Below are 57671 nucleotides of genomic sequence, written 5' to 3'. Positions count from 1 at the left end.
CCGTGGCTGGGGCGAAATTTTGGGGCTTAAATTTTAAAATTGCTGAAATTTTGCCCCTTGATTTGCCTGGGCGCGCCGAAGCAATCGCTCCAAATATCATTATCGATGTGGGGCATAACGAACTAGCCGCCGCAGCACTTGCCAAGGAATTTGCAGGCAAAAAATTTACGCTGATTTACAACGCGTTTGCCGATAAGGATATCAAAAAGGTTCTCTCAACCCTTGCGCCGATTATCAAAAATGTCCAAATTTTGCCTTATGAGGCCCCAGGTCGCAAGCTTGGTGGGGAGATGATTACGCAGGCTTTGGACGAGCTTGGTATCGCGCACGCCAAATTTGGGGGCGAGACCTATGAAAATGAGCTTTATTTGGTGTTTGGTTCGTTTCATTTAGTCGAGGAATTTTTGAAATTTTATAATAACGGGGCGAAATTTGGCAAAAACTAAAATCACAATTAGTGATAATTTCGGCTCGAAAACTATGCAATTTGGCGAGAATTTTCGCTTTCAACTTAAAATTTTAGTCGCATTTATCATTGTGTTTTTGCTCGTTTTGTTTTTCGCGCTTTTTCGCCTAAATAACGACAAAAAAAACCTAAAAACCACCAATGCTACGCTAATGGCGCAGATCGAAAAGCTAGAAAAACAAAATCAAAATTTGATAATTCAGGCAAATCAAATGCGCGAACAAACTACACTCGATATCGCAAACGAAGGCCCTGACGGCGATGAGAGCGACGCGCAAATCGCGCAGTATTTCAGCGAAAGACTAGCCCAGCGCAACAAATCAAACGCTAAAACAATCAGCGCAAACGACAACACCTATAAATTGATGTTTCAATACATACCAAACCGCTACCCGATAAAAAACCGCGGAATCACCGATAATTACGGCATGCGCACGCACCCGATAGCCGGTGTCAAACGCATGCACCACGGCATAGATTTGCGCGCCAGTGTCGGCACACCGGTAATAGCCACAGCAGATGGATTTGTCGATTTTGCCGGGGAGAGTGGAAACGGATATGGCATACTCGTGCGAATCACGCATAATTACGGATTTTCGACAAGGTATGGCCATTTAAGCTCGGTTAGTGTGGCTCCTGGCATGTGGGTTAGCAAAGGCACGATTATCGGCTACACGGGCAATACAGGGTATAGCACGGGGCCACATTTGCACTATGAGGTGCGGTTTTTGGGTATGACGCTAGATCCACTAAATTTCATGCTGTGGGACAGCTCGAATTTAAATATCTGGTCGGTCGAGCCAAATGTATCGTGGTATGAGATAAACCGCGTCTTGCAAAGCCAGCTTCAAAGTGGGGCGCAAAAATAATGCAAGCTAGAATTTATGAGTATTTTTCGCAAATTTTAGCGCAAAATTCTGCGCAAATTTGTCCTCAAATTTTAATCACAGATGATGAAAAAGATAGCGCGCTTTGCGCTGAGGTGCTGAAATTTTTGGGTTTTAAAACCTTTGTTTTGCCTGATTTTAGGGCGCATTTTGGCGAGGATTTGCGAAGCTACTACGACGAGCTAATCGGCATTTCACGCTCGCTTGGCGCGTATTACAAATGCGAAGGGCGCAAAATTTTAATCTCGCCAGTTCGCACGATTTTAAACAAACTCCCCACAAAATCGCAATTAAAAGGGATAAAAATCGAATTCGCCCAAAAGCTAAATTTGGCTGAATTCAAAGATGAAATTTTGCGCCTTGGATACAGCGTGACGCAGGTCGTCGAAAGCGCAGGCGAGATTAGCTTTCGTGGCGAGATTATCGATATTTTCCCGCTTGGGGGCGAGTGCGGGGTGAGGGTTTTGCTCGATGATGATGAAATCGAGAGCATTAGGCATTTTGACATTGATACGCAAAAATCCGAAAAAATCGAGCTAGAAAGCGTCGAGATTGAGCCGTTTTTGGCGAATTTAAACAAGGGCGAGTTTGAGAGCGCAAACGAAAAAATTAGCGCCTTTGATAGCGACGCTTTGATTAACGATTTAACTTCGCTTGGGTTTTGGTTTATTGATGGGTTTGCGGATTATTTGCAAGAATTTAGCGCGGTTTTAGCGTGTCCTATCAAAAAAGATGAAATCTTTGCCGAAAGGGATCTAAGCGTCCTTGATACACTGCCGCTAATACCTGCCGCGCGTAAATTTAAGGATTTGCAAATCACGCCAAATAGCGAATTTTTCGAATTTCACAAAAATGATAAAATTACCATTATCGCGCGAAATGACGCACTTTTGGCGCATTTGGATCTCTCAAATTTAAGCAATGCGAAAATTTTAAAAGAGGATTTTATCTTAAATTTAATCAGCTCTGATGAGATTATCGTTTCATTAAACAAGCTAATCCCTAAAAAGCGCGTTCGCAAATCTAGCCTTGCGCTCGATGAGCTAAATCCTGGCGATTTTGTCGTGCATGAAGACTACGGAATCGCCAAATTCGCTGGTCTTGAACTAGCCACCGTTTTGGGGCATTCGCGTGAGTTTGTCGCCCTGATATACGAAGGCGGCGACAAACTACTTTTGCCTGTGGAATACCTAAACAAAATCGACAAATATATCGCTGGCGGTGGCGTAGTAAGCCCTGATCGCCTAGGCAAGGCAAGCTTTGCGAAAATCAAAGAAAAGGTGCGCGAAAAGCTCTTTGTCATCGCTAGCAAAATAATCCAAACCGCCGCTAAACGCGAGCTAATTCGTGGCGTGATGATAGAAAATACTGGCCCAAATTACGCCAAATTTATCGCTTCTAGCGGGTTTTCATACACGCCAGATCAAGAAAGCGCGATTAGCGCGATTTTGCAAGATTTGCGTAGTGGCAAGGTCATGGATAGGCTATTAAGCGGCGATGTGGGCTTTGGCAAGACAGAAGTGGCGATGAACGCGATATTTGCCACGATAAAAAGTGGCTTTTCAGCACTTTTTTTCGTGCCGACGACTTTGCTGTGCGCTCAGCACTACGCCACGCTAAAAGCGAGATTTGAAGAGTTTGAAATCCCTGTTTTTAGGCTAGATAGATTTAGCAAGGCAAAGGAAAAAAGCGAAATTTTAAAACGGCTTAAAAATAACGAAGCGATTGTGTGCGTAGGCACGCATAGCCTGCTAAATGTCGAAGCGCCAAATTTAGGGCTTGTAATCGTCGATGAAGAGCATAAATTCGGCGTAAAACAAAAAGAGAAATTAAAGGAAAAATCGCAAAATTCGCACCTTTTAAGCATGTCTGCTACGCCGATTCCACGCTCGCTAAATATGGCGTTAAGCCAGATTAAGAGTTATAGCACGCTTCTAACTCCGCCACTTGATCGCCTCGATGTGCGCACAATGGTCAAAGAATGGGACGAAAAAATCGTAAAAGAGGCGATTACGCGCGAGCTTCGCCGTGGCGGGCAGATTTTTTATATGCATAATCATATCGCAAGTATGCCTAGCGTGAAAAAACGGCTGCTTGAAATTTTGCCAAATTTAAAAATCGTAATCTTACACTCTAAAATCGATGCGCAAACCACCGAGGACGAGATAGCTAAATTTATCGCTGGCGAGTATGATCTCATGCTATGCACGAGCATAGTCGAGAGTGGAATCCACATGCCACGCGTCAATACGATTTTAATCGACAATGCCGATAAATTCGGCATAGCAGACCTGCACCAGCTTCGTGGCAGGGTAGGGCGCAGCAACAAACAGGCATTTTGCTACTATTTGATTGGCGATAAAACTACCCTTACTAGCGACGCGCTAAAACGGCTCGTGGCATTAGAGAGCAACTCATTTCTAGGCTCGGGCTCAGTGCTAGCGTATCACGACCTAGAAATCAGAGGTGGTGGAAACCTTGTCGGTGAAGCGCAAAGCGGGCATATCGAGGCTATCGGATACAGCCTGTATCTGCGTATGCTAGAAGATGAGATAAACAAGCTTTTAAACCAAAAAACAATCATTTCAAGCGTCGAGCTTAAAATTTCAGTCAATGCCTTTTTAAACAGCGAATATATCGCAGAGGATAGGTTGCGACTTGATATTTACCGCAGGCTTAGCAAATGCGAAAACGCTATGCAAATAAATGAAATTTACGCTGAAATCGAGGATAGATTCGGCAAGGCTGATGTTTATACCAAACAATTCATTGATATGATGATGATAAAGGTGCTAGCCCAAAATATCGGTGTGCGCGCGATTTCGAGCATGGAAGTAAATATCGTAATCACAGATAAAAATGGCGAGAAAATCCGCCTAAAATCGCCTTCGAAAGACGATGATGATGTGCTAGCGGAAATTTTAGTGTATTTGCGAAAGGAAAATAAAAATGTCTGAGTTAAATTTGAAAATAGATTGGCAAAGCGTGCAAGTAGCGCAGTTTCGCAGACACGGATTAAAACTGCGGGCGATAGAGGATATTGATTTTGTGGATATTAACGCGCTTTGTGGCTTGGAGGCGCAAAAAACCGCGCTTGTAGAAAATACGCGAAATTTTATCCACGGGCGCGGGGCAAATCACGCCTTGCTCTGGGGCGAGCCAGGGTGTGGCAAATCAAGCCTAGCAAAGGCAGTTTTTACGAAATTTTTGCAAGACGGGCTTAAAATCGTCGAAATCGGCAAAGATGATTTGGAGTATCTCATCGACATAATCGATGAAATTCGCGCTCAGGATTATTATTTCATTATTTTTTGCGATGATTTAAGCTTCGAGCTTGGCGAAAACGCCTACAAGCACCTAAAACCGTTACTTGACGGCTCTATGGAGCGCGCGCCAAAAAATGTGCTAATGTATGCGACCTCGAATCGCAGACACATTTTAAGCGAGCTAGCTAGCGACAACATGGGCGCGCAGGTGGGCACCGACGAGCTTCATTTAAGCGACGCCAAAAACGAGCGCATTAGCCTTAGCGAGCGATTTGGCTTGCAACTTAGCTTTTATAGTGGCAATATGAGCGAGTATTTGGGCGTGGTGGAGAGCTATTTCGCGGCATTTAGATTTATGAGCGTGGAGGATTTTAGGGCAAAATTTTCTAGCGCACTTGATGAATTGCGCGCCAAAGCTAGCGAGTTTGCGAGGGTTAGGGCGAGCCGAAGTGGGCGGATTGCAAAGCAGTTTGCGCTAAGCTATGCAAGCGAATTTTTTTCGAAATTTAGCCCCGAAAATGAGCGCGACTGAGCTATTTCGCGCACTTTTTGGCGCGATTAAATTTGATGATTTTCGCTGGTGGCCGAATTTTGGCGAATTTGAAGTGATTGTCGGCGCGATACTGATCCAAAACACAAACTGGAAAAACGCCGAACTCGCACTTGAAAATTTAAGGAAATTTGGGCTTTTGGATTTGCAAAATTTAGCAAATTTAAGCGTGGAAAATTTGGCAGAAATTATCAAACCAAGCGGATTTTATAATCAAAAAGCAAAACGGCTAAATTCGCTTTGCAGGGTGATTGAGGCAGAATTTGGCGACTTTGAAAATTTCGCGTGCGCCGTAAGCCGTGAGTGGCTGATAAGCCAAAAAGGCATAGGCGCGGAAACCTGCGACGCGATTTTGTGCTATGCGTGCGGAAGGGCTGTAATGGTCGCAGATAGCTACTCTGCGCGTTTGCTAGGCGCGCTTGGATATGAGTTTGAGAGCTATGACGAGCTTAGCGAGTGGCTTGGCGGGCTAGAATTTAGCGAAGTTTTTAAACTAGCAAATTCTCGCTACAAAAATTTTTCAAACGACGAAAACGGCGCATTTGCGCTATTTCACGGACTAATCGTAGAATTTTGCAAAGCACACTTAAAAGGTAAAAAATTCGACGAATTTGCGATAAATTTGTTTGATGAGTTAAAATGCAGTTAAAAATCCAAATTTTTCTAACAATCTTTCTCGTGATTTACACCCTTTTATCGCTACCTAGCCAGATAAAAAATAAAAACTATTTTCAAATTTTTCTTTTTTTGTCTTTTGTCTGTATTGGCATAGAAATGCTTAGGCAAAACAGCCTTATAAATGGGCTTTTATCTAGTGTTGGTATGGATTATTTCGACATCATTTTTATTTGTGTTATGCTCTTTTTTATCTATGCTTTTCGCTCTGATAAGCTTGGCACTTTTATGATATCTGCAATCTCTTTTTTTGATGGCTTTGCTTCGCTAAACGGATATAAAGTGTGGAACAAATACCAAGGCTGGGTAAGACTTGGCACAAGGGGCAAAATTTTTGCTTTTATTGTGGCTTTTGCCTCGCTTTTTGCTTTTTTATTTGGTAAAAAAAGCAATCAAAATAAACTATTTTTTTGCAAAAATTGTCAAAAGACTTTTTATTTTTATGAGGTAAAAAATTTAAGGTGCAAACAATGTTTTGGGGATTTGGTGGATTACGAGCGCTATTTAAAACAAAAATATGCACATAAAAATGAAATTTTTACTGGTGATAAAGCTGGCAAGTCAAAACCGCGCAAGAATAAACGAAAAAAGCATAAATAAACCCAAAATGGCAAAATTTTAAATGGTTTTGCCCCTTGGAAATTTTAAAATTTCGGCGCAGTGTTTAGAATTTGCGAAGCAAGATTAAATCACGCACAAATGCTTGATTTTCTCGCTCTCAAATTTCAGCTCCACTATATCGTGCCAAAGTGTGACAAACTGGCTATTTACGCAAAAAAGCTCCTCGTGAAAGTGTCCGAAAAACCACTTTTTAAATTTGATTTTGCGATAAATTTCTTCTAACAAATCGCCGTTTAGATCGCGGAAATCTAGCGCAAACTCGTTTATGGCTAGCACCTTTGGCGCAATAGAATTCGGCGCAGTGTGCGAAAGCACCAAATCCACGCTAAAATCGTGCTTGGCGAGGTTTTTGTAAGCCTCGTTTAGCTCAGCCTCGCTGATATTTTCGCCCTCCCACCACGATATGTTTTGCGTGCGATACTCTCTGTCGATACTCGCCGCACCGCCCATACTAAGGACTTTGTGCCCTGCAAGCTCATAAACCTGCCCCCGCATTAAATGATATATGCTCTCAGAAATTTTATGCACTTTTCCGCCGTGAAATTCGCTAATTTCATACGAATTTAAGCGATTGAAATTTTCGTGGTTGCCGTCGATAAAAAGTGTCGTGTAATTTCGCTCATTAAGGTATTTTAGCCAACGAATTTCATCTTTATCTGGTTTGCTCTCCCAAATAAAGCCAAAATCTCCTGCGATAATGAGAAAATCATCTTTGCAAAGCTCTTTTTCGGTTTTGTATCTAAACTTTTCAAACCTTTTCATTTCACCGCTAAACCCACGCCAACCGCCGTGTGTATCGCCTGTGATGAAAATTCTAGCCATTGTTTTGCCTTTAAATTTGTGAAATTTTGTAAATTTTATGAAAATAACTTAAAAAAAGCTTAAATGGTGGAGGTGTGCGGGATCGAACCGCAGTCCAAAAACAAACGACCAAAGCCTCTACATGCTTAGCAAAAGTGAAATTCTCGCCCCGGCTTGCTCACTTTCCAAAACAACTCGCCAAAGCAAAGACTAAATTTCGCCCCGCGCCTCGTCAGAGCGCGAAACTACGCTATCTAGGATTACCCGCTACCGCGCTTAGATAGTATGGGCGCAGTGCAGGGCTCGACTGCGATTACGCTACTTTTGCGTAAGCAGGAGCAAAATTTTTGTTATTTGCGTTTAATTTTAATTTGGATTTTATACGCTATATCCGAAGCGGCATGCCACCTTGACCAATCCATTTCTGTCGAAGCCAAGTCACCCCCAAAAGGAAGTCGCACATTTTACTTCAAAAATTTTATATTGTCAAATTTGGGTTAAATTTGCCAAATTTAGGCTATAATCGCAAAAAATTTTAAAGGATTAAATATGGCAAAAATCACTATAAATGACCTTTATAAAATGAAAGAAAACAGCGAAAAAATCGTTATGATTACAGCCTATGACGCACTTTTTGCCAAAATTTTTAACGATCAAGTCGATATGGTGCTAGTAGGAGATAGCCTAAATATGAGCTTTGGCGGACACGCTGAGACAATCGGCATAAGTGTCGATGAGATGATTTATCACGCAAGGGCTGTCAGGCGTGGTCTAACTCGCCCGTATTTGGTCGTGGATATGCCGTTTTGTTCGTGCGCCACGCCCCAGCTTGCGCTTAAAAACTGCGCCAAAGTCTATGAAAAAACAGGTTGCGACGCCGTTAAAATCGAAGGCGGAAAGGACTTTGCCGCTACCGTCGAGCTTCTTAGCAAAAACGGCATTGCCGTTATGAGCCACATAGGACTGCGCCCGCAACTTTCTCGCTTTCAAGGTGGCTACAAAGTAAGCGGTCGCGAGAAAAACGCACTAAATTCGCTACTTGATGACGCCAAAGCCGTGCAAGATGCTGGGGCGGTTTTGCTTCTGCTCGAAGGCACCATTTCAAGCGTAGCTAACAAAGTAATGAGCGTAGCAAATATCCCTGTTATCGGTATCGGCGCAGGGTCGTGCGACGGACAGGTGCTAGTGTGGAGCGATATGCTAGGATTTTTTGACGAGTTTAAGCCAAAATTTGTAAAACGCTACCTAAACGGCGCCGAACTCGTGCGAGAAGCTGTGAAAAACTACGCTAACGATGTAAAAACTGGCAAATTCCCAAGCGAAGAATTTGAGTATTTGAAATAGGTAAATTTAATGGACAGAATCGTAGAAATAGAAAAATTAAAACTAGATGAAGCGTCGGAAATTTCGCTAAGACCGGCGAATTTCGAGGATTATATCGGGCAAGAAAAAATCAAATCGAACCTAAACATAGCAATCACGGCCGCTAAAAAGCGCGCCGAGTGCCTAGATCATGTGCTGTTTTATGGGCCACCAGGGCTTGGCAAGACCACGCTTGCGCACATTATCGCCACGCAAATGGGGGCTAATATCAAAGTAACCGCCGCTCCTATGATAGAAAAAAGCGGCGATTTGGCCGCGATTTTGACAAATCTCGAAGAGGGTGATGTGCTTTTTATCGATGAAATTCACCGCCTTAGCCCAGCGATCGAAGAGGTGCTATATTCTGCGATGGAGGATTTCCGCCTTGATATCGTCATCGGCTCAGGACCTGCTGCCCAAACCATTAAAATCGATCTGCCAAAATTTACACTTATCGGTGCTACGACCAGAGCCGGTATGATTTCAGCGCCACTGCGAGATCGCTTTGGTATGCAGTTTCGCCTGCAATTTTACACACCAAAAGAACTAGCCAAAATCGTAAAAATCGCCTCGATCAAACTCGAAAAAGAATGCGAAAAAGACGCTAGTAGCGAGATCGCGCGTCGTAGCCGTGGCACGCCACGCATCGCGCTTCGACTTTTGAAACGCATAAGAGATTTTGCTGAGGTCAAAGACGAGGAAATCATCACCAAAGAGCGCGCAAACGAGGGTTTGGACGCGCTTGGGGTCAATGAGCTTGGATTTGATGAGATGGATTTGCGATACCTTGCGATTTTGGGCGAAGCGGGCAAGAGAGCCATGGGGCTAAGCACCATCGCAGCGGCACTTAGTGAAGATGAAGGCACGATCGAAGATGTCATCGAGCCGTATTTACTGGCAAACGGATATATCGAAAAGACAGCCAAAGGGCGCATTATGAGCGTGCGCGCAAAATCAGCCCTAGGATACGAAACCAGCCCCGATGAACGGGGACTTTTTGATTAAATTTAAAATCCGAATAAATTTAATAAATAGCATTTTGCAAGTTACACACACGGCGAAATATTGTAAATTTAGTAAAAGGAGGGAGATTGAAAGATTTAAATTTTATAAATTTACGAGTAAATTCACTTAATTTTTTCGTGCTTTTTGCGCTTTCGTATATTTTGTTTGTATCGCTTGCGTATGTCCTAGTTAAGGGCATGCCAATAGGATTAGTAGCAGTTAAATTTTTCTTAATCGATATGATTTTTGTGAGCGCTTTTATCGCCATTGGGGGGGGGCTTTGGCAGGAGCGAGCGGCGTTTTTTAAGAAATTTTGCTTTATCTTTTTACTCATAAGCATTCCGCTGTTTTTGACATTTACTACACACACCCTTTTAGCGACTCGTAGAGCTAGTCTAAATTTCGCTTTTTTCGCTGTTTTGGCATTTGTTTTACTTATAGTTTTTAGATTGATTAAATTTAAAATAGCGCGAATTTTGCTCTTTGTTTTGATGATAATTCCTAGCGCATTTTATCTAGTGTATTTTTCGCAAACAGGTGGACTTTTTAACGAATACTCGCTTATAGCGATACTCCAAAGCGAACCAGGCGAAGCCATAGAATACCTAAACACGAAATTTAACCTTTATTTGCCCTTAATCATTGCTTTTTTTATTTTGTCGTATTTTGTCATTTTTTCTAACTTTGAGCGATTAAATTTCGTTAAATTTGATTTCGGCGCAGTATTAAAAGTGGCTATATGCGTGCTTTTGGCATTTGATATTTTTACTAAATTTAATTTTAGAAAAATGCAAATTTATGCCATATCGTTAGATAAGGCAAATGAATTTTTGCAAAGCCTAGACAAATTTAAGCAAAACGAAAACGAGCGAATTAGTGGCGTAAAAAATTTAAAATTTAGCGACGAAAAGGCTCTTTATGTCCTTGTCATCGGCGAAAGCCAAAACAAAAATCACATGAGCGTGTATGGTTACAAGCACGATACTACGCCGTTTTTGCGCGAATTTGCAAAGCAAGGCAACTCGGTATTTTTCACAAATGCCTTTTCAAATCACAGCTTCACAATCCATGTGCTTTATCAGTTTATGACAGCGCGAAATCAATACAATGAAATCCCGCAAGAAAAGGCTATTAGCCTAATAGAACTGGCAAAAATGGCAAATTTTGAAACCATATATATTTCAAATCAAGCAAAACACGGCATTTATGGCTCTCCACTTTCTATGCTTTTTGCTAGCGCAAATCAAAAATTTTGGCTCACTGCGCTAGGCACAGATAGATTTCATCGCCCAGAAGAGCCTTATGATGAGAAAATTTTGCCAAAAATCGATAAGATGAAATTCGGGGATAAAACGCTTCTTATCTTGCACCTTATGGGCGCACACTGGAAATACGAAGCAAGGTATCCAAAAGATTTTGTAAAATTTGAATCAAAATACGACAATGCGGTATTTTATAATGATTTTATTGTGCAAAAAATCTATGAAAAAGTGAGCAAAATGCCAAATTTCAAGGCGCTTGTGTATTGCGCTGATCACGGCGAGGATATGCTTTATCAGCACGATAGCTCAAATTTTACTATGGATATGGCGCAAATCCCGTTTTTTGCGTATTTTAGCGATGATTGGATAGCTTTAAATTCGCAAAAATTTGCACAAATCAAAGCCAATGAAAATGAGTATTTTACAAATGATTTGATATTTAATTTCATAAGTGGCATTATGGGGATAAAATCATCAGTCGATGAGCCGTATAATGATATTTCCGGCGAATTTTACGACGCAAATAAAAGCCGTTTTAAAACGCTTCATGGAAAAAGAAAAATTTTAGAATAGTTTTAAATTTTGCATAAAAATATTATAATGTTTTTTTAAATTAATTTAAAAGGCAAATTATGAAATTTATAAATTTTTGTGTTTTGGCGATACTAGGCGCCGTTTTTTAGGCTGCGAAAGCGAAAAAAAGCGTGGATTATTACAGGGCAAATTTAAGCGCAGCCAAAGGGCGCATTATGAGTGTGCGCGCAAAATCGGCTCTGGGATACGAAACCAGCCCCGATGAGCGGGGACTTTTTGATTGAATTGCGTTAAATTTGCAAAATTTAACGCAAAATTTTGCAAATTTTAAAAAATTTCAAATATCAAAATTCAGGCGAAATTCGTTTTTATCATAGCTTATTAGTCCGTCTTTTGCCATTTTGCTAAGTTCGTTTGACATAGCGCTTCGATCCACACCTAGATAATCAGCCAGCCCCTGCCTAGAAAACGGCACACAAAAGCTGGTGCTTGCGTTTTTGAGTGCTTGCTCACCAAAATAAGAAAGCAATCTCTCTCGTATAGTCTTGGGCGCAGTGTGCATCATACGGGCTGAGAGATTTAGGTTTTTGTTGCTTGAAATTTTAAACAGATTATAGATGATTTTGTGATGATAGGGGCAATTTTTGGCACAAGAAGTTAGAATTTTGCGCAAATTTAAAAATAAAATTTCACTTGCCTCTGCGCTTACGACATCGCATTCTAGGGGTTTTGCGCTTATGGCGTAGTTTGCAGCAAATATATCGCCTCTGGTAATACGCCCAAAAATATTGCTATTTCCACGCAAGAAATTTACGACAATATCCACGCTCCCGCTTAACACGAGCCCGATTTTCGCAGTGGTGTCCCCACAGCGAAAGATTATCTCATCTTTGGCGAATTTCGCCCTTTGTGCTTCCAAGCAAGGGAGCAAATCTGCAATCTCATCTTCGCTTATGCCGTTAAAAAGTATGGTTTTGGATAAATTCATAAATTTTGCCTTTTTGTTGTTATAACAACAGAAATTAATTTTGCATTATATTATAATGCGCCTTGAATTTCAAATTTTAAAGGAGAAATTATGGAAAATATGTTTTGTTTCCAATGCCAAGAGACGGCTAAAAACACAGGCTGCACGATTAGTGGCGTATGTGGTAAAAAGCCAGAAGTTGCAGCTATGCAAGATCTGCTAGTGTGGGTTACAAAAGCTCTTTCTAGCGTCGCCTGTGCGCTAAGGGCGCAGGGTAAAAGCGTAGCAAAAGAGGTAAATCACAGAGTAACGATGAATTTATTCGTAACTATCACAAACGCAAATTTCGATAATCCTGCGATTATCGCAATTATCAAAAAAACCCTAGAAATGAAAAAATCGCTTATCGCAAATTTAGGCGATTGTTCAAATTTGCCAAACTTTGCCCTTTGGGAGGGAGATGAGAGCGAATTTGCACAAAAAGCAAGAGAAGTCGGAGTTTTAAGCACGGCTGATGAGGACAAACGAAGTCTAAGAGAGCTTACCACTTATGGATTAAAGGGACTTGCTGCGTATATGAAACACGCAAACGCCCTAAATAAGGAAGATGAGAGCATTGATATTTTTATCCAAGAGGCTTTGGCAAAAACCCTTGATGATAGCCTAAGCATTGATGATTTAATCGCTCTTGCCATGGAGACTGGCAAATTTGGCGTATCTGGCATGGCTTTGCTAGATAGCGCAAATACAGGCGCTTACGGCAATCCTGAGATTAGCGAAGTAAATATCGGCGTAGGGAAAAACCCCGGAATTTTAATTTCAGGGCATGATTTGCGCGATTTAGAAATGCTATTGGAGCAGACACAAGGCAGTGGCGTAGATGTCTATACACACTCTGAAATGCTTCCAGCTCACTACTATCCGTTTTTCAAAAAATATCCGAATTTCATCGGAAATTACGGTAATGCGTGGTGGAAACAAAAAGATGAATTTGAGAAATTTAACGGACCGATTTTGATGACGACAAACTGCGTCATAATCCCGCCTGAGAGCTACAAACACAGACTTTGGACGACAGGGGCTGTGGGCGTGGAGGGTTGCTTGCACATTAAGGGCGAACACGGCGAAAATAAGGATTTTGGCGCCATAATCGAGCAGGCCAAAACCTGTGCCCCACCGACACAAATCGAAAGTGGTAAAATCGTAGGCGGTTTTGCTCACGCACAAGTTTTTGCACTTGCAGATAAAGTCGTAGAAGCGGTAAAATCAGGCGCAATCCGTAAATTTGTCGTCATGGCTGGGTGCGACGGACGGGCGAAATCTAGGGAGTATTACACTGAGTTTGCAAAAGCTTTGCCAAAAGACACCGTGATTTTAACCGCAGGTTGTGCGAAATACAAATATAATAAGCTTAGCCTTGGCGATATCGGCGGAATCCCGCGTGTCCTAGACGCTGGTCAGTGCAACGATTCATACTCACTTGCGCTAATTGCTTTGAAATTAAAAGAAATTTTCGGTCTAAATGATATAAATGAACTTCCACTAGCGTTTAATATCGCTTGGTATGAGCAAAAGGCGGTTATCGTGCTTTTAGCGCTTTTATATCTTGGCGTGAAAAATATCCACCTTGGCCCTACACTTCCAGCGTTTTTATCGCCAAATGTGGCAAAGGTATTGGTCGAAAACTTCGGTATTGCGGGCATTAGCTCGGTTGAGGCCGATATGAGATTGCTTGTTGGATAAATAATAATAGTTCTCCTTTTATGCTCGCCGTTTTGGCGAGCAAATTTTAACCCCAAATTCGCTATAATCTTTCTTCAAATTTCACAAAAAGGCTAAAAATGAAATTTATAAAATTTTGCGCTATTGTGGCGTTTTGCGCCGTTTTTTTGGGTTGCGAAAGTGAAAAAAGCGTGGATTATTACAGGGCGAATTTAAGCGCAGCCAAAGAGCGAGTAGCGCAGTGCAAAGGCATAAAAAACAAATCCAAAAAAACAGCCAAAGAGTGCGCAAACGCGAGCACGGCGCTTTCGCAAGTGGCGGCGAAAATGGATTTAGAAGCAAATCGTGCCAAGCTTAGCATAGGAGCGATTGTGCAGGATTTCACCACGCATTATATCGCGCAGGGCGAGTTTGGCGCGCCTGCTTCTATGAGTGGCGTCTCGCTTCCTTTGCGTGTGGGAAGCGTGGTTTGTGCGGAGTTTGAGCGCAAAAGTGGAGATGAAATGTGGCTTGTGATAAACCGAGATGATGAGTTTTGCGCCGTGATTTATAATGAGTTTAGACAGGGCGAAATTTCAGTGGCAAATTCGGCTAAAATCATTGTAAAATAGGCAAAATTTTAAAATTTTGCTTCGCAAATCCCAAATACTGGCGCGGAATTTTCTTTTAAATTTCAATAATCTTATTTGCATAATTTTGCGATTTCTTTTCGCAAAAATTCTGGGTAAATGGTGCAAATTTCGGGGTGTAAATTTATATACTTTTTAACTTTATTTAACCCAATACCGTGTTTTTTATCATCATAAATCAAAAATCCAGCGTAAAATTGAGCCGTATAAAGTCCCGTTAAATATTGATAAAAAAAGTAGTTGTGAAAGCCACTTACTATCTCTTCGTTTTTGTTGCTAAATGTAGCCAAAGCCTCAAAATGCGCTTCCAAGCTCTTTTTATGCAAAAGTTCTAATAATTGGGATTTTTGCTCTGTAAATGAGCGTTCGTATAGATAAGACTTGTAGTCTTTGCCTGCTTGGGCGCTGATTTTTTTGACGATTTGCAAATCTACATTTTGCATTTCTTTCAGAGCTTGCAATATGCCAGCTAGATTTAGCACTTCGGTTGGGTGTCCGCATGGATCGCCTACGCAGGTTTCTAGCTCGTTAAATTTGGCTAAATTTTCCGTGCCGTTTGAGAGCAGAAAATCGACCTTTTCTTGCAAATACTCTTTGTAAAACTCCAAGGTCTTATCGAATTTGTTTTGATTTTGTGTTTGAGTTGCAATAAGTAAGAAATTTAGCCTTTGATCTAGTAGAAAATATTCTACAAATTCTTGATTTTTCAAGGTTTTGAGCTTTGTTAAATTTGCTATATTTTCATCTTGCCACTCCCGGCTCAAATCTAGCAATTTTTGTGTTTGGGTAGAGTTGTTTGCGTCTAAATTGCTAAGTTCTTTTACAAATTCCACTTTATCAAAAGCCAAAATTTGCCCTACAAGAGATAAAAACAGCAATATTTTTTTCATAAAAATTCCTTTAATAAAATGCGAGATTTTATCTTTTTATATTTAAAATTTTATAATTTTAAAAGAGCCAAAATTTCGGCGCAGTATTTATAGCTTGTGGTAGCGAATTTGAAAGAATTTGGCGTAAAATTTGAAATTTAAAAATTAAATTTATAAAATACCCCTTTTGAAATTTAAAGGATAAAATTTGGCAAATAACGAAAATTTAGACGCGCTTTCACACTCACGCCCTAATATCGTCGATTCCAAGGGCGAACCGCTGGGCAAAGCTAATGCGAAAAACGCAAAAACGAGCAAGATTTTTTTCATCGGCATAATTTTATTTCTGTTTTGTTGCGTGATTTATCTGTTTTCGCCGTTTTTGCTGGCGATTGCGATTGGGGTTTTGATTTCGATTTCGACATCTGGTTTGCATGTCAAAATCCTCTCATTTGTGCGTGGCAAAAAGGTCCTAGGCTCGCTTCTAACGACGCTGGTGCTGTGCGTGGTGCTATTTGTGCCATTTATCTATGCTGGCACGCAGATTACGAAAAATATCGCGCATTTTGACATTTCTAGCCTAAATTTAATGGTCGAAAACGCCAAAAATATGGATATTCAGCTCCCAAAGGCACTAAATGGATTTGAGGCGCAAATCAAGGAATTTTTGGGCAATCTAGACATCGCAGCCACCGCGAAACAGGCGTTTTCATACTTTTCTGTGGCGGGCAAATCGAGCCTAAAATTTATCGCTGATATGGTGCTAATCATCATTTTTTGCTTTTTTTCATACCTTTATGGCGCCGATATTGCGGGATTTATCAAAAAAATCGTCCCTGTTAAGGCTGAGCAGCTTGATTATATCTTCGCAGAGACCGCAAACACCATGAGCGTGGTGCTATACTCGACGATTTTTAACGCCGTTTTGCAAGGGCTTTTGTTTTCGGTGATTGCTGGAAGCTACGGATTTGACCCTGTGCTAATGGGCGTGATTTTTGGATTTTGCTCGCTAATCCCTGCAATCGGTGGCGCGCTCGTGTATGTGCCTACCGCGCTAATCGTCTTTATCGGGGGTTCGACGAGCGGTGCGCTTATCATTTTGATTTATTGTGTAGTGATGATTTCGACGATCGCTGATAGCTTTATCAAACCGCTTGTGATTAAATTTATCAACTCGCGCCTTGTCAAAAATCCCGCCAAAATCAACGAAATTTTAATCTTTTTCTCAATGCTAGCTGGGATTTCGACCTTTGGGTTTTGGGGCGTGATACTAGGCCCTGCGATACTGACGCTGTTTTTAAGCGTGCTAAGCCTGTATGATTATCTCAAAAGCGCAGATTTTCAGTGAGTTTTCAAATTTATCGCTACAATCGCAATCGCGACGCCGTTATCGTGCGTAATCGAAAGCGATGAGGCTTTTATGCGGAATTTCTTTTTTAGTTTTTTTGTGAATTTAAAATTTGGCGCGCCAAATTTGTCTTTGTAAATTTTGGCGTCTTTGAAGCTAAATTTCGCTCCAATACCCACGCCAAGTGCCTTAGATAGAGCTTCTTTGGCGGCATACGCCCCAGCGATACTCTCATCGCGCACGAAAATTTCCCGCTCGCTCTTGCGCAAAATTTTGCACAAAAACTTCGCGCCGTATTTTTCGCGAAGTCTTACAATGCGGGAAATTTGGGTAATATCCGTGCCGATTTTTAGCATTTATAGAGTTTCTTTAATCTCGATATCTAGGATTTTATCGCCGGCTCTAATCGCGTCAAGCACGGCTAATCCTGCATTATCCACGACCTTGCCAAATACCGTATGCACGCCGTCAAGGTGCGGTTGCGCGCTGTGGCAGACGAAAAACTGGCTTCCGCCTGTGTTGCGTCCAGCATGCGCCATGCTTAGCGAACCACGCTCGTGGCGGTGTTTTTGACCTACGCACTCGCAGTTTATACGCCAGCCAGGACCTCCTGTGCCAGTGCCATACGGGCAGCCGCCTTGGATTACGAAATTTGGGATAACTCGGTGAAAATTTAGCCCCTTATAAAAGCCTGAGTTTGCAAGTGTGGCGAAATTTGTTACAGCCTGAGGCGCCTCGTCTGCGTATAATTCTAGCGTCATGTCGCCTTTGTCTGTGTGGATTATGGCGAATTTTAGCTTTGATAGCGCGCTTTCGTCGATTTCATAGACTTTTAACTCTTCCATTTTTGCTCCTTATTCGATATTTGTATATATTGCTTGCACATCGTCGTCGTCTTCGAGGCGGTCTAGTAGCGCGTCGATATCGGCGATTTGCTCGTCGCTAAATTCGTGTTTGTCGTTGGCGATGAATTTCAAATTTCCGCTAATTAGCTCCAAACCTAGCTTTTCGATACCCTCATTTAGAGTGCCGAAATTTTCGTATTCGCCGTAGACGATTAGCGTTTTTTCGCTCTCGCCTTTGTCGTTTTCGAACTCATTTACCTCGATTTCGCTTAGTCCAAAGTCGATTAATTCAAGTTCTAGCTCCTCGATATCTGCGCCATCTGGGAATTTCGTCTCAAAAACTGCCTTTCTGGAAAACATAAATTTCAAACTTCCGCTTGGCAAAAACTCGCCCTTGCCTTTGTTGAAGGCTGATTTTATGTTTGCAACCGTGCGCGTAGGGTTGTCTGTGGCGCACTCGACGATGACAAGCGCGCCGTGTGGGGCTTTGCCGTCGTAAAATACGGTCTTGATCTCTGCGCTATCCTTACCGCTGGCGCGTTTAATCGCCGCGTCGATATTGTCCTTTGGCATGTTTTGCGCCTTTGCAGTCGCGATTGCAGCGCGAAGTTTGGCGTTCATTTCAGGATCTTCGCCACCCTCTTTGGCTGCCATTGTGATTGCCTTGCCAAGTTTTGGGAAAAGTTTGCTCATTTTCCCCCATCTAGCCTCTTTTGCCGCTCGTCTATACTCAAACGCTCGTCCCATAAATTATCCTTAAAATTTGGTATAAAAAGGCTGATTATAGCAAATTTGGCTTAAATTTAGGGGTAGTGGATTTAGGATTGACAAATGTTGTAAATTTTGATATATAATCGCAAAATAATTTTTTCAAGGAGTGAATATGTCTTTTAAACAAACTATGAAATTTAGCGCACCAAAAATCATGTGCAATGGCTGCGCAAATACTATCAAAAACGCCCTAGCTGAGGAATTTGGCGAGATTAGCGTAGATGTAGAAAACAAGGTCGTAAGCGTAAATTTAAGCGTGGATGAGGTGGAAAAATTTCTTAGCGAAATGGACGATTTGGGATTTAGTGCAACCAAAATTTAATCGCAAATGTCACAAAAATTTAACCTAAACATAGTCGGAATGACCTGCGTGAATTGCTCGAACGCAATCGAGCGAGTTACGCGCAAGATTGAGGGCGTAGAAAGCGTAAATGTGAGCTTCACAGCTGGGGTCGGCGAATTTGAAGTCGCAGACGAAGCCGTCCTAGACGCCGTAAAAGCAAAAATTACAAAACTAGGCTATGAAATCGCCACAAACTACGAAGAGCTGGAAGCCAAAAAGGCACGAAATTTAAAAAATATGCTTTTTAAATTCGTTTTAGCCGTGATTTTAGCGTGTTTTATAATGCTAATCGAAATGAAATCAAATTTCAGCTTCGCCGTAAAAGCTCTGCTCTGTGCGATTTTAGGTGCAGTTGTGCTAGGCTTTTGTGGCAAAAACTTCTTTTACCACGCGATAGGCTCACTTAAAAACAAAAACTACGATATGAATGTTCTGGTTTCGCTTGGCTCGTCTGCGGCGTATTTGTATTCGCTAGGAAGCGCGATTTTCGTCCATTTTAATGGCGGAAACGAGTGGGCGAATTTGTATTTTAGCTCTTCATCGATGATAATCGCTTTCATATTGCTAGGAAAATACCTTGAAGAGCGAAGCAAACTCAAAGCGAACGATTACATTAAAAAACTTATCGATTTAAGCCCAAAAAAGGCGGTTTTGATCAACCCGGACGGCACGACAAGCGAAATTTTGGCTAACGAACTAAAACCAGGCGATAAAGTTTTAGTCAAAAACGGCGCGCAAATCCCGGGCGACGGCATAGTCATAAGTGGCGAAGCTGAAATCGATACGAGCCTAATAACCGGCGAGAGTTTAGCTGTTTTTAAAAAGGTCGGCGACAGCGTAAATGCTGGGTGCGTGAGTGTAGAGGGAATTTTGCAGGTCGAAATCACCAAATTTTCGCACCAAAGCGTTTTGGCTGAAATCAAAAATTTGCTAAGCGAAGCAGGAAGCAAAAAAATGCCGATTTCTCGCTTTGCCGATAAGATCGCAAATATCTTTGTGCCAAGCGTGATTTTTATCGCCGTTTGCGTGTTTGTGATTTGGCTAATCGCAGGAAAAGCCCATATCGGCTTACTTTGCGCGATTTGCGTTTTGATTATTTCATGCCCTTGCGCTTTGGGTTTGGCTACGCCCATTGCGATAGTTTGCGCTATTTCAAATGCCGCTAAAAACGGCGTTTTGGTGAAAAACCCGGAAGTTTTAGAAATCCTAAAAGATACACAAATCGCCGTTTTTGACAAAACAGGCACACTCAGCAGGGGCGAAATTTCGGTAAATTTTACAAATTTAAGCGATGAAAATCTAGCACTAATCGCCAGTGCGCAAATGCTTAGCGAACACCCGATTTCACGGGCGATTGTGAAATTTGCAAAAGAAAAAGGGCTTAAATTTGCTAAATTTGACGGAGAATTTGAGAGTTTGCTGGGTCGTGGTATAAAGGCGCAAAACGGCGAATTTACGCTACTAGCGGGAAATAAAGAGCTTTTAAATGAAAACGGCGTGGAATTTGAAACGCCAAAAAATGCAGACGAGTTTTTGTGCGATGGCTTTGGCGTGATTTTTGTAGCGATAAATGCCGAATTCGTGGGCTTTGTGGCGCTTAGCGACATTTTGCGAGATGAAGCAAAGCAGTGCATAAAGGCACTTAAAAATCAAGGCATAAAAACCATAATGCTAACAGGCGACAACGCCAAAACAGCGAATTTCATCGGCAAAAATTTAGGCATAGATGAGATCATAAGCGAAGTTTTGCCAAGCCAAAAATACGAATTTATCGCAAATTTAAAAAACGGCGAAAAAGTCCTTTTCGTAGGGGACGGTATAAACGACGCTCCGTCACTTAAAACCGCAGATATAGGCGTCGCGATGAACTCAGGCAGCGACATCGCCAAAGGTGCTGGGGATATAATCTTTATCAAAAACGACTTGCGAAATTTGGCTTATTTGATAAATTTGTCGCAAAAAACCATGACGACGATAAAACAAAACCTTTTTTGGGCGTTTTTTTACAATCTCATCTGCATACCTGTGGCGGCTGGAATTTTATATCCTTTGTGGGGTGTCTTGCTAAAACCGATGTTTGGTGCAGCTGCGATGTGTTTTAGCTCAGTAACCGTGGTGCTAAATTCGATACGGCTAAAATTTGCGAGAATTTAGAAATAAAGTCAGCTAAAATTTAAAAAGCAACGCTTTTTAAATTTTAGCCACTTCTAAGGTTTTACAGGGGTGGGGGTTGGTAAGGGGGAGGGTAGCGTCTCCTAAAAAGCGCACCCTCCCCCTTACGAGAAAAGCAAAATTTCGCCTAAAATTTAAAAAATCGTTCAATGCTAAATTTGGGTTGAATTTTGAATTTAAAATTCCCTAGATTGCTTCGGCAAAGCGTCTTGACGCTTTGCTTTTGCTCGCAATGACAGCAAATTTATATGCTTTAAATTTTATATTCATAGATTGCCACGAATTTTGCTAACGCAAATTTCTTGCAATGAGTGCAAATTTAAAATTCCTGCGAATTTAACTATTTAATCAAATTTATTGTAAAATTGTCCGAAATTTTACCAAAAAGGGGCAAAATATGGACTTTTTACAAAACTACGAATCCAGCGTAAATGAGCGCGCGAAGCTAGGTATCCCGCCACTAGCACTTAGCGCCGAGCAAACCAAGCAGCTATGCGAAATCCTAAAAACCAATCCGAGCGAAAAATTAATCGAAATTTTAAAAACACGCATTAACCCGGGCGTCGATGATGCCGCTAAAATCAAGGCGGAGTTTTTGGGCGAAATCATAAACGGTGAGTGCATCGTGGCTGGTATTAGCAAAGATGAGGCTTTTGCGATGTTGGAGCGCATGCTTGGCGGATACAGCGTGATCGAGTTAATCCGCGCCTTGCAAAGCGCAGATGAAGCCACCGCAAAGGGCGCAGCTGCGGCTCTTGGCAGGACGATTTTCGTGCATGATTATTTCGCAGAGGTCGCAAGGCTGGCAAAAGAGGGCAACGCTCACGCAAAAGCCGTGCTAGAAGCGTGGGCGAATATGGAGTGGTTTAAGGCAAAAAAACCTCTGAGCGAGTGTATCAAAGGTGTGGTTTTCAAGGTAGCTGGCGAGACAAACACAGATGATTTAAGCCCTGCTAGCGAGGCTTTTACGCGTTCGGATATCCCGCTTCACGCTCTAAGCATGCTTAGCAAACGCCAAGCCGGTAGCCTAGAAACAATCGCCCAGCTTAAAAAAAGCGGTAGGCAGGTCGTGTATGTGGGCGATGTCGTGGGCACTGGAAGTAGTCGCAAAAGTGGCGTGAATTCCGTGCAGTGGCATATCGGCGAGGAAATTTATGGTATCCCAAACAAAAAAACAGGCGGTGTAATCATAGGCTCGGTCATCGCGCCGATTTTTTTCAACACAGCCCAAGATAGCGGTGCTCTGCCAATCGAAGCGAGTGTCGAAAACCTCGAAATGGGCGATGAAATCGAGATTTATCCATATAAGGGCGAGATTGTCAAAAACGGCGAGGTCGTTTGCAAATTTAGCCTGAGCCCAAATACGATTTTCGATGAATACAAAGCCGGCGGGCGAATCCCGCTAATCATTGCAAGAGGGCTTTGCGCTAAGGCTAGAAAAGAGCTAGGCTTAGGCGATGATGAGATTTTTACTAGACCAGAGCAACCTAAATTTGACGAGAGCGCAGGTTACACTCTCGCGCAAAAAATCGTCGGCAAAGCCTGTGGCATGGAGGGTGTAAGAGCTGGTATGTATGTCGAGCCACTCACGCTAACTGTGGGTTCGCAAGACACCACAGGCCCTATGACGCGCGATGAGATTAAAGAGCTTGCCAGTCTTGGATTTGGCGCAGATTTCGTGTTGCAGAGCTTTTGCCACACAGCAGCCTATCCTAAGCCAAGCGATACTATCACGCACCGAACACTTCCGCCGTTTATGAGTAGTCGTGGTGGCGTGGCACTGCGCCCAGGGGACGGAGTAATCCACTCATGGCTAAATCGTATGGTGCTCCCTGATAGCGTAGGCACGGGCGGAGATAGCCACACGAGATTTCCAATCGGCATTAGCTTTCCAGCAGGTAGCGGTCTAGTGGCGTTTGCGGCAGTTACAGGAAGTATGCCACTAAATATGCCAGAATCTGTGCTTGTGAGATTTAAAGGCGAGTTACAAGAAGGCATTACTTTGCGCGATTTGGTAAATGCAATTCCTTACTATGCGATTAAAAAGGGCTTATTGAGCGTCGAGAAAAAGGGCAAGAAAAATATATTTGCGGGCAAAATTTTAGAGATTGAAGGGCTCGAAAATTTAAAGGCTGAGCAGGCTTTCGAGCTAAGCGACGCTAGTGCCGAGAGAAGTGCAGCAGCGTGCGCAATCGCGCTAAATACCGAGAGTGTGTGCGAATACATACGCTCAAATATCGCTCTAATCGACGCTATGATAAAAGCTGGTTATCAAAACAGCGACGCGCTAGCTAGAAGGGGCGAAAAAATGAAAAAATGGCTAGAAAATCCGACACTTCTAAAAGCCGATGAAAACGCAAAATACGCAGAAGTGATTGAAATAGATTTAGGTGAGATTACAGAGCCGATTTTAGCCTGCCCTAACGACCCTGACGATGTCGCAACGCTAAGCGAAATTTTAGCCGATGAGACAAGGGCGAAAAATATCGATGAGGTTTTCATCGGAAGCTGTATGACAAATATCGGGCATTATCGCGCCGCAGCGCAGATTTTAAAGGGTAGCGCGCAAACACCAGCCCGCCTTTGGATAGCACCGCCTACGAAAATGGACGAAGAAAAACTCAAAGAAGAGGGCGTGTATAGCGTATTTGGTGCGGTAGGAGCGCGCACAGAGGTGCCTGGGTGCTCGCTGTGTATGGGAAATCAAGCGCGAGTAAAAGATAATGCGGTCGTGGTCTCAACTTCGACTAGAAATTTCGATAATCGCATGGGCATGGGTGCTAAGGTGTATTTAGCCAGTGCCGAACTAGCCGCTGTTTGCGCGATGCTAGGCAGAATTCCTAGCGCGAGAGAATACAAAGAGATAGTGCGCGAGAAATTAAATGGCAAAAATAGCGAAATTTATCGTTATTTAAATTTTAACGAGGAAGAAAATTTCGCGCTCTAAGCCACGAATTAGCGCGTTTTGCGCTAATAAGTTTAAATAAGCAAAATTTCGCTAAAATGGCGGGTTAAATTTGACAAGGTTGGTTATGCAAAGAATTTTGATTTTATTGATATTTGGCGCAATCTGTGCTTTTGGGGTTACCTGCGCTGATATCGAGGCAGATCCGAAAGCCTATTTTGCCAGCACGCCAAGCCCTAGCGAACTTTTGCTGAGTGATTATGATTGCAAGGGCTCGCTTGTAAAGGCTCCATTTTTGCGAAATTTGCAAAATTTAGCTAGGACGATTAGGGGCGAGAGTATCGAGTGCGTGGGAAACGAAGCTAGCATAAATGAGAAAAAATTCGAACGCATCTTAGCGCAGGCTGGCATGGATAGCGAGGGGTTTTTGCGCGAGGCTAAGCAGAAAAATTTAGGCGCAGCGTATGCAAATGCGCTAGAAATTTTAGAATTTTACTCTGAGCAAAAATTTATAAATTTTATAAATTTCAAAAATTTTATCTCTGAGATAAATTTGGCAAAAACGGCATTACAAAGCCATTTTGGCGCAAATTTATCCTCAAACGGGGCTAGTGAGATTGCGGATTTGGTGCTGAGCGAATTTGCCCTATATGCGGCTAAAAATCGCAGTATCGACGCGTATAATAAGCTCGAATTAGCCCTTAAAAACAGGGTAAATATAGATGAGTTTAATGTGCTTTTAAGCAGCGACACTTACAGCACAAACGACCTTAGCGGTGCGCTAAATTTGGCACTTTTGCTAGGATATGATACGAAATTTATCGACGCACTTATTATGCGTGGGGCGAAGATTAACGACGGGGACGATAGTGCGCTATTTTACGCTATGTCAAATTTACAAAATGCTAAATTTTTAATCTCCAAAGGCGCGCAAGTATCGCACAAAAATCAACTTGGCCAAACCCCGATTTTCTACGCTGTGGCTAGCAAAAACTACGAAATGGTAAATTTCATGGTCTATAACCACGCAAGTGTCAATGTCCGCCAAATCGGCTCTACTGAAAAGGGCGCGCTAGCTTCGCTTGGCGGGTATTCGGACGCGTGTGCGTTTAATGATTTGGGTGCTAGTTTGCTAATGTATTCGGCGCTACATGGAAACAAAGAAATTACCGAGCTTTTGGTCAAATCCGGCGCAGATGAAAAAAGAGTAGATGAGGCCGGGCTAAATGCGCTTGATTACGCTATTTTTGGTGGCGATGAAAAGATCCAAGAATATCTCAAATCTATCGGACTTAAACCTAGTGTAAGCGCGAATAATGGGGATTTCATGGGAAGCATGGCAGAGGAAAATTTCGAAGATATAGCAAACTAATCTAATACAAAAGGGAAATTTATGTTTAGGATTTTATTTATTTTTTTGCTTCCGTTTTTTGTCTTTGGCGCGGAGCTTAGCCCAGCTGAAAAAAATGCAAGCATTTATGGCGCACTGACGCTGATTCCGCCACTTGTGGCAATCGCTCTTGCATTTATCACCAAAGATGTCATTTTGTCGCTATTTTTAGGCGTGTTAAGCGGGACATTTCTTATCGGTATGAACGATAATGGCGTGCTTTCAGCCTTTGTCGTAGCTTTTACGGATTTGTGTGCGCGCGTGGTAGCTTCCATGGCTGATGCGTGGAATGCGGGAATTTTGCTTCAAGTTATGTGTATCGGAGGCCTTATCGCGCTAGTTACCAAAAGTGGCGGCACCAAAGCCCTTGCTATGTGGCTTGGGGCTAGGGCGCATACTGGGGTTAGGGCGCAAATTTACACTTGGTTTATGGGAATTATCATTTTCTTTGACGATTACGCAAACGCCCTTATTTTGGGGCCTATAATGCGTCCATTAATGGATAGATTTAAAATTTCGCGTGCGCGCTTTGCCTTTATCATCGACGCGACAGCTGCGCCGATAACTGGAATTGCGCTGATTTCGACTTGGGTCGGGGTTGAGATTTCAGCGATTAAGGAAGCGTATGCGCAAATCGGCGTCGAGGATATCAACGCATTTACAATTTTTGTGGAGACAATCCCGTATAGATTTTATAATATTTACATGCTTTTCTTTGTCGTGGCAAGTGCTGTGATGATGAGGGAATTTGGCCCTATGTATCGCGCCGAAATGGCGTCTCGCGCTGGCAAAAATGGCGGACGGGACTTTAAAATCGCAAATTTAGAAGATCAAGCATTTAGCCCAAAAGAGGGTATCGAACCACGCAAGATTAATGCTTTAATTCCGCTTGGAGCGATGATTGTGCTAAGCGTGATTGGGTTTTATGCAAACGGACTTGGCGCGCTTGGCGAAGAGGAATTAAAGGCTGTGCAAGCAGATCCGTTTTCCTTCGTTTCTATCAGAACGGCATTTAGCGGGGCTGACGCTTCTGTGGTGCTGTTTCAAGCGGCTATGTTTTCGTCAATAATCGGCATAGTTTTGGGGCTGTGGCAAAAAATTTATGGTATCAAAGAGGGAATTGAAATTTGGATTGGGGGTTGGAAAACTATGCTCACAACCGTTTTAATCCTGCTTTTTGCGTGGTCACTAAGCTCTACGATAAAAGAGCTTGGCACCTCAAAATACCTTGTCGATTTGCTAGGCGAGAGTACCCATATGGCGCTACTTGCGCTCGTGATTTTCGTGCTAAGCTCGATTATTTCATTTTCGACAGGCACTAGCTTTGGCACTATGGGTATCGTAACCCCGCTAGCCGTGCCACTAGCTGCCTCTGTGGGGGCGAAATACGGCCTTAGCGGCGATGAATTTCATGCTTTTATGTGTTTAAATATCAGCTCGGTTTTTACAGGGGCGATTTTTGGCGATCACTGCTCGCCGATTTCAGATACCACGATTCTTTCTTCAATGGGCGCAGGTTGCGATCATATCGAGCATGTCAGCACTCAGCTACCTTACGCTATCGTTGTGGGTATCATCAGCACATTTTGCGGGTTTTTGCCAGCTAGCCTTGGGGTAAATGTCTGGGTCTGCCTAGTCTTTGGGCTTGGCGTAACCGTGCTTGCGATACGAATTTTAGGCAAAAAGGTAAGCGGTGAAGTGTGATAAATTTGGTATTTGTGGAAGTTGTGTTTATGATTTGCCTTACAAAGAGCAGTTAAATTTAAAAAAAGAGCGCATAAGCGCGGAGTTTGCGCCGTTTTATACTGGCGAAATCGAGGTTTTTGCCTCCAAAGAAAGCGCATTTCGCTCGCGGGCTGAATTTGGGATTTTTCACGAGGGCGAGAAGCTTCATTTTAGTATGCGGGGCAGGGATAAAGAGCGTGTTTTCGTGCAAAACTGCCCTATCGTAGATGAAAAAATCCAAAGCTTTATGGATAGAGTTTTGCCGATTTTGCGGGGCGATGAAATTTTAAAATTTAGGCTTTTTGGGTGCGAGTTTATCGCTACGAAAAATGATTTTTTATGCGTGCTTTTATATCACCGAAATGTCGTAGAAATCGAGCCGAATTTGGCAAATTTAGCCAGAAATTTGGGGCTAAATTTAATCGCTAGATCGCGCGGGAAAAAGCTCGTTTTTGGCAGGGAAAATTTAGAAGACGAGTTTGAAATAAAGGGGCAAGTTTATCGCTACACTTTCGAAGCTACGGCGTTTTCGCAGCCAAATAGAGGCGTTAATGAAAAGATGATTTCGTGGGTGTTAGGCGCAGTGGGCGATGAGAAAACGCCTAAAAAAGATCTGCTTGAAATGTATTGCGGACATGGGAATTTCACAATACCTTTGAGTGCTAAATTTCGCCAAATTTTGGCAAATGAGATTAGCAAAAATAGCATAAAAAACGCACTTTTAAACGCGCAAAAAAACGGCGCCAAAAACATAAAATTTGTGCGCCTAAGCGCAGATGAGCTAATGAGCGCATTTGGGGGCGAGCGCGAATTTACCCGTTTAGAGGGGGTAGATTTGCAAGGCTATGAAATTTCGCATATTTTGGTAGATCCACCGCGCGCAGGGCTTGAAGCAAGCGTGCTAAATTTTATCAAAGATTACAAAAACATAATCTACATTTCGTGCAATCCGCAAAGCTTGAAGCAAAATTTAAGCTATCTTTGCAAAACGCACAAAGTGGAGAAATTCGCGATTTTCGATCAGTTCGCGCATACTGCGCATGTCGAGTGTGGCGTGATTTTAAAGGCGTTAGCGTGATAAGTGAAATTTTAAGAAATGCCAAAAATATCGCTATCGTGGGGCTTAGTCCTGATGAGAGCAAGCCAAGCAACCGCGTGGGGCAGTATTTAGCCGCGCAAAATTTTAAAATTTTTCCGATTTATCCTAAATTTGATGAAATTTTAGGCAGGAAGGTTTATAGAAATTTAAAAGAAATAAATGATAAAATCGACATTGTCGTTATGTTTAGAAAAGGCGAGTTCGCAAATGCGCTTTTTAGCGATGTTTTGGCGTGTAAAGCCAAAACGCTTTGGTTGCAAGTTGGCATTTTTAACGACAGCGTGGCTTTTCTCGCGCAAAAAAATGGAGTAAATTTTATCCAAAACAAGTGCATAATGATAGAGCATAAAAATTTGAAAGGCTAAAAATGGTAGATTTAAATAAAATAGTTCAAGCAAAGCGCACAATAGCGGCTTTTGTGCATAAGACACCCTTCGCTTTCGCGCCAAAGCTAAGCGAAATTTACGGGGCGCAAATTTATCTAAAAAATGAGAATTTACAACGCACAGGCGCGTATAAAATTCGTGGCGCATACAACAAAATCGCTCATCTTAGCGAAGATGAAAAGAGCCGTGGCGTAATCGCAGCGAGTGCGGGCAATCACGCGCAAGGCGTGGCTATGAGTGCGCAAAAATTTGGCGTGCGCGCCGTAATCGTCATGCCAGAAGCAACTCCGCTTTTAAAGGTCAGTGGCACCAAGGCTTTGGGGGCTGAGATTATCCTAAAAGGCGATAATTTCGACGAGGCTTACGCTTATGCGCTCGAATACGCCAAGGAAAACAACCTTACCTTTGTCCATCCTTTCGATGATGAGCTAGTCCAAGCAGGACAGGGCACAATCGCTCTTGAAATGCTAGAAGATATCGCGGATTTAGACTATATCATAGCGCCTGTGGGCGGTGGCGGACTAATTAGTGGCGTGGCAAGCTGTGCTAAACAAATCAATCCTGATATAAAAATCATCGCCGTTGGCGCAAAGGGCGCGCCTGCTATGCACGATAGCTTCGTAGCTAAAAAGGCGATAAACTCTCAGAGCGTGCGCACTATCGCCGATGGTATTGCGGTGCGTGATACTAGCGAGATCACGCTAAAACATATTTTAGAAAGCGTCGATGAGTTTGTCCAAGTCGATGATGAGGAGGTCGCAAGCGCGATTTTGTATCTGCTAGAAAATCAAAAAATCATCGTCGAGGGCGCAGGAGCTGTGGGCGTGGCAGCTCTCATCAATCATAAATTTAGCTTCGAAGAGGGCGCTAAAATCGGCATTATTTTAAGTGGTGGAAATATCGATGTGCAGATGCTAAACATCATCATCGAAAAAGGTCTTATCAAATCTCACCGCAAAATGACGATAAATGTCACTCTCGTGGATAAACCAGGCTCGCTAACCAAGCTTACAAATGTTTTGCGTGATGCGAACGCAAACATCGTCAAAATCGACTATGATCGCTTCTCGACCGAGATCGAATACGGAGATGCGCAAATTACAATCACGCTAGAAACCAAGGGCAAGGCGCACCAAGAGGAGATTGCGTGGGCGCTAAAAAGCGCAGGATATGATTTCAAAGAGCTGTTTTAGGCGAAATTTGAAAGGATAAAATTTGGAAAATTTGGCTTTTATCTTAAATTTTTTAATTTTTGTGATTTTGGTTTATATGTTTTTGCGTATGAAAAAATCTGGCGCAAACGCCCCTAAAACGGAGATTAGCACGGATATTACGCGGCTTAAAAGCATAGGCGAGTTAAGCGTGTTTAAAATTTATTCCAAAGAGATTGTTACGCGCAAAGAAAATGTCGCTGACGGCTTCCTTGGCTCGCTAGTTTCGCCACTGATGACGAAAAAACAGATTGCGATTATTTTCGAGTTTGAGATAGATTTCGTCTATGACCTGCTAAGCCCTGAATTTAGCATAATTCCGCGTGGCGAGGACAAATACGAGATCAAAATGCCACCTTGCAAATACAAATATTCGATTAAGGATATGAAAATTTATGATGAGCAAAACTCCAAACTTTTGCCGTTTTTGCTGCCTGATTCGCTAAATGGTATTTTTGGGTCAAGCTTTGATGAGAGCGATAAAAACCGCCTAATCGACGACGCGAAAAACGAGGTTAAGGCACTCTCGCTTAAAATCATAAACGATTTAGGGGGCAAAATCCACAAATCCGCAACCGACACACTTGAAACCATAGCAAAAAGTTTTGGCGCCAAAGAAATCGGCTTTGTATTCCAAGACAAGGCATTAGAGACAATCGATATCAATCCAAGCGATATTTCTATCGCAAGCTCGCTAAAATCGCAAATCGAAGAGAAATAAGGGCGAGCGTTGCAGGCTTACGAGGCGCTGTTTAAGCTGTATTTTTCGTATTATACGAGCTTTAAGCGCAAAATTTACGCTAAATTCGAGCGATTTATCACTCCGATTCGCCTAAGCAGGGAGAAAAAACGGCTCAAAGCCAAGGGCTATTTCGTGCCAGACGAGCTTTGGGCGGGCTTTTTTAGCAAATTTAGCTTTTGTAAATGCTTTATCATAAAAAAAATCCTTTTTCCGAATTTTTACGCTATCAAAAACAGCTCCAAATGGCAGATACAAAACGCGCAAATCGCCTTTAAAATCGGGGTTTTTGCATACGATGAGATAGCGTGGATTTTCATACCACAAAGCTATGATAAAACGAAAAAAAATGATTTGGAAATGGTGTTAGATTTGCTAGCAAAATTTCCGCAAATTCGCTACGAAAAGCTAGAAGAGGGCATTAAAATTTTCGGATATGAATTTTAAGCTAAAATTTGGCCTCAGTTAGCTTAGCATGGATATCGCCGAAAAACAAAACATCTTTTAAAATCACATTTTCTGCGATTTCTTGGCGATTTAGCGAGAGGTAGAGTTCGCCCTTTTTGCTAGAAAAAATTTTTTGATTTATAAAAACGATAAATGGGTTCGAGCTCGTCTGCAAGGCGTTTTGGATAGCTTTGGCGTGTTTGCCACGCGGGATTTGCACATCTATGCGCCCGGTTTCGTTTTTGGCTCCGGCTGCGGTTAGGAAAAACATATCGCCTTTGTGCGGAATTTTGCCGAAATTAAAAAACACGCTTAGCAGGTCGTTTGTGGCAAAATATGGCAAAATTTTGTCGCTACTAGGACGCAAATCGCCGTTTTCGCCCTTAAATTTCTGCTCTCTAATGCGTTTGTTGTTGTAATCAAATGTGAAAATTTGGCGCGTGTTTATGGTTTTTTTGCCCTTTTTGCGCTCGACTTCGTGGCGGTAAATTTTGGGTTTTAAAATCTCGCCCACAACGCTTCCTTTGGAGTAAAATTTCTCTCTTCTATCCCCGCTTAGCGAGCCGGCGATCCCATAAGCCCTCGCATTTAGCGTGATTTCGTAGGTTTTGGCGGTTTTGACTAATTTAGCATCAGCATGCCCCACGACGCCAAAAACGCCGTAAGAAATATCGTAGTGCGCCTCGATAGTCTCGCCAAATACTGCGCCGAAAAAGAAAAACAGAAATGCTAAAACTCTCATAAGCTAGCCAAAATGTGATTTACGATTTGCTCTGGATTATGCGCTTGATAAATCGGGCGACCAACCACGATAAAATCGGCGTTTGCGCTTTTAGCGTCGTTTAAATTTGCCACGCGTGCTTGATCGTTTGCGCTCTCGCCAAAAGGTCGCACGCCGGGGCAAAGCGTGATAAATTTATCGCTTGTGGCATTTTTAATCGCGCTTGATTCAAAAACCGAGCAGACCATGCCATCTAGCCCACACTCATGCGCAAAACGCGAGAATTTCACCACGCTTGGCGCAATTTCGCCGTTGTAAATTTCGCCAAATTCGCTCTCGTTAAAGCTTGTCAGAGCCGATACACCAAGCACGAGCGGGCGGGTATTTAGCGCGCCTAAGCGGTTCATAACCTCGCTCATAGCCCGCTTTCCAGCGCTTGCGTGCAGGTTTATCATATCTACGCCAAGACCTGCGACGACCTGCGCGGCGTCAGCCATGGTGTTTGGGATATCGTAAAATTTAAGATCTAAGAAAATTTTAAAATTTGCGATTTTTTTGAGTTCTTCGATAAATTTCGCCCCGTCTCGCAGATACGAGCGCAGGCCGACTTTGAGCCAAATTTGATCCCCAAATTGCGCTAAATTCGCACTCAAAGCTAAATTTTGCTCTTTGCTAGCCATATCTAAGGCTACGCAAAGCTTCATTTTACGACCTTAATAGCGTCTAAAACGCCATTTATTAGCTTCGAGGACGCGCCAAGCTCCTTGGCTGCGGTTACGGCTTCGTTTATGATGATACCAGCGTCTGTATCACTGAAACGCAACTCATACGCGCCAAGTCGCAAAATAGCGCGCTCAACCGCTGAAATTTCATGCAGTTTAAATTCCTTCAAATACTCGTTTAAAAGCGCGTCAATCGTCTCTGTATTATCGCGCACGCTGTGAAGCAGGCCTAGCGTCCAGTTTCTCTGCTCGTTTCTAATCTTTTTTTCTTCTAAATATTCGTTTTCAAACTCAGGCTTTTCTTCGTTCATATCTTTTGCGTAAAGTAGCGAAATCACCGCTAATCGCGCTTGGTGTCTTGTCGCCATGATTACGCCTTTATTTCGCGAAATAAGCTTAGCATTTCGATTACGCCTGTCATCGCCTCAAAGCCCTTGTTGCCGGCTTTTGAGCCTGCGCGCTCGATCGCTTGCTCGATAGTATCTGTGGTGAGCACGCCAAAGGTAACTGGCGCGCCGTGGCGGAGCATGGTGTTTGCGATACCCTTGCTGACCTCTGCGCTGACATAGTCAAAATGCGGTGTGCTGCCTCTGATGACTGCGCCCACGCAGACGACGGCGTCGTATTTTTTCGATAAAAGTGCCTTTTCTAGGGCGAGTGGGATTTCAAATGCGCCAGGGACTAGCATTAGGCTTAAATTTTCCTCTTTGCCGCCATGTCGCAAAAATGCGTCGTGAGCGCCTTCTACTAGGCGATCTGTGATGATGTGGTTAAATCTGGCGTTGATGATTAGGATTTTTTCATCGCCGTTTAGGGTCAAATTTCCTTCGATAATGTTCATTTTATATCCTTTAAATTTCAAAATTCGCTAAGTTTAGCCAAATTAGGCAAAATTTTTAATAAATTTATAAATTTCAATTAAAGGATAAAATTTATCTTTTGTTTAAGAGAGTTTTGTATCATAGAGGATAATTTTTTAAAGGAGAGAATATGTTTAAACTTAGAAATTTACCTTTCGAGGCAGAGAAAAACGCCGTAGTGAGCGCAAAAACCTGTGAGTATCACCATGGCAAACACCACGCAACTTATGTGGCAAATTTGAATAAAATGACCGAAAGTGGCGAGTTTGCGGGCAAGGGGCTTTATGATATCGTAATGAACGCTACTGGCGGGGTTTTTAACAACGCGGCGCAGGTGTATAACCACGACTTTTATTGGGATTGTATCGCAAAAGTTAGCGAGCCAAGCGAGGCGCTAAAATCGGCATTGGCTGAAAATTTCGCTGATTTTAAAGCTGAGTTTATCGCGGCAGCGACGGCTCACTTTGGCTCTGGCTGGGTGTGGCTAGTGTGCGATCCATCTACTAAAAAGCTTTCGATTGTCGCTACGAAAAACGCCGACACACCTGCGCGCGATGGGCTTGTGCCGCTTCTAGTAGTCGATGTGTGGGAGCACGCATACTATATCGATGTTTGCAATGCGCGCCCAGCATATTTGGAGAAATTTTATGCTGGAATCAACTGGGAGTTCGTATCAAGTGCCTACGAGTGGGCTCTGAAAGAGGGTATGGGCTCGGTGAAATTCTACATAGATGAGCTTCACGGCAACGACTGATTTTGATTTCGCTTCTTATTTTGCGCGTGGATTTACTGCGCGCAAATCTTTAAAATTTCCATTATTTTTGCTGGGTTTTTTATGCCGTTTTCGTTTTCTACTTTGCTATTAATATCGAGGCAAAATGGCTTTATTTTTAGGGCGTTTGCGAGGTTTTGCGCGCCGATACCGCCTGCTAGGATAAATGGAATTTGCAGATTTTTTAGCATTTTCCACTCGAAGCTTTCGCCGTTTCCGCCCATTTTTTCGCCTTTGTAATCAAACAAAATTTTGTCATAGTTTAAATTTTTTAAATTTGGAATTTTATCTTTTACGCGCACGACCTGCCACGCTTCGACACCCAAATTTGCTAAATTTTGCTTTAAATTTGGCGAAATTTCTTTATAAATTTGCGCCACGCTTAAATTTACAAATTTGCAAATTTGCAAAATTTCATCATCGCTCGTATCGGTAAAAACGCCGACGCTTTTGCGACCAAATTCACTCACCAAATTTGAAATTTCTTTTGCTATTTCGGGCGTTACTTTTCGCTTGCTCTGGGCAAAAATTAAACCCAAAAAATCCACTCTAACGCCATTAAAATCGCACTCTAAAACGCTTTTTGCTTCGGCTAAATTTTTAATCCCGCAAATTTTGATTTTTGGTTTTATAGTGCCCATTTTCACGCCTTTTTGACGATATACAGATACTCTGTTACATGCAAATTTCGGTTTCGCAAATTTCTACTTGCACGATACGCAGGGTATTTTATCTCGATTTTTCCCACTTTACCGATGAGAGCTAGGTTTTTTAAAAACTCATCTTCGCTGATGAAGCCTTCTGAGTTGAACGAGATTATCAAATATTTTGCTCTAAATTCAGCCAAAAGCGTGAAAAATTCATCTGCGGCACGAGATTTTTTGTTGTAGTTTGAGCGGTTCCAGCCGTTTGGGATACCGCTAACTTCGCTTAAATCCCCTAAATTTGGAGCTTTAAAATCAGCGATTAAATTTAGCATAAAATAATTCGAGCCGTAAGGGTGCTGGTTATACGGCGGGTCAAAATACGCTATATCCACGCTTGGAGCAAGTTTGCTAAACTCGTAAGCATCATTTTGGAAAACCTGAAAATCGCTTGTGAAATTTGAAAAAACTGGCATTGGAAGTGAAATCTCGCCCAAAATGCGAGATAGCGCGTTTTCGCCGCTGCCGCCAAATTTTCCCACGCCGTTTTTGTCCTTGTAAAAGCCCTTAAAAACGCCGCCTGTGTTTGAGTGGATAGAAGCTTCGCTTAGAAGTGGAGCGATGAAATATTTTTGAAACTCATTTGGAATTTGGCTAATCGCCGTGCGTAGTCCCCCCAAAATAAGGGCGTTTTGGCGTGAGTAAAAAACCCTTTCGCCTTTTTTGATTTTTTCATCGTCTTTTGGCGCATAAAGTTCGCTGATAAAGCTTTCACGCGGCTTAAAATTCGTTAAAATCATGCTGTGAAATTTAGCTAAATTTGCTTTCAATTCAGGCGTTAAATTCTCCAAATAACACGAATTTATGATGAACGAGTATTTTTCCAAATCATTTGCCAAAACCAAATTTGAGTGCGCTTTGGCAAATCTCGCCACCACGCCGCTGCCACTAAAAACATCGGCAAAAGCGATTTTTTCGGCGCCCAAATTTGCCTTAATGTCCGTTATAACGCCATTTATCGCCCCCAAAAGTGAGCGTTTGTTTCCCAAATAGCTAATAAGTTGTTCGCCCAGATAGCTTTCGTTTTCTTTTTGCATTTAATAAACTCATTTCTATATTAAAATTGTATTATACACGCAAATCGCTTAAATATAAAGATTTTTACAGACTATTTAAGGTATAATTAAAGTCCATTTTATAGTTGCAAAGTAATTAAAGTGAGCCTTTATGAAACAAATTGAAAAATCTACCGGACAAATATACACGCCAGAATTTATAGTAAGAAATATATTAGATTTGTGTAATTATTACGGCAAAGATATTTTAAAAAAGCATATTATAGATAATAGTTGCGGACAAGGTGCTTTTTTATGTGAAATAGTTCTTAGATATTGCAACGAAGCGATAAAAAATCAAACAAATACAAAAAAAATAAAAGATGATTTAGAACAATATATTCACGGTATCGAAATAGACAAAAATAACTATAAATTTTGTATCTGTAACCTTGATAATATAGTGGAAAAATTCGGTATATCAAATGTCAAATGGGACATAATCTGCGCCGATACCTTGCAAATAGAAAAATTTGATAATAAAATGGATTTTGTTGTCGGAAATCCACCTTATGTTAGAATTCATAATTTAAACAACTTAAATGAAATCAAAGAATTTAAATTTGCTAAAAAGGGTATGACGGATTTATTTATCGTATTTTACGAAATTGGTATCAAAATGCTAAATAATAGTGGCGTATTAGGCTATATTACCCCAAGCTCTATTTTTAATAGCTCGGCTGGTGTGGAAATTCGCAGTTTTTTAGCTTCAAACAAACTAATATCAAAAGTAGTTGATTTAAAGCATTTTCAGGCTTTTAATGCTACGACTTATACAGCCATAATGATTTTGGATAAAAAAAATCAAAACGAAAAAATAGAATATTATGAATATGATGAAAAAAAATTGCTACCAAAATTTGTAGATAATATCGCATTGCAGGATTGCTATTTATCTGAAAATTTTTATTTTTCAAAAAAAGAAAAATTGAAAAATTTCAAACAAATTTTATCAAATAAAAAACAGAGTGATATTAGTATAAAAAATGGTTATGCTACACTATGCGATAGCGTATTTATTTTCGATAGTCCCAAATTTGATAAATTTATAATACCAGTTATCAAGGCTTCAAAAGGCATTATGCAATATATTTTTTATCCGTATAATAAAAAAGGAAAACTTATATCAGAACAAGAACTTTCATCAGATAATAAAATATATCGATATTTATCCGAACAAAAAGAGAGATTGTTAAAAAGAGCGAACGAAAAAAAGAGTGAAAATTTTTGGTTTGCCTTTGGGCGTAGCCAAGCGATAAATGATACTTACAAAGATAAATTAACCATAAATTCGTTGATACGAAATAAAAACGATATAAAATTTACTCTTGCACCTAGCGGATATGGCGTATATGGCGGACTTTATATAACTAGCGAAAAGATAAATTTTGATGATATTCAAAACACGCTATCAAGTAATGATTTTATAAATTTTGTAGAATTGCTTGGAAAATATAAAAGCGGCGGTTATTATACCTTTTCATCAAAAGATGTAAAAGCTTACTTGGATTACAAATTTGCAAATTAGGAGTTTTAGATGAATAATGATGAATTTTTAAATTTAATTAAACAATCTTTCAAAGATTTTTTAGATAGTAGAACTTCAAGGAGCACTGCGAAATTAAAAAATTTACACGGCAAAATCGCATTTGATTTACAAAGAAAACTAGGTAAAGATTTTTTGATAAAATCACAAGGATATGGCAACGATAAAGAAGGTAAAATCAATGGGAGATATTTTGACAAGCAAGTTGATATAACTATTAGTAAAAACAATGTAGCAGTGGCTGGATATGCAGTGAAATTTGTAATGCAAAATTATTCTCAAAATAGTAATAATTACTTTGAAAATATGCTTGGAGAAACGGCAAATATAAGAACAAATAAAATTCCGTATTTTCAAATTTTTATAATTTTTGAGAAAGTTCCATATTATAAGAATTCTGGTATTTTTGCTAAATACGACATTGTTTCACAACATAATTTAGATAAATATATAAAGCTATCACAAGATAATGCTGATATTTATTTTCACACGCCAAATAAAATGCTTTTTGTAGTCATAAAATTAAAAGAAAAAGAAGAAAATTATAAATTCAAAGATAAAAATGAGTATATCGAATTTTACAAAAGTATAATTAATGATAAAAATTTAATGCAATATAGCAATAAAATATCAGATAATTTTGATAATGGTATAATTTTAAATGATTACGAAAATTTCTTAGAAAGAACTTGTTCGTTGATTACTGGAAGTTTAAAATAGTGTATAAAATTCTCGGATTTTATAAATTTCATCCGAGAATTTAAATTTATTTTTTGGAAATTTACCCAAAATTCTTAATATAATTTTGATAAAATCCCCACACTTTGCCGCTATCAAGGGCGTTTTTGATTATCTCTTTGGCTTCGGTTGGGCTTTTGGCAAAGTCAGCCGCATACAAAGCAAACATCGCATTTAGCACGACTATGTCGCGTTTAGGTCCCTTTAACTCGCCCTTAATCGTGCTTTTAAAAATTTCAGCATTAAATTTGCTATCTCCGCCCTCGATGTCGGTGTGAAAGGCGCGGTTAAAGCCAAATTGCTCAGGCGTGATTTTATACTCGATGATTTTCTCGCCCCGCACTTCATGCACGAGCGTCTCGTCGCACAGCGTGATCTCGTCCATGCCGTCCATGCCATGCACGACTAGGGCGTGCTTTCGACCTAGTTTTTGCAGAGTTTGTGCTATAAGCTCATTTACTTCTTCGTGATAGTTGCCTACGACTTGGTTCGAAAGGGTCAAATTTGGATTTAGCAAAGGTCCTAAAATATTAAAGAAAGTGCCGATTTTAAGGCGAGTTCGCGCTTCTTTGACTTCGGCTGTAACCTTGTGAAAAAACGGCGCGTGGAAAAATGCCAAATTTGTCTTATCCATAAGCGCTCTAAGTTCGCCAAGATCGCTATTTAACGGCACTCCCAAAGCTTCAAAGATATTGCTCGATCCGCTCTTGCTTGATACTGCGCTGTTGCCGTGTTTGCCGACCCTGACGCCAAGAGAAGCGAGTATAAACGCGCAGGTCGTGGAGATATTTATCGTTTTTAGTGCGTCTCCGCCGGTGCCTACGATGTCAAGCATAGGCTTATCGTCGCTGTAAGTTTTGGAGTATTTCAAAACGCTTCGCACAAGCGCACTTAGGCTATCTGGGTAGAGCGATTTTTCGCTAATTAGCACGAGCAAACCAGCCAGTTGCACTATGTCATAATCCTTTGCCATAACGGCACTAAAAATCTCTTCATAATCGCCACTTTCAAGCGGATAGCCCTTTTGTAGCTTTATCATAAACGGGGCGAAATTGCTCATTTTTTTCTCCTGTGTTTTTGGTTTGTTTAAATTTACAAAATTTTCAATGATTTTTTTGCCATACTGCGTGAAATAGCTCTCAGGGTGAAACTGAATGCCGTAAATTTCGCGTTCTTTGTGCTTCATCGCCATTATGACGCCGTCTTCACTCACGGCTGAAATCTCCAAATTTTCCGGCAACTCATCTACATAAAGCGAGTGATAACGCATAACTTCAAATTTGCTAGGCAAGCCTGCCAAAACGGCATTTTCGCTCACTACGCGAATTTCGCTAGTTTTGCCGTGTTTTGGCACTTCAAGGGTTTTTATTTTCGCGCCAAAGCTTAATCCTATGGCTTGGTGTCCCAAACACACGCCTAAAATAGGTATTCCTAAATTTGCCTTTAAAATTTCTAGGCAAATTCCGCTGTCTGCCGGGTGTTTTGGACCCGGGCTTAAAATAATCTTGCTTGGCGATAAAAATTTAATCGCTTCAAGCGTGATTTCGTCATTTCGTTTGCAAACTATCTCTTCATCTGTGGTCTCTAACACATATTGATATATGTTAAATACGAAACTATCGTAGTTATCAATCATTAAAATCATTGCATTTCCTTGCAGGTTTTTTCAAAAATTTTTAGGCAAGATTTGCGTTTGTTGCAAATTTCGGTGTATTCGTTTTCAAACACGCTATCAAACACCTGCCCGTATCCTGCGCCCACAAAAACATCGTAAAATTCGGGTTTTTTGCTATCTTTCACAAAAATCGCAGTGCGGATTAAAATCGCCATTTGCAAATCGCCGTTAAAATGCCAAAACCCAATCCCGCCACCATAAATCCCACGCGCGTGGCTTTCAAGCTCATTTATGATTTGCATAGCGCGAATTTTTGGGCTTCCGCTAAGTGTTCCGGCAGGAAAAACCACACCCAAAACATCAAAATTATCCTTGCTTTCATCTTTTATGCCACGCACATCGCTGACGATATGCATAACGCTTTCAAAAAACTGCACATGGGCTAAATTTCGCACTTTCACGCTTCCTTTTTTGGCAAATTTGCCAATGTCGTTTCGCGCCAAATCAACTAGCATTTTATGCTCACTCATCTCTTTTTCATCGCTTAAAAGGTCGTTTTTTAGGGCTTCATCTTCGTTTGCGTCCTTGCCACGAGGTCTCGTTCCAGCTATGGGAGCGACAAAAATTTCGTTATTTCTGATTTGAAGCACGAGTTCAGGGGAGCTTCCAGCCACCACGCCGTAAGGTGTCGGGAAAAAATACATATAGTGGCTTGGATTTTGGCGTTTTAAAATTTCATAAAACTCCAAAGGGTCTAAATTTGAGTAAATTTGCAGTGTTTGAGACGGCACGACCTGAAAAATATCGCCACTTTTGATATACTCTTTTGCTTTTTTAAAAATACGCTCGGCGTCCTTTTTTTCGGCGTTTAAATCGGTTTTGATTTTATAGAATTTTTCAAAATTCGGCGCAGTATCGCTGGAATTTTCCAAATTTTCAAAATATTTTCCTTCTCCGTAAAAGCTGTAAATTTTGCTTTGTTTGTCGTAGTGCAGATACGCCCTTGCGTTCGCGTAAAAATATGTCGGAAAATCGTAAAGCTTCGGCTTAATATCGCCAAGTCGCTCAAATTTATAAACTGCTTCGTAGCTTAGCACTCCAAAAAGCCCTGCAAATTCGCAAATTTGCGTGGTGTTTTGCAAAGCAAATTTTAGTTTATCAAGGTCGTCGCCTTGTAAATATTCGCAGTCAATGCCGATGATGATCTGCCCGCTGTCTTCGGCGAGATAGGAATTTGGGAATTTAGCCAAAATATTTTTGAAATAAAAAATCGGATCTTTTAAAAACATACGCCCTCTTTGTATTTTTTTGTAACTTAAATTATAGTAAAATGGGCTTAAATTTTGTATAAGGATTGTGATGAAAGTTTTGTTTTCGCCAAGCGAGATGAAGTCGAAAATCGGCTCGGATAAAATTTTGGATTTGTCAAATTTCGAATTTTGCGATGAGAGTGGGGTGCGAGAAAACGCTGTCAAAGAGTATGCAAAATTTGTCGCAAATGCCGATAATGACGCGCTTTGTAAGCTTTTTGGGCTAAAACAAATTGATGAGAGTTTGCGGGAGAGTATCTTTAAAAAAGGCTGTGTGAGTGCATTGGAGCGTTACACTGGCGTGGCGTATGAGGCGCTAGCTTACGTTAAGCTTGAAAATACTGCGCGCGAATTTTTGGGCGTTAATGTGATAATTTTTTCAAATCTTTTTGGGCCGATTTTGGGGCGCGACCAGCTCCCTGAATACAAGCTTAAACAAGGCGAGAAATTTTCTGGGCTTGATTTGCCAAAAATTTACAGGGAAAATTTTAGCGCGAAAATCGATGAAATTTTGGAGAGCGAAGTGGGGAACGGCGAGTGCGTGGTGGATCTGCGCGCTGGGTTTTATGAGAAATTTTACGAGTTAAAAGTCCCGCATCTAAGCTTTAAATTTATCAAAAATGGCAAGGTGCTCAGCCACTATGCTAAGGCGTATCGCGGGAAAGTATTGCGCGAAATCGCACGAAAATTAGCCAAAACCGAGCGAGAAATTTTAAATTTAAATTTTAGTGGTGTAAAATTAGCCGAAATCAGAGAAATTTCGCTCAAAAAAGAGATAGTTTTGGAAATTTGCGAAAACTAAGGGGAAAAAATGCTTTTTATAATACCATTTTTAGGGATTTTGGTAGGTTGCATTTCTGGGTTTTTCGGCATTGGCGGCGGCACAATCGTCGTGCCGATAATGATGGCGCTAGGATACGATATCAAAGAGGCCGTGGGGATTTCGATTTTGCAAATGCTTTTTAGCGCGATTTTTGGGTCGTATCTAAACTACAAAGCAGGCAAACTTCGCCTCGATAGTGGCGTGATTGTGGGGCTTGGCGGACTTTGTGGCGCGTCGCTTTCTGGCTTCATCGTCGCAAATGTGCCTTCAATCGTCCTAGAAATCGGACTTTTGCTGACTTTGACAATTGCGTTTTGCAGGGTTTTGATGACAAATGTCGAAAACACAGCCCCCAAAGAACCAGCCAAAATTTTGCTTTTTGCCGTGGGCTTTGCAATCGGCGCAATCGCCATTAGCATGGGCGTTGGCGGGGCGATTTTTTTGACGCCGATTTTGGTGGGATTTTTAGGCGTGGATATCAAAAAAGCCGTTTCTATGGGGCTATTTTTCGTGATTTTTAGCTCGTTTAGCGGATTTTTAAGCATGGCGTATAATGGCAATGTGCAGTATTTAGAAGGCGTGTTAATGGGGCTTGGCGGCCTTGTGGGCGTGTATTTTGGCACGAAGATTTCACACAAAGTCGCTAAAAGCACGCAGAAAAAATGCCTTTTGGTGATGTATGTGGTGATGTTTTTGCTAGCCCTTAAAAAGACGCTAGGAATTGATTTTGGGCTAGTGTAGGAAGAAATTAAATTATGCAAAATTTGGAAAATAAAAAACCAAAGAAAACGAGATTTTTTGATTATTACATGATTTTTTACTTTGTTATGTCGCTTTCGGCTTTTGTAATTCCAATTGATATTTTAGACAGAAGTGAAATTTGTGCGAATTTTGTGAATTTTATGAAACAATTTTTCCCAAATATCGAAGTTTTTGGTAGTGTCAGCAAAATCCCGCAATATACGGAATTTTATGTTAGCTTTATGTGGATTTGGGGATTGGGGATTGTTGTTGTTTATTGTTTTTTAATAGATTTAAACAGAGCTAATAAAAAAGTTGGTGTATTATTTCTAAAAAGCATATTGGTTGCGATATTTTGTTTTATAATCGCATTTTTAGGAACTAAAAATTATTTTTTTGGAAATGTTGCTCTAAAACCAGCTACATTTGGCGCAAGAACATTTACGCTTGATTTTGCGACGAAATTTAGCAATTTTATATGGATAAATTTTTTTCAAGTATTCTTTTTTAGTGTTGGTTGTTTTTTGGCAATATCTGGGGTTGTGTGGTTAATTTTCGGAATTAAAAATTTAAAAAAATAAAATTTCATTTTAAATAGCGATAACAGTAAAGTAATTTAAGTTGAATTTTGAATTTAAATTTCTATGGCTTGACTTCCCCTATGGCTCGTCCAAACTGTCGTGCTTCGCCACGCCATCGCTATACTTGTTTTGCTTTGCCGCGCTTGTTACACTCGCTCGTAATGACAGCAAATTTAGCGCAAGAAATTTTTTACTCGTAGATTGCCACAAATTTTAAATGCAAAATTCTCTGCATTTAAAATTTGCGATAGCGAAATTTAGCGCAAAATTTGCGCTAAATTTTTAAATTTTATTAAAACGCGACTTTGTTTATCAATGCGATACCGCACAAAACAAGCACGATTGGCACATAGATAAATTTGCCGATATAATACCAGGCGTTTGAGTATGTTTTAGCCGAGCCTGTGTTGATTTCGTCCAAAAGCTCGTCCTTGCGCAAAATCCAAAACCAAGAAATCGCGCCCAAAACCGCGCCGATTGGGATTATATAGATAGATACTAGATCCATCCACGGACCCCAGTTGTGCAGATGAACTTCGTAAAATGTGGTCGCTGGGTTTGTGTCGCTTGGCGCGATTGTCTCCATATTTACGCCGATTCCGAAGCAGACCACACACAAAATCACCAAAACCAAAGCCCTATTTAAGCTTGGAAATTTATGCAAAAGCGACTCGGTTACGGCCTCGAACATATTTTGCAAAGATGAAATTCCGCCAAAAATCACCGCCGTAAATAAAATAATCGCAAAAATTCCGCCACCTGGCATGTCTTGCAAAATTTTTGGCAGTGTTACGAAAAGCAGTCCAGGGCCAGCTGTTTGGTCCTCGCCGTAAGCAAAAAGCGCAGGTATCATTACCAAAGCCGCCACAAAAGCAGCGATTGTGTCGAAAAATGCGGTTTTTTTCGCCGCATCGACGATATCCTCGTCTTTGTGCAGATACGCGCCATATACGAGCATTCCTGAGCCCGTGATAGAGAGCGAAAAGAGCGCTTGTCCCATGGCTGTGATCCAGACATTGGCATCGCCCAGCTTACTCCAATCCGCGCTAAACATAAATTTATACCCAGCCCCAGCTCCGTCTAAAAGTGCCACGCGCACCGCTAAAATGGCAAAAAGCACGAAAAATAGTGGCATCATGATTTTGTTTGTGCGCTCGATACTTTTCGCGCCCAAAAATATGCTAAAAAGCGTGCCTGCAACGATGATGAAGTGAAATGGCACCACAGAATATGGCGTGAAGGCAAACGAGCCAAACCAAGTCGATGTATCCACGCTCATAAGTGAGCCATTAAGTGCCTGAAATAGGGCTTTTAGCACATAAGCAATGATGACGGCGTATCCGATAGCGATACACATAGACCCCGCTAGTGGAAGCCAGCCTAAAATTTTGCCAATGAAGCCTAAATTTCGTGATTTCCACGCAAACTCATAAGAGCCAAGAGTGCCAGTTTTTGCCCGTCTGCCGATAGCGTATTCGGCTGAGAGCGCGACATAGGCAAAAAGTGCGATGAAAAAAATGTAAATGAGTAAAAACGCGCCACCGCCGTTGGCGCCGAGTTTATACGGGAAGCCCCAGACATTGGCCATGCCCACAGCCGAGCCGACACAGGCTAAAATAAAAGCCCAACGAGATGAAAAAATTTTATTTTTGCTCATTATGGTTTCCTTTTTGCGAAAAAATTCAGGGATTATAGCAAATTTAAAATTTAATTAATTTAAATTTTGATTAAGATTTAAAATTCGGTTAAGCGAAAATTTAAGAGAGAAATTCGGGCGAAATTCGCCCGAGAATTACAAACGAGATTCGTATCTGCGAAGTGTGTAAAGTCTTTTAAGCATTTTTTTGCGAGCCGCAATTTTTTGTTTTTTGCGGATCTCAGTCATAGGCTCGAAATACTTTCTAGCACGGACTTCGGTAACGATAAGGTTACGATCTGTCTGTTTTTTGAAGCGTCTGTAAGCTTCATCAAATGATTCGTTCGGATGCACCTTAACTCCTGGCACGCTCCTCACCACCTTTCGAAAAAAATTAAGCCGTGATTTTAGCTAAAATAAGCTTAAATTTTGGTATTAGATTGCTTTTTTATAGTGCCAAATTTCACTTTTTTTGTTTGCATCTCTTAGGCTAAGCTCGTAATTTCGCCCACTTGCTTCTTTTTTAATCTTTGGTATGAGTATAAAATCAGGTGCATAAATGGAGTTTGCGTGTGCGCTATCGTCTTTTTTAATCCCTTTGTTGCTAAATACAAACTCATCATCGCTTGGCGCGTCGATGACGACCACACGACCAGAGTGAAGTAGGGCGACTTTGATTTTCTTTCGCAAAAAGTCGCGGTCGAAATCGCAGGTTTTTTCGCAATCAACTTCGCTTATGCCGACAATCGAAAAGCGGTTTTTTTGTTTAGGAAATTTGTTTTTGCTTAGTAAATTTTTGGTGCTATCATCGGCTAATTTTTGTAGAGTTTTGCTTGAAATTGAGCCCTTGCTAAAATTCTTGGAATTGCCAGAACTAGGCGAGTTTGAGCTAGTTTTTTGTGCGATACAACCGCTTAGACAAAGCGCGCTAATCACAGCCAAAATTAGAATTTTAAAATTTTGCATACAAGCTCCCTAATCAAAAATTCAAACCTCTAAATTATAGCGATATAAGATAAAATTTAACTTGATTTTTTAAGTTAAAATTCTGTGATAATCTAAGTGAAATTTTACTTTTTCGCGTTATAATTTCGCTTTTTATTTTAAGGGGATACAAGTGAAAAAAATCATCAAACGCGACGGAAGTTTCCAAGAATTTCATGATTACAAAATAAAAGACGCTATCAAAAAAGCCTATGAGAGTGTGGGCGCAAATTTTGATGAAAAAGTCTTCGAAAATGTCCTAAAAACGATTGTTTTCAAAGATAGCCTAAGCGTCGAAGATGTCCAAGACATAATAGAAAAAAAGCTGTTTGAAAGCGGAAATTTCGATGTTTTAAAAAGCTTTATGATCTATCGCCACACGCACAAAATGCAAAGAGAGCATGTCTATGGGCTAGAAGAAGATACCACCTACATAAACTGCACCCAAACCGTCAATGAATATATCGGCAAATCAGATTGGCGAATTTTAGCCAACTCAAACACAAGCTATTCAAACGCAGGACTTATCAACAACACCGCTGGCAAGGTCATCGCAAACTACTGGCTAGACAAGGTGTATTCGCGCGAAGAAGGCGCTGCGCACAGAAACGGCGATTATCATATCCATGATTTAGACTGCCTAACCGCATACTGCGCTGGTTGGAGCCTAAGGGTATTGCTCGATGAGGGATTTAACGGTGTGCGTGGTCGCGTAGAGAGCAAGGCTCCGAAGCATTTTAGAGAGGCGCTTCATCAAATGGCGAATTTTTTAGGAATTTTGCAAAGCGAGTGGGCGGGAGCGCAGGCGTTTTCTAGCTTTGATACATATCTTGCCCCTTATGTTTTTAAGGATAAATTAAGCGACAAAGAGATCAAAAAGGCAATTACAAGCTTCGTTTATAACCTAAATGTCCCAGCGCGCTGGGGTCAGAGCCCATTTACAAATGTTACGATTGATATGACCTGCCCAGAGGATTTAAAGGCGCAAATCCCTACCTCAAACCAACATCACCTTTTTGAGGGAATCGATGATGAGGAACTGTTGCAAAGGGCAAAAGAGCGTGGCAAAAACTCACTTATCGAGCTTACTTACGGCGATTTTGAGCCAGAGATGAGGCGCATTGTTATCGCATTTTACGAGGTTTTGACAGCGGGCGATAAATGCGGTCAGCCATTTACCTTCCCGATTCCTACCGTAAATATCACTCAGGATTTCGACTGGGACAGCGACGCGGCAAATGCAGTGTTTGAAAACACAGCCAAAATCGGATCAAGCTATTTTCAAAATTTCGTCGGAAGCCAGTATATCACGGACGAAAACGGCAACAAAGTCGAAAATCCAAAAGCCTATAAACCAGGCGCAGTTCGCTCGATGTGTTGCAGACTGCAACTAGATTTAAGAGAGCTTTTAAAGCGCGGTGGCGGGCTTTTCGGTAGTGCTGAGATGACTGGAAGTATCGGCGTGGTAACGATAAATTTAGCCCGCCTTGGATACCTTTACAAAGGCGATAAAGAGGCACTTTATGCCAGGCTTGAAACGCTTTTGCAGTTAGCAAAAAGCACTTTGGAGAAAAAGCGTGTGTTTGTAAAAGAGATGTTTGAACGCGGTCTGTATCCATACACCAAGCGCTATTTGCCAGGCTTTAACAACCATTTTAGCACCATTGGCATTAACGGCGCAAACGAAATGATTAGAAATTTCACAGATGATAAAGAGGACATTACGACCAAATTTGGCCGTGAATTTGCGCTAGAATTGATCGAGTATTTGCGCCATAAAATTCGCCTTTTCCAAGAAAACACAGGAAATCTATACAACCTCGAAGCAACGCCAGCGGAAGGCACCACATATCGCTTCGCCAAAGAGGATAAAAAACGCTACCCAGATATCATACAAGCGGGCTTTGGCGAAAATATCTACTATACAAACTCTACCCAAGTCCCAGCAAGTTTTAGCGACGATCCGTTCGCGGCACTGGATATGCAAGACGAGCTACAAAGTAGCTATACAGGGGGTACGGTGCTTCATTTGTATATGAAGGAGCGCATTAGTTCAGGAACAGCGTGCAAGAAATTTATTAAAAATGTCATTAGCAACTACAAACTCCCATACATTACGATTTCGCCTGTATTTAGCGTCTGCACGAAGCATGGATATATCGCAGGTGAGCACGAATACTGCCCGAAATGCGACGCTGAGTTAATGGCGGAGTATGAGAGCAAGGGTGCTTGAAATTTGAAATTTGAAATTTAAATAAGGAGAGAAAATGGAATTCCCAAAAGAGTTAGAAAAAAAACGCACAAAATGTGTAGTCTATACCCGAGTAATGGGGTATTTGCGCCCTGTGGAGAGCTTCAATGTAGGCAAAAAGGGCGAACACAAAGAGAGAGTGTTTTTTGACGAAAATAAGGTAAAATTCGAAGAAAAATAGTCAAATTTCGCCAAATTTAGCGCGTTTAAATTTGGCGAAATTTTAAAATTCACAATTATGCAAAATTCTGAAATTTACCATATCACGCCATTTACGATGACAGATTTCCCTGAGCGGCTCTCGGCTATTGTGTGGTTTGCGGGGTGTAATATGCGATGCTGGTATTGCTACAACCCTAGCGTCGTGCGTGGCGAGGGCAAAATCAGCGAAGATGAGCTATTTGCGTTTTTGCGCTCGCGCGTAGGCAAGCTAGAAGCCGTGGTGTTTAGCGGGGGCGAATGCACCTGCGCTAGGGGATTTATGCAAATTTTGCAAAAAACGAAAAATTTGGGCTTTGAGGTCAAAATCGACACAAACGGCTCAAATCCACAAATTATACAAAACGCCGTAAATTTGGGCTTAGTCGATTTTATCTCGCTTGATTTTAAGGCGCATGAGGCTAAATTTAGCTTTATCACAAAATCAAATTTCTACGAAAATTTCCTTCAAACTTTGAAATTTTTATTATCCATAAATTTTGCTTTTGAGGTGCGAACTACCGTGCATAGCGATCTTTTAAGCGAAAGCGACATTTCGCAAATGGCGCAAATTTTGCACGAGCAGGGTTATAGGGGCGAGTATTTTTTGCAAAATTTCCTTGATACTGGCGAAAATTTTGGCGATCTTGGCGCGCCAAAGCAAAATTTCGACCCCTCTAAGATAATCTCGCCTCTAAAAATCTCTCTTAGAAATTTCTAATTTGTATTTTGCTAGAATTGCGAGTTAAATTTCAAAAAAAGGCAAAATTATGGATAGAAAAAAAATCTACAACCCCTTTTCAGACGAAACTCTCACCAATCGCAAGGTCTTTAACGGTAATCCGCACGGAATACTAAATTTCACCAAGGCAAAATACCAATGGGCGCTCAAACTCTGGGACATTATGGAGGCAAATACCTGGTTTCCCAAAGAGGTCGATACGACTGATGATGTGAGGGATTATAACTTCAATCTCACAACCGCCGAAAAACGCATGTATGATTTGGTATGGAGCCAGCTAATCTCCATGGATAGCTTCCAGACAAACAATCTAGCTGATAACATAAATCCTTATATAACAGCCCCTGAAATCAACGCTGTGCTCGCTCGCCAAGCCTACGAAGAGGCAAATCACAGCAAAAGTTACGCTGTAATGGTTGAGGCGATTTGCGAAAATACTGATTTGATTTATGAAATGGAAAAACACGATGATGTTTTGCGCGAGAAAAACGCCTATATTTCGAGCGTGTATGAGGAGCTAGCAGGCGAGGTTACGGACGATAAACTGCTCTTAGCAATGGTTGCGAATCAAATTTTAGAGGGCATTTATTTTTACAGCGGATTTACTTCGATTTATGCCTTGGCGCGCGCTGGCAAAATGCTTGGCTCAGCGCAGATGATTAGATTTATCCAACGCGATGAAATCACGCACCTATTACTTTTCCAAAACATGATAAACTCCGTGCGCAAGGAACGACCTGATCTTTTCCACGAGAAAAATATCAGTAAAATTTACGAAATGTTCGAAACAGCTGGAAATTTGGAAATCAAATGGGGCAAATATATCACAGATAACCAAATCATGGGCTTTACAGACGATATCATCGAAGAATACATACACTACCTAGTCGATCAACGATTGCTTGCGATTGGTTTAGAAAAAAAATATGGCGCCTCTCATCCGATAAAATGGGTCGATGATTTCTCTAAATTTAACGATCAAAAGTCAAATTTCTTTGAAAGTAAGGTTACGAATTATTCAAAAGGAAGTTTGAGTTTCGACGATTTCTAGGGAGTTTGGCGGTTGAACCCAGCCTAGCTTTTTTGCGTTGCGAACTCGGGCAGACGACTTAGTCTAGCCCTTCGTCCGCCCCGCAAAAAATCGTCGGCATTCGTAGTTTATTTTAAAATAATGGAGAAAATTTTGGATAGTTTAGAAAAACTTCGTTGCGAAAAAATGGCGGAGGAAATCGCTGATAAAATCGCTATTTCGCCAGCACTTTATGACGCATTAAAAAGCGTATCTCGTAGCGAGTTTGCCCCATTTAGCGCGCATGCGTTTAGCTTAAATGCGCAACCGATTTTGGCATCTCAGTGGATTAGCTCTCCGCTAACTGTGGCTAGAATGAGTATGGCGCTCGACATTGATGAGAGCGTAGAAAATGTCCTAGAAATCGGCTGTGGGAGCGGGTATCAGTCTGCGATTTTGGCATATATGGTGTGTAGGGTTTTCGCCGTGGAGCGCGTAGAGAGGCTAGTGGGCGAGGCGAAAAAACACTTCGCAAATTTGGGTATTCGCAACATAAATCTCCGCCACGATGACGGCAATGTGGGCTGGCGCGAGTTTGCGCCTTATGATAGGATACTGCTCTCAGCCTGCGCGTCCAAAATTAGCGACAGGCTCTTCGCTCAGCTTAAAATCGGCGGTATTTTGGTCGCTCCCATGAGTGAGGGCGGAGCGCAATATATCATTAAATTTCATAAAATTTCGCCTAGCGAGATAAGCCAAGAAAATTTGGGTGCGTGCGAATTTGTCCCGTTAATCTCAGGCATACAATAAGTTTTATTTATTATTTATTTAAATTTAGGTATCTTGCAAGGTTTATTTATCTTAAAAGGAAAAGTCCATGCAAGATTTCACAAAAGAGCAAATTACCGCGCTTGCTAGCGATTGGAAAAATCATAGCAAAAACCAGTATTGGGTCAAAAAACACCTAGCCATTTCAAAACATTTGCAAACTTTAAAGCACAATTTAAATAGTTTCGATGATTTTGAGAGCGATTTTTTGTCGAATTTATACATAAATTTCAGCGACGGAAATTTAAGAAGCGACAAAATTTTAAGCTTCGGCGAGAAATTCCCGCATGCTGAGTATTTTTTCATGGAGCAGTTTTTTGACGCGAATATCGGCGCGTTTTATTACGATTTTGTCTTCAAAGACCGTATCGCAGCCAAAAAAGATCTTTTCCCAAAAACAGCCGCCGTTAGCGTAGAGAGCGTGCTTAGCGGTGAGGATAAAGATGTCGTCTCACTCTACATTTTCATAGAAAATATAATCAAAAATTTCAATATGGCGACACAAGAACGCCTTCAACGAAACGAATTTAAGCAAAAAATCATAAATTTTTACGACACGATGTATAGGCTATTTATCAGCATTGACGCGAATTTAGCCAGCGAATTTTTTGATATTTGCTTGCATAATCAGCCTTTTGTCGTAATTGAGTTTTTAAAAGCGACGATGAAGGCGGACAATTTTTTCTTATTAGAGCATTATTTAGGCGACGAGGGTTCGCTGAATTTAGGCGTGGGTGCGGGCGCGGACTTGGAGCAGGCCAGCTCGGAAAAACTTTACTTGCTAGCTAGTATTTTCACGCAGGCTAACGATGAGCTTCCGACATTTTTATGCACAAATGAAAGCGTGAATTTGCTAAATTCGCTCTACACTGTGCAAATCGAGAATTTCTCCGATTTTTACGAGGCTAGCGCGAAATTTATGAGCGAGTTCGAACCATACCCTGCCCAAGCTCCATATAACGCCAAACCGGTTTATGCTTCGCTATTTTTCGAATATTTGCAAAATTACAAAAGCGAAGAAGTCGCCAAAAATACGATATTTTTCGGCGCAATCGGCTCAGGAAAAACCAGAAGAATTCGCGCATTAATCAAGGATAAAAAATTAAGCCCAAGCCATTTTTGTTATCTTTCTTTTCACGATAGTTTTTCATATAGCGATTTTATCGATGGTTTCGTGGCTGGTAAGCTAGTAAATGGCGAATTTAAGGCACTTTGCAAAAAGGCGCTAAAAGATCCAAAAGGCGAGTATTATTTGATAATTGATTCCATTGATAGCGGAAATTTCGATGAAATTTTTGGCGAGAGCATTGCGCTTTTGGAGCGCAGATATGACGAAAACGACCCGCTTTCTATCATTCGCACCAAAAACTCGCACTTCATCGACACCCTCGATGAGGCGGAAATGGAAAAATTCAGCGTGATCGTGAAAGATAATAAATCCTATTTCGCCGTGCCAAAAAACCTCTTTATCATCTGCGCAGCAAATGTCAATGACACCCAAATTTCCCCGTCCAGCGCGAAAGCATTTCGCTGGATCAAATGCGAGTGCGATTATGGCGTGCTCGAAGACTTTTTAAACGACAATCATGTCGCTAACGCCAAAGCCACAGTGGCTGTGTGCCACGCGCTAAACGATTTCATGGGCAAGGAAGCACGCTTTGGCAACGAAATCGGCCATGGTATTTTCATGGGGCTAGCAAGGTATGCGAGCAACGAGCAGATCACCCAAGAGGGCTTAAACGCCTTTTTTACCGAGGTTTTGGAGCCGATTTTTAAATGCGGTTATCAAAAAATCGATATTGCAATGGCAAAACAAATTTCATCTGCAAAAGATGTGTTTAAATTTTAAATTTACGGGGTAAAACCCGTAAATTTGAGTGTTTTTATAAAATTTAGTAGTTTAAATTTAAAGCAAAATTTTTAAAATAAATTTCACCCCAAAATACCTGCGCCGCGCAGTTTTTGCGAGCGAGAAGCAGCGTAAATTCGCTCGCCTTTTATCAAATCGTATTTCCAAATCGGCGCATTTGCCTTAAAATCCTCGACAAAATCGTTTATTAAAGCAAGAGCTAGCTTGCGCTGTGGGCTTAGCACGCCCGCGATATATGAGCTTTCATGCACGCTCACATCGCCTTTTGAGTGCGCGAAAAAGACCTGTGCGCCAGATTGTTGCGCCTTTGTTTGCCACGATTGAAACCACGAGCGCAAAATCGGCTCATATATATCAAAACTAAGTCCGCTAATACCGTCTTCATCGCGCACAATGCCGATAAAAGTAATCAGCGCACCGCAGTTTGCGCCTTTGTAACGCTCATACCATGAATTTGAAATCGCAGGGATATCAAGCGCGCCATTGTGCAAAGAAAAATTGCCAGCAAACTCCATATTAGCCTCCACAAACCGGTGGCAAAAGGCTGATTTTATCGCCGTCTTTAAGCGCGGTATTTAGCTCATAGACCATTTTGTCATTTACCGCCACAGCGCAGCTAGATAGCCACTCTTTTAGCGAGCTATCTTTGCTTAAAATCTCTTTTACTTCGCTTAGTGTTTTGGCATCAAATTTCATCGGCTCTTTGCCGATTGGACCTAAAAATTCCACTTCTACCATATCTTTCCTTTGATTTAAAATTCGGCGATTTTAGCCAAAATTTTATAAAATTTTATATAATTAAAAAATTTTACAAAAGGATTTTTATGAAAATTGATGAAATTCAAACCCCAGCGTATGTGTGCGAAAAATCGAAATTACGGGCAAATTTAGCCCTTTTGCAAAGCGTGGGCGAGCGAAGTGGGGCAGTGGTTTTGTGTGCGTTAAAGGGTTTTGCATTTAGCCTTGGTATGCCTTTGGTGCAAAAGTGCCTTTCCGGGGCTACTTGCAGTGGCCTGCACGAGGCGAAATTCGCTAGGCAAATGCTTGGAGCGGGCGCGCAGGTGCATACATACTCACCAGCTTTTAAAGAGTGCGATATGGCTGAAATTTTATCCCTTAGCGATCATGTGGTTTTCAATAGCGCCTCTCAGTGGCGAAAATACCGCGCGCAGGCGATGAGTGCGGGCGTGCAATGTGGGCTTCGCCTAAATCCGCAAACTTCTTTTGCGCCCAAAGACGCTTACAATCCGTGCGGTAAATTTAGCCGTTTGGGTATGACACTGGACGCACTAAACCGCGCTATTAGCGAAGAGAGCGGGTTTTTAGAGGGGATTAGTGGATTTCATTTTCATGCACTTTGCGAGGAGGGTGCGGAGAATTTAAAGCGCGTTTTAGAGGCGTTTGAGGCGAAATTTAGCAAATATTTTGGTGTGATTAAATGGCTAAATTTCGGTGGCGGACACCATATCACGCGTGAGGGATACAATGTCGAATTGCTAATTAGCTTAATCAAAAAATTCCGTGAAAAATACGGCGTAGAGGTGTTTTTAGAGCCGGGCGAGGCTGTGGGCTGGGAGTGCGGATACCTAGTCGCTAGCGTGCTTGATATCGTCGAAAACGACGCAAACATCGCGATTTTGGATACTTCGGCTGAGGCGCACATGCCAGATACCGTGCTTATGCCATATCGCCCTGCGGTGCGTGGCGAGAGCAAAGAGGGCAAATTCATCTATCGTTTCGGCGGAAATACCTGCCTAGCTGGCGATATTGTAGGCTTGGAAGCAGGTGAGCCAGAGTATAAATTTGACACCCCGCTTAAAATCGGCGATAGGGTGATTTTCGAAGATCAAATCCACTACACGATAGTTAAAAACACGACCTTTAATGGCATAAAATTGCCAAATTTGATAATGGTAGATGAGAGCGGAAATGTCGAGGATATGATAGAGTTTGGTTATGAGGAATTTAGGCGAAGAAACTAATAAAATTTTCTAAGCCATAATTTGGCTTAAAACGCTATAATCTCTAAATTTTTGTGTCAAGGAAATATATGAAGAAGTTCTTTTGCGTGCTTTGCGCCTGTTTGGGGGCGTATGCCGAGGACCGACCATATGCACAGGTTGTGCAAACTAGTGGGAATAATGTGTGGGGGAAAGCCCGACTAGAAAACATAAATTTATACGAAGATGGCCTAGCACCGCTTTTTGTGCAATTACAAAGTTCAGGATTTTTTGCGTGGCTAGCTTTTGGGGCTGTGCTTGGTGTTTTGGTGGCGTTTGTTGGACATTATTTGATTGTAGGCGCAAAACACTTTGATCACCATGCTGGTAAGCCAGTTTATGCTTTTACTTTGTTTGAGAGAGCGTTTCACTTTGTAGCTGCGATTTCGTGGGTGATTTTGGTGCCAACTGGGCTAATTATGATGTTTGGTGATAGTTTTGGTGGTGGAGCGTTTGTGAGATTTTGCAAAAACGCTCATGGCATAGCTACAATTGCATTTGCAATCGCTGTAATTCCTATGCTCACACTTTGGTTTTGGCGAATGTTGCCTAGGTTTTATGATATTCGCTGGATGCTTATTGTTGGTGGTTATTTAAGCAAGAAAAAACGCGCAATTCCTGCTGGTAAATTTAACGCAGGTCAAAAGGCGTGGTTTTGGGTAGCGACGCTCGGTGGTATCGTTATGATCGCTACTGGTGCTTCGATGTATTTTTTGGATTACAACCTTCCAGCACTAAATAGCGCAGCAGGTGGTGTTAGTCAAATCGAAATTTTGCGTGCTAGCGTGATTATTCACAATGTGCTTGGTGCAGTTTGCGCTGTGTTTTTGCTAGTGCATATTTATATGGCTGTATTTGCGATAAGCGGTGCAATTCACTCTATGATCGATGGTCACAAGCCAGAAGAAGAGGTTTATGTGCTTCATCACTACTGGTATAGAGAACTTTTGGATAAAAATAAAATTCAAAAATCACAATTTGAGGAGAAATATCCTAGGTTGTAAAATTTTGGTGCGAGAGCTTTCTCGCACTAGCTTTGCGTGTCAAAGAATAAATTTTAAGGATAAAAATGCAGCTTGATTGTAGAAATTTAGCGTGTCCAGAACCAGTTTTGAGGATAAAAAAAGCTCTAAATGATTTAAAAATCGGCGAAAGTTTAGAGATACTTGTAAATGATATTGCGCCTAAAAAAAATATAGAACGTTTTTTGAAAAAAAATAATCTTGATGCCGATATCAGTATAAATGGCGATGAAACAACGATAAAAGTTGTCAAAACCGATGATTTGCAAGATGAAAGCATAGAAGAATATGTTTGCGATACACCAACTTCAACTAAATCTAAGGTTGTATTTTTGAACGAGGAATTTTGTGGTAGTGGTGATGTTGGTAAGGTTTTGTTATCGAAATTTTTGGGCGCAATGTTAAATTTGGAGCAAAAACCAGCTAAGGTAATTTGCGTAAATAATGCAGTTTTTATCACCACAAATCGTGCTCATCCGAGCTTTGAACCACTCAAAAAACTAAGCGAGGCAGGCACTCAGATATTAAGTTGCGGAAGCTGTTTAGAAAGCTACAAACTTGTAGATAAACTAGCGCTTGGCGAAATCTCAAATGCTTATGAGATTATGAAAATTTTATCAAAATACGAAGTAATCAAACTATGATTTACAAAGATCTTAATCTTACGAAATTTATCTCTGCTGCGGGTTGAGCTGCCAAGCTAGACCCGGCGGGTCTAACGAAAAATCTTGGAGATTTAATCACGCCAAATGCAAATTTGCTCTCATCGCTAAATAGTAATGAGGATGCAAGTGTTTTTCGCATAAGCAACGATCTTGCGCTTGTGCAAACGCTTGATTTTATCACGCCTATTGTCGATGATCCATACATTTTTGGGCAAATTGCAGCTGCAAATTCACTCAGCGACGTATTTGCGATGGGAGGGCAGGTCTTAAATGCTCTAAATATCGTGGGATTTGATGATTGCCATTTTGGCGATGAAATTTTGCAAGAAATTTTAGCTGGTGGTAAAAGCAAGCTTAGTGAGTGTGGTGGCGTGCTAGTGGGTGGCCATACGATAAAAACAAAAGAGATTTATTATGGGCTTAGTGTTACAGGCAGGGTCAATCCTGCTAAATTTTGGCCAAACAATACTGCGCAGGTGGGCGACGTGCTAATCCTAACCAAGCCGATTGGCACTGGGGTGATTTCTACGGCGATGAAGGCAAAATTTTTGAAATTTGAAGAATTTCGTCCTGCGATTGAAAATATGATTTTGCTAAATTTTTATGCTGTGCATGCTCTTTCAAATTTGCAAATTCATGCTGTTACTGACATCACAGGATTTGGGCTTTTGGGACATGCGCTCGAAATGATAAATGAAAATATTAGTTTTGAACTAAATTTGGAGCAAATTTTGTTTTTGCCAAATGTGCAAAAATGCCTAGATGAAGGGTTGATTCCTGGGGGAAGCTACCGAAATCTAAACTATGTCAAACAGTGGTGCAACACTGAACCTGATGTGATTTTTGCTGATGCGCAAACAAGTGGTGGGCTTTTGATTGCCATGAGTGAAAAAGAGGCTGAGATTGCACTAAAAAATTTGCAAAATGCAGGTTATGAAAGTGTAAATATAATTGGCCAGGTTGTGCCAAGAGCGCAAAGTAAAATTTTATTAAAATAATTTAGTAATTTTTTACCAATTTTTATATATTTTTAAGCAACCCTTGTATATAATCCACTTTCCGTTTCACAAATCCACAACATTTGCCAAACGTGTTTTTTTATTTATTATTGTCAAAAACTATCTTTTAGTCAATCTTTGAAATCTAAACAAGTGATCGATTGAGCTGGGGACAATTTATTTAAATTGTCAAATTTAAAAGTTACAAACAATTAAGTTTTTAGATTAAAAACTTCATAAATTGAATTTAAAAGATAAAAAGTTTCTTTTTATCTTTGATACA

At 41.2% G+C, this 57671-nt stretch carries 57 protein-coding genes and 1 other RNA gene (1 of these 58 running past the window's edge); 38 read left to right on the top strand and 20 right to left on the bottom strand.

The window, feature by feature from the left end; translation table 11 throughout:
* The 6 genes from OFN98_RS07610 to OFN98_RS07585 form a co-directional block, all read left to right on the top strand.
* A protein-coding gene (locus OFN98_RS07610) for a Mur ligase family protein (RefSeq protein ID WP_270874914.1) crosses the window boundary here: on the top strand, positions 1 to 446 show its 3' portion. Its footprint begins 778 nt before the window's first position; 446 of the gene's 1224 nt are visible here — the last part of the coding sequence; the start codon falls outside the window, past its left edge; the stop codon is at positions 444 to 446.
* Positions 433 to 1335, top strand: coding sequence for a M23 family metallopeptidase (locus OFN98_RS07605; RefSeq protein ID WP_270874913.1), 903 nt, complete (start codon positions 433 to 435; stop codon positions 1333 to 1335). Before OFN98_RS07610 ends, OFN98_RS07605 begins: the two co-directional genes overlap by 14 nt.
* A complete protein-coding gene (locus OFN98_RS07600; RefSeq protein ID WP_270874912.1) occupies positions 1335 to 4310 on the top strand; it encodes a DEAD/DEAH box helicase in 2976 nt (991 codons plus the stop codon). The genes OFN98_RS07605 and OFN98_RS07600 overlap by 1 nt, the downstream gene beginning before the upstream one ends.
* Entirely contained in the window at positions 4303 to 5151 is an 849-nt protein-coding gene (locus OFN98_RS07595) for an ATP-binding protein (RefSeq protein ID WP_270874911.1), read from the top strand. Before OFN98_RS07600 ends, OFN98_RS07595 begins: the two co-directional genes overlap by 8 nt.
* Positions 5138 to 5818 carry a 3-methyladenine DNA glycosylase gene (locus tag OFN98_RS07590; RefSeq protein ID WP_270874910.1) on the top strand — a complete coding sequence of 227 codons (681 nt, stop codon included), beginning with the start codon at positions 5138 to 5140 and terminating at the stop codon, positions 5816 to 5818. Before OFN98_RS07595 ends, OFN98_RS07590 begins: the two co-directional genes overlap by 14 nt.
* 125 nt (positions 5819 to 5943) lie before the next feature.
* The gene (locus OFN98_RS07585) at positions 5944 to 6444 is read left to right on the top strand and encodes a hypothetical protein (RefSeq protein ID WP_270874909.1); all 501 of its coding nucleotides are present in this window, start codon (positions 5944 to 5946) and stop codon (positions 6442 to 6444) included.
* Between the two features lie 84 nt (positions 6445 to 6528).
* Here the strand turns inward: OFN98_RS07585 and OFN98_RS07580 are convergent, their stop codons facing one another.
* Both OFN98_RS07580 and ssrA read right to left on the bottom strand, forming a co-directional pair.
* Positions 6529 to 7287, bottom strand: a complete 759-nt coding sequence (locus tag OFN98_RS07580) for a metallophosphoesterase family protein (RefSeq protein ID WP_270874908.1) — start codon at positions 7285 to 7287, stop codon at positions 6529 to 6531.
* A 64-nt stretch (positions 7288 to 7351) separates the two neighbouring features.
* Positions 7352 to 7712, bottom strand: a transfer-messenger RNA (tmRNA) gene (gene ssrA, locus OFN98_RS07575).
* 103 nt (positions 7713 to 7815) lie between these two features.
* Between ssrA and panB the strand changes: the two genes are divergently transcribed.
* From panB to OFN98_RS07560, 3 genes are all read left to right on the top strand, one after another.
* Positions 7816 to 8610 carry a 3-methyl-2-oxobutanoate hydroxymethyltransferase gene (gene panB / locus OFN98_RS07570; protein WP_270874907.1) on the top strand — a complete coding sequence of 265 codons (795 nt, stop codon included), beginning with the start codon at positions 7816 to 7818 and terminating at the stop codon, positions 8608 to 8610.
* A 9-nt stretch (positions 8611 to 8619) separates the two neighbouring features.
* Positions 8620 to 9633: a Holliday junction branch migration DNA helicase RuvB gene (gene ruvB / locus OFN98_RS07565; RefSeq protein ID WP_270874906.1), complete on the top strand. Its 1014-nt coding sequence runs from the start codon at positions 8620 to 8622 to the stop codon at positions 9631 to 9633.
* An 86-nt stretch (positions 9634 to 9719) separates the two neighbouring features.
* On the top strand, positions 9720 to 11468 hold the full coding sequence (locus OFN98_RS07560; protein ID WP_270874905.1) for a phosphoethanolamine transferase: 1749 nt from the start codon (positions 9720 to 9722) through the stop codon (positions 11466 to 11468).
* A 298-nt stretch (positions 11469 to 11766) separates the two neighbouring features.
* On the opposite strand, the gene OFN98_RS07555 is transcribed toward OFN98_RS07560, so the two are convergent.
* On the bottom strand, positions 11767 to 12417 hold the full coding sequence (locus tag OFN98_RS07555; RefSeq protein ID WP_270874904.1) for a Crp/Fnr family transcriptional regulator: 651 nt from the start codon (positions 12415 to 12417) through the stop codon (positions 11767 to 11769).
* 90 nt (positions 12418 to 12507) lie between these two features.
* On the opposite strand from OFN98_RS07555, the gene hcp reads away from it, so the two are divergent.
* Both hcp and OFN98_RS07545 read left to right on the top strand, forming a co-directional pair.
* Positions 12508 to 14139, top strand: a complete 1632-nt coding sequence (gene hcp / locus OFN98_RS07550) for a hydroxylamine reductase (protein ID WP_270874903.1) — start codon at positions 12508 to 12510, stop codon at positions 14137 to 14139.
* Between the two features lie 98 nt (positions 14140 to 14237).
* Positions 14238 to 14729, top strand: coding sequence for an EexN family lipoprotein (locus tag OFN98_RS07545; RefSeq protein WP_270858171.1), 492 nt, complete (start codon positions 14238 to 14240; stop codon positions 14727 to 14729).
* 71 nt (positions 14730 to 14800) lie between these two features.
* On the opposite strand, the gene OFN98_RS07540 is transcribed toward OFN98_RS07545, so the two are convergent.
* Complete coding sequence (locus tag OFN98_RS07540) at positions 14801 to 15637, bottom strand: hypothetical protein (protein ID WP_270874902.1); 837 nt, start codon at positions 15635 to 15637, stop codon at positions 14801 to 14803.
* A 187-nt stretch (positions 15638 to 15824) separates the two neighbouring features.
* Between OFN98_RS07540 and OFN98_RS07535 the strand changes: the two genes are divergently transcribed.
* Complete coding sequence (locus OFN98_RS07535) at positions 15825 to 16964, top strand: AI-2E family transporter (protein ID WP_270874901.1); 1140 nt, start codon at positions 15825 to 15827, stop codon at positions 16962 to 16964.
* On the opposite strand, the gene acpS is transcribed toward OFN98_RS07535, so the two are convergent.
* Genes acpS through OFN98_RS07520 form a run of 3 tightly spaced genes read right to left on the bottom strand, consistent with a single transcriptional unit; the run spans position 16958 to position 18556 of the window.
* On the bottom strand, positions 16958 to 17320 hold the full coding sequence (acpS, locus tag OFN98_RS07530; RefSeq protein WP_270858169.1) for a holo-ACP synthase: 363 nt from the start codon (positions 17318 to 17320) through the stop codon (positions 16958 to 16960). The genes OFN98_RS07535 and acpS overlap by 7 nt on opposite strands.
* Complete coding sequence (locus OFN98_RS07525) at positions 17321 to 17809, bottom strand: peptidylprolyl isomerase (RefSeq protein ID WP_270862590.1); 489 nt, start codon at positions 17807 to 17809, stop codon at positions 17321 to 17323.
* Between the two features lie 9 nt (positions 17810 to 17818).
* Complete coding sequence (locus tag OFN98_RS07520) at positions 17819 to 18556, bottom strand: YebC/PmpR family DNA-binding transcriptional regulator (protein ID WP_270874900.1); 738 nt, start codon at positions 18554 to 18556, stop codon at positions 17819 to 17821.
* Between the two features lie 136 nt (positions 18557 to 18692).
* Here OFN98_RS07520 and OFN98_RS07515 point away from each other — a divergent pair, with 136 nt between their 5' ends.
* From OFN98_RS07515 to OFN98_RS07470, 10 genes are all read left to right on the top strand, one after another.
* Positions 18693 to 18902, top strand: a complete 210-nt coding sequence (locus OFN98_RS07515; protein WP_442867897.1) for a heavy-metal-associated domain-containing protein — start codon at positions 18693 to 18695, stop codon at positions 18900 to 18902.
* Between the two features lie 6 nt (positions 18903 to 18908).
* On the top strand, positions 18909 to 21077 hold the full coding sequence (locus OFN98_RS07510; RefSeq protein WP_270874899.1) for a heavy metal translocating P-type ATPase: 2169 nt from the start codon (positions 18909 to 18911) through the stop codon (positions 21075 to 21077).
* 415 nt (positions 21078 to 21492) lie between these two features.
* Positions 21493 to 24042: a bifunctional aconitate hydratase 2/2-methylisocitrate dehydratase gene (locus tag OFN98_RS07505; RefSeq protein WP_270874898.1), complete on the top strand. Its 2550-nt coding sequence runs from the start codon at positions 21493 to 21495 to the stop codon at positions 24040 to 24042.
* Between the two features lie 85 nt (positions 24043 to 24127).
* A complete protein-coding gene (locus OFN98_RS07500; RefSeq protein ID WP_270874897.1) occupies positions 24128 to 25372 on the top strand; it encodes an ankyrin repeat domain-containing protein in 1245 nt (414 codons plus the stop codon).
* Between the two features lie 21 nt (positions 25373 to 25393).
* Positions 25394 to 27094, top strand: a complete 1701-nt coding sequence (locus tag OFN98_RS07495) for a Na+/H+ antiporter NhaC family protein (protein WP_270874896.1) — start codon at positions 25394 to 25396, stop codon at positions 27092 to 27094.
* A complete protein-coding gene (gene trmA / locus OFN98_RS07490; protein ID WP_270874895.1) occupies positions 27084 to 28193 on the top strand; it encodes a tRNA (uridine(54)-C5)-methyltransferase TrmA in 1110 nt (369 codons plus the stop codon). Before OFN98_RS07495 ends, trmA begins: the two co-directional genes overlap by 11 nt.
* Positions 28190 to 28579: a CoA-binding protein gene (locus OFN98_RS07485; RefSeq protein WP_270874894.1), complete on the top strand. Its 390-nt coding sequence runs from the start codon at positions 28190 to 28192 to the stop codon at positions 28577 to 28579. The genes trmA and OFN98_RS07485 overlap by 4 nt, the downstream gene beginning before the upstream one ends.
* 2 nt (positions 28580 to 28581) lie before the next feature.
* Positions 28582 to 29793, top strand: a complete 1212-nt coding sequence (gene ilvA, locus OFN98_RS07480) for a threonine ammonia-lyase (RefSeq protein ID WP_270874893.1) — start codon at positions 28582 to 28584, stop codon at positions 29791 to 29793.
* 22 nt (positions 29794 to 29815) lie between these two features.
* Positions 29816 to 30532 carry a DUF4230 domain-containing protein gene (locus OFN98_RS07475; protein WP_270858159.1) on the top strand — a complete coding sequence of 239 codons (717 nt, stop codon included), beginning with the start codon at positions 29816 to 29818 and terminating at the stop codon, positions 30530 to 30532.
* Positions 30533 to 30541: 9 nt separating this feature from the next.
* On the top strand, positions 30542 to 30997 hold the full coding sequence (locus OFN98_RS07470; RefSeq protein WP_270874892.1) for a hypothetical protein: 456 nt from the start codon (positions 30542 to 30544) through the stop codon (positions 30995 to 30997).
* Between the two features lies 1 nt (position 30998).
* On the opposite strand, the gene OFN98_RS07465 is transcribed toward OFN98_RS07470, so the two are convergent.
* The 4 genes from OFN98_RS07465 to ribH are packed head-to-tail and all read right to left on the bottom strand — an operon-like array spanning position 30999 to position 33281.
* The gene (locus OFN98_RS07465; protein ID WP_270862601.1) at positions 30999 to 31739 is read right to left on the bottom strand and encodes a DUF3108 domain-containing protein; all 741 of its coding nucleotides are present in this window, start codon (positions 31737 to 31739) and stop codon (positions 30999 to 31001) included.
* Positions 31736 to 32422, bottom strand: a complete 687-nt coding sequence (gene pyrF, locus OFN98_RS07460) for an orotidine-5'-phosphate decarboxylase (RefSeq protein ID WP_270874891.1) — start codon at positions 32420 to 32422, stop codon at positions 31736 to 31738. The genes OFN98_RS07465 and pyrF overlap by 4 nt, the downstream gene beginning before the upstream one ends.
* Positions 32419 to 32808, bottom strand: a complete 390-nt coding sequence (gene nusB / locus OFN98_RS07455) for a transcription antitermination factor NusB (RefSeq protein ID WP_270866664.1) — start codon at positions 32806 to 32808, stop codon at positions 32419 to 32421. The genes pyrF and nusB overlap by 4 nt, the downstream gene beginning before the upstream one ends.
* A 2-nt stretch (positions 32809 to 32810) precedes the next feature.
* Positions 32811 to 33281, bottom strand: a complete 471-nt coding sequence (ribH, locus tag OFN98_RS07450; RefSeq protein ID WP_270865282.1) for a 6,7-dimethyl-8-ribityllumazine synthase — start codon at positions 33279 to 33281, stop codon at positions 32811 to 32813.
* Between the two features lie 149 nt (positions 33282 to 33430).
* Between ribH and sodB the strand changes: the two genes are divergently transcribed.
* Positions 33431 to 34054 (top strand): superoxide dismutase [Fe], encoded by a 624-nt coding sequence (sodB, locus tag OFN98_RS07445; RefSeq protein WP_270858153.1) that lies wholly within the window; start codon positions 33431 to 33433, stop codon positions 34052 to 34054.
* A 32-nt stretch (positions 34055 to 34086) separates the two neighbouring features.
* On the opposite strand, the gene OFN98_RS07440 is transcribed toward sodB, so the two are convergent.
* Together OFN98_RS07440 and OFN98_RS07435 are read right to left on the bottom strand one after the other, a co-directional pair.
* Entirely contained in the window at positions 34087 to 34713 is a 627-nt protein-coding gene (locus OFN98_RS07440) for a phosphoribosylanthranilate isomerase (RefSeq protein ID WP_270866665.1), read from the bottom strand.
* 2 nt (positions 34714 to 34715) lie between these two features.
* Positions 34716 to 35813, bottom strand: a complete 1098-nt coding sequence (locus OFN98_RS07435) for a DNA adenine methylase (protein ID WP_270866666.1) — start codon at positions 35811 to 35813, stop codon at positions 34716 to 34718.
* Between the two features lie 130 nt (positions 35814 to 35943).
* On the opposite strand from OFN98_RS07435, the gene OFN98_RS07430 reads away from it, so the two are divergent.
* Both OFN98_RS07430 and OFN98_RS07425 read left to right on the top strand, forming a co-directional pair.
* The gene (locus tag OFN98_RS07430) at positions 35944 to 37359 is read left to right on the top strand and encodes an HsdM family class I SAM-dependent methyltransferase (protein WP_270866667.1); all 1416 of its coding nucleotides are present in this window, start codon (positions 35944 to 35946) and stop codon (positions 37357 to 37359) included.
* Positions 37360 to 37368: 9 nt separating this feature from the next.
* Entirely contained in the window at positions 37369 to 38097 is a 729-nt protein-coding gene (locus OFN98_RS07425) for a hypothetical protein (RefSeq protein WP_270874890.1), read from the top strand.
* A 61-nt stretch (positions 38098 to 38158) separates the two neighbouring features.
* Here the strand turns inward: OFN98_RS07425 and trpD are convergent, their stop codons facing one another.
* Together trpD and OFN98_RS07415 are read right to left on the bottom strand one after the other, a co-directional pair.
* A complete protein-coding gene (gene trpD, locus OFN98_RS07420; protein ID WP_270874889.1) occupies positions 38159 to 39760 on the bottom strand; it encodes an anthranilate phosphoribosyltransferase in 1602 nt (533 codons plus the stop codon).
* Complete coding sequence (locus tag OFN98_RS07415; RefSeq protein ID WP_270874888.1) at positions 39757 to 41019, bottom strand: anthranilate synthase component I family protein; 1263 nt, start codon at positions 41017 to 41019, stop codon at positions 39757 to 39759. Before OFN98_RS07415 ends, trpD begins: the two co-directional genes overlap by 4 nt.
* A 70-nt stretch (positions 41020 to 41089) precedes the next feature.
* Between OFN98_RS07415 and yaaA the strand changes: the two genes are divergently transcribed.
* From yaaA to OFN98_RS07400, 3 genes are read left to right on the top strand one after another with little or no spacing between them, the layout of a single operon-like run.
* Entirely contained in the window at positions 41090 to 41842 is a 753-nt protein-coding gene (yaaA, locus tag OFN98_RS07410) for a peroxide stress protein YaaA (protein WP_270874887.1), read from the top strand.
* 9 nt (positions 41843 to 41851) lie between these two features.
* Positions 41852 to 42604 (top strand): sulfite exporter TauE/SafE family protein, encoded by a 753-nt coding sequence (locus OFN98_RS07405; protein WP_270874886.1) that lies wholly within the window; start codon positions 41852 to 41854, stop codon positions 42602 to 42604.
* A 14-nt stretch (positions 42605 to 42618) separates the two neighbouring features.
* Positions 42619 to 43185 (top strand): hypothetical protein, encoded by a 567-nt coding sequence (locus OFN98_RS07400; RefSeq protein WP_270874885.1) that lies wholly within the window; start codon positions 42619 to 42621, stop codon positions 43183 to 43185.
* Between the two features lie 292 nt (positions 43186 to 43477).
* On the opposite strand, the gene OFN98_RS07395 is transcribed toward OFN98_RS07400, so the two are convergent.
* The 3 genes from OFN98_RS07395 to OFN98_RS07385 all read right to left on the bottom strand — a co-directional run bounded on the left by OFN98_RS07395 (position 43478) and on the right by OFN98_RS07385 (position 45787).
* Entirely contained in the window at positions 43478 to 44842 is a 1365-nt protein-coding gene (locus OFN98_RS07395) for a sodium-dependent transporter (RefSeq protein WP_270874884.1), read from the bottom strand.
* Positions 44843 to 44977: 135 nt separating this feature from the next.
* Entirely contained in the window at positions 44978 to 45190 is a 213-nt protein-coding gene (rpsU, locus tag OFN98_RS07390; protein ID WP_270858142.1) for a 30S ribosomal protein S21, read from the bottom strand.
* A 66-nt stretch (positions 45191 to 45256) separates the two neighbouring features.
* Positions 45257 to 45787, bottom strand: coding sequence for a hypothetical protein (locus OFN98_RS07385; protein ID WP_270874883.1), 531 nt, complete (start codon positions 45785 to 45787; stop codon positions 45257 to 45259).
* 151 nt (positions 45788 to 45938) lie between these two features.
* Here OFN98_RS07385 and OFN98_RS07380 point away from each other — a divergent pair, with 151 nt between their 5' ends.
* The 6 genes from OFN98_RS07380 to OFN98_RS07355 all read left to right on the top strand — a co-directional run bounded on the left by OFN98_RS07380 (position 45939) and on the right by OFN98_RS07355 (position 52682).
* Positions 45939 to 48038, top strand: coding sequence for a ribonucleoside triphosphate reductase (locus OFN98_RS07380; protein ID WP_270874882.1), 2100 nt, complete (start codon positions 45939 to 45941; stop codon positions 48036 to 48038).
* 34 nt (positions 48039 to 48072) lie between these two features.
* Complete coding sequence (gene nrdD, locus OFN98_RS07375; protein ID WP_270858139.1) at positions 48073 to 48237, top strand: anaerobic ribonucleoside-triphosphate reductase; 165 nt, start codon at positions 48073 to 48075, stop codon at positions 48235 to 48237.
* 57 nt (positions 48238 to 48294) lie between these two features.
* Positions 48295 to 48975, top strand: coding sequence for an anaerobic ribonucleoside-triphosphate reductase activating protein (locus tag OFN98_RS07370; protein WP_270874881.1), 681 nt, complete (start codon positions 48295 to 48297; stop codon positions 48973 to 48975).
* Positions 48976 to 49024: 49 nt separating this feature from the next.
* Positions 49025 to 50047 (top strand): ribonucleotide-diphosphate reductase subunit beta, encoded by a 1023-nt coding sequence (locus OFN98_RS07365; protein WP_270862616.1) that lies wholly within the window; start codon positions 49025 to 49027, stop codon positions 50045 to 50047.
* 132 nt (positions 50048 to 50179) lie between these two features.
* A complete protein-coding gene (locus tag OFN98_RS07360) occupies positions 50180 to 50815 on the top strand; it encodes a protein-L-isoaspartate(D-aspartate) O-methyltransferase (RefSeq protein WP_270874880.1) in 636 nt (211 codons plus the stop codon).
* Between the two features lie 67 nt (positions 50816 to 50882).
* Positions 50883 to 52682 (top strand): hypothetical protein, encoded by a 1800-nt coding sequence (locus OFN98_RS07355; RefSeq protein ID WP_270874879.1) that lies wholly within the window; start codon positions 50883 to 50885, stop codon positions 52680 to 52682.
* A gap of 83 nt (positions 52683 to 52765) precedes the next feature.
* On the opposite strand, the gene OFN98_RS07350 is transcribed toward OFN98_RS07355, so the two are convergent.
* Together OFN98_RS07350 and OFN98_RS07345 are read right to left on the bottom strand one after the other, a co-directional pair.
* Positions 52766 to 53218 (bottom strand): molybdopterin synthase catalytic subunit, encoded by a 453-nt coding sequence (locus OFN98_RS07350; protein WP_270874878.1) that lies wholly within the window; start codon positions 53216 to 53218, stop codon positions 52766 to 52768.
* 1 nt (position 53219) lies between these two features.
* A complete protein-coding gene (locus tag OFN98_RS07345) occupies positions 53220 to 53441 on the bottom strand; it encodes a MoaD/ThiS family protein (protein ID WP_270858133.1) in 222 nt (73 codons plus the stop codon).
* Positions 53442 to 53527: 86 nt separating this feature from the next.
* Between OFN98_RS07345 and nspC the strand changes: the two genes are divergently transcribed.
* The 4 genes from nspC (at position 53528) to selD (ending at position 57388) form a co-directional block, all read left to right on the top strand.
* A complete protein-coding gene (gene nspC / locus OFN98_RS07340) occupies positions 53528 to 54685 on the top strand; it encodes a carboxynorspermidine decarboxylase (protein ID WP_270874877.1) in 1158 nt (385 codons plus the stop codon).
* A 68-nt stretch (positions 54686 to 54753) separates the two neighbouring features.
* Entirely contained in the window at positions 54754 to 55707 is a 954-nt protein-coding gene (locus OFN98_RS07335; protein ID WP_270874876.1) for a formate dehydrogenase subunit gamma, read from the top strand.
* A gap of 65 nt (positions 55708 to 55772) precedes the next feature.
* A complete protein-coding gene (yedF, locus tag OFN98_RS07330; RefSeq protein WP_270874875.1) occupies positions 55773 to 56369 on the top strand; it encodes a sulfurtransferase-like selenium metabolism protein YedF in 597 nt (198 codons plus the stop codon).
* Entirely contained in the window at positions 56366 to 57388 is a 1023-nt protein-coding gene (gene selD / locus OFN98_RS07325; protein WP_270874874.1) for a selenide, water dikinase SelD, read from the top strand. Before yedF ends, selD begins: the two co-directional genes overlap by 4 nt.
* Positions 57389 to 57671: the final 283 nt, after the last annotated feature.

The organism is Campylobacter sp. JMF_15 NE4 (assembly GCF_027737645.1).
GTDB lineage: Bacteria > Campylobacterota > Campylobacteria > Campylobacterales > Campylobacteraceae > Campylobacter_B.
The sequence above is the reverse complement of the archived record's forward strand: the minus strand, read 5'-3'. Positions and strand labels throughout refer to the sequence as shown.

Excerpts from the sequence above, each read along its gene's own strand:
- OFN98_RS07355 (WP_270874879.1), top strand. The coding sequence starts at position 50,883 with ATGCAAGATTTCACAAAAGAGCAAATTACCGCGCTTGCTAGCGATTGG.
- OFN98_RS07385 (WP_270874883.1), bottom strand. The coding sequence starts at position 45,787 with ATGCAAAATTTTAAAATTCTAATTTTGGCTGTGATTAGCGCGCTTTGT.
- OFN98_RS07585 (WP_270874909.1), top strand. The coding sequence starts at position 5,944 with ATGCTTAGGCAAAACAGCCTTATAAATGGGCTTTTATCTAGTGTTGGT.
- ruvB (WP_270874906.1), top strand. The coding sequence starts at position 8,620 with ATGGACAGAATCGTAGAAATAGAAAAATTAAAACTAGATGAAGCGTCG.
- OFN98_RS07440 (WP_270866665.1), bottom strand. The coding sequence starts at position 34,713 with ATGGGCACTATAAAACCAAAAATCAAAATTTGCGGGATTAAAAATTTA.
- OFN98_RS07370 (WP_270874881.1), top strand. The coding sequence starts at position 48,295 with ATGCAAAATTCTGAAATTTACCATATCACGCCATTTACGATGACAGAT.
- OFN98_RS07520 (WP_270874900.1), bottom strand. The coding sequence starts at position 18,556 with ATGGGACGAGCGTTTGAGTATAGACGAGCGGCAAAAGAGGCTAGATGG.
- OFN98_RS07465 (WP_270862601.1), bottom strand. The coding sequence starts at position 31,739 with ATGAGAGTTTTAGCATTTCTGTTTTTCTTTTTCGGCGCAGTATTTGGC.
- OFN98_RS07500 (WP_270874897.1), top strand. The coding sequence starts at position 24,128 with ATGCAAAGAATTTTGATTTTATTGATATTTGGCGCAATCTGTGCTTTT.
- OFN98_RS07405 (WP_270874886.1), top strand. The coding sequence starts at position 41,852 with ATGCTTTTTATAATACCATTTTTAGGGATTTTGGTAGGTTGCATTTCT.
- yaaA (WP_270874887.1), top strand. The coding sequence starts at position 41,090 with ATGAAAGTTTTGTTTTCGCCAAGCGAGATGAAGTCGAAAATCGGCTCG.
- OFN98_RS07495 (WP_270874896.1), top strand. The coding sequence starts at position 25,394 with ATGTTTAGGATTTTATTTATTTTTTTGCTTCCGTTTTTTGTCTTTGGC.
- OFN98_RS07395 (WP_270874884.1), bottom strand. The coding sequence starts at position 44,842 with ATGAGCAAAAATAAAATTTTTTCATCTCGTTGGGCTTTTATTTTAGCC.
- OFN98_RS07515 (WP_442867897.1), top strand. The coding sequence starts at position 18,693 with ATGTCTTTTAAACAAACTATGAAATTTAGCGCACCAAAAATCATGTGC.
- OFN98_RS07350 (WP_270874878.1), bottom strand. The coding sequence starts at position 53,218 with ATGGAGTTTGCTGGCAATTTTTCTTTGCACAATGGCGCGCTTGATATC.
- OFN98_RS07580 (WP_270874908.1), bottom strand. The coding sequence starts at position 7,287 with ATGGCTAGAATTTTCATCACAGGCGATACACACGGCGGTTGGCGTGGG.
- ribH (WP_270865282.1), bottom strand. The coding sequence starts at position 33,281 with ATGAACATTATCGAAGGAAATTTGACCCTAAACGGCGATGAAAAAATC.
- trpD (WP_270874889.1), bottom strand. The coding sequence starts at position 39,760 with ATGATTTTAATGATTGATAACTACGATAGTTTCGTATTTAACATATAT.
- nspC (WP_270874877.1), top strand. The coding sequence starts at position 53,528 with ATGAAAATTGATGAAATTCAAACCCCAGCGTATGTGTGCGAAAAATCG.
- OFN98_RS07430 (WP_270866667.1), top strand. The coding sequence starts at position 35,944 with ATGAAACAAATTGAAAAATCTACCGGACAAATATACACGCCAGAATTT.
- OFN98_RS07505 (WP_270874898.1), top strand. The coding sequence starts at position 21,493 with ATGGACTTTTTACAAAACTACGAATCCAGCGTAAATGAGCGCGCGAAG.
- pyrF (WP_270874891.1), bottom strand. The coding sequence starts at position 32,422 with ATGAAGCTTTGCGTAGCCTTAGATATGGCTAGCAAAGAGCAAAATTTA.
- ilvA (WP_270874893.1), top strand. The coding sequence starts at position 28,582 with ATGGTAGATTTAAATAAAATAGTTCAAGCAAAGCGCACAATAGCGGCT.
- sodB (WP_270858153.1), top strand. The coding sequence starts at position 33,431 with ATGTTTAAACTTAGAAATTTACCTTTCGAGGCAGAGAAAAACGCCGTA.
- nusB (WP_270866664.1), bottom strand. The coding sequence starts at position 32,808 with ATGGCGACAAGACACCAAGCGCGATTAGCGGTGATTTCGCTACTTTAC.
- OFN98_RS07400 (WP_270874885.1), top strand. The coding sequence starts at position 42,619 with ATGCAAAATTTGGAAAATAAAAAACCAAAGAAAACGAGATTTTTTGAT.
- nrdD (WP_270858139.1), top strand. The coding sequence starts at position 48,073 with ATGGAATTCCCAAAAGAGTTAGAAAAAAAACGCACAAAATGTGTAGTC.
- hcp (WP_270874903.1), top strand. The coding sequence starts at position 12,508 with ATGGAAAATATGTTTTGTTTCCAATGCCAAGAGACGGCTAAAAACACA.
- OFN98_RS07595 (WP_270874911.1), top strand. The coding sequence starts at position 4,303 with ATGTCTGAGTTAAATTTGAAAATAGATTGGCAAAGCGTGCAAGTAGCG.
- OFN98_RS07415 (WP_270874888.1), bottom strand. The coding sequence starts at position 41,019 with ATGTTTTTAAAAGATCCGATTTTTTATTTCAAAAATATTTTGGCTAAA.
- OFN98_RS07435 (WP_270866666.1), bottom strand. The coding sequence starts at position 35,813 with ATGCAAAAAGAAAACGAAAGCTATCTGGGCGAACAACTTATTAGCTAT.
- OFN98_RS07600 (WP_270874912.1), top strand. The coding sequence starts at position 1,335 with ATGCAAGCTAGAATTTATGAGTATTTTTCGCAAATTTTAGCGCAAAAT.
- OFN98_RS07540 (WP_270874902.1), bottom strand. The coding sequence starts at position 15,637 with ATGAAAAAAATATTGCTGTTTTTATCTCTTGTAGGGCAAATTTTGGCT.
- OFN98_RS07345 (WP_270858133.1), bottom strand. The coding sequence starts at position 53,441 with ATGGTAGAAGTGGAATTTTTAGGTCCAATCGGCAAAGAGCCGATGAAA.
- OFN98_RS07425 (WP_270874890.1), top strand. The coding sequence starts at position 37,369 with ATGAATAATGATGAATTTTTAAATTTAATTAAACAATCTTTCAAAGAT.
- panB (WP_270874907.1), top strand. The coding sequence starts at position 7,816 with ATGGCAAAAATCACTATAAATGACCTTTATAAAATGAAAGAAAACAGC.
- OFN98_RS07545 (WP_270858171.1), top strand. The coding sequence starts at position 14,238 with ATGAAATTTATAAAATTTTGCGCTATTGTGGCGTTTTGCGCCGTTTTT.
- OFN98_RS07590 (WP_270874910.1), top strand. The coding sequence starts at position 5,138 with ATGAGCGCGACTGAGCTATTTCGCGCACTTTTTGGCGCGATTAAATTT.
- OFN98_RS07555 (WP_270874904.1), bottom strand. The coding sequence starts at position 12,417 with ATGAATTTATCCAAAACCATACTTTTTAACGGCATAAGCGAAGATGAG.
- OFN98_RS07510 (WP_270874899.1), top strand. The coding sequence starts at position 18,909 with ATGTCACAAAAATTTAACCTAAACATAGTCGGAATGACCTGCGTGAAT.
- OFN98_RS07335 (WP_270874876.1), top strand. The coding sequence starts at position 54,754 with ATGAAGAAGTTCTTTTGCGTGCTTTGCGCCTGTTTGGGGGCGTATGCC.
- OFN98_RS07525 (WP_270862590.1), bottom strand. The coding sequence starts at position 17,809 with ATGGAAGAGTTAAAAGTCTATGAAATCGACGAAAGCGCGCTATCAAAG.
- yedF (WP_270874875.1), top strand. The coding sequence starts at position 55,773 with ATGCAGCTTGATTGTAGAAATTTAGCGTGTCCAGAACCAGTTTTGAGG.
- OFN98_RS07365 (WP_270862616.1), top strand. The coding sequence starts at position 49,025 with ATGGATAGAAAAAAAATCTACAACCCCTTTTCAGACGAAACTCTCACC.
- acpS (WP_270858169.1), bottom strand. The coding sequence starts at position 17,320 with ATGCTAAAAATCGGCACGGATATTACCCAAATTTCCCGCATTGTAAGA.